The sequence below is a fragment of the Pedobacter sp. KBW06 genome (genome assembly GCF_003852525.1).
Classification (GTDB): Bacteria; Bacteroidota; Bacteroidia; order Sphingobacteriales; family Sphingobacteriaceae; genus Pedobacter.
In genome coordinates, this window is record NZ_QAJL01000006.1 from 59,172 (window position 1) to 116,842 (window position 57,671).

47 protein-coding genes (2 of these 47 cut by a window edge) are annotated in these 57,671 nt (G+C 40.3%); 12 read left to right on the forward strand and 35 right to left on the reverse strand.

What is annotated here, in order from left to right; genetic code table 11:
* From DBR43_RS30225 to DBR43_RS33100, 11 genes are all read right to left on the reverse strand, one after another.
* Nucleotides 1-1,549, reverse strand: the 5' portion of a protein-coding gene (locus tag DBR43_RS30225; protein ID WP_124587082.1) for a hypothetical protein. Its footprint begins 296 nt before the window's first position; 1,549 of the gene's 1,845 nt are visible here — the first part of the coding sequence; its start codon is at nt 1,547-1,549; its stop codon lies off the left edge, out of view.
* Nucleotides 1,550-1,710: 161 nt separating this feature from the next.
* Entirely contained in the window at nt 1,711-1,893 is a 183-nt protein-coding gene (locus tag DBR43_RS30230) for a hypothetical protein (RefSeq protein ID WP_124587083.1), read from the reverse strand.
* A 24-nt stretch (nt 1,894-1,917) separates the two neighbouring features.
* Nucleotides 1,918-3,222, reverse strand: coding sequence for a PIN domain-containing protein (locus tag DBR43_RS30235; protein WP_124587084.1), 1,305 nt, complete (start codon nt 3,220-3,222; stop codon nt 1,918-1,920).
* 247 nt (nt 3,223-3,469) lie between these two features.
* Nucleotides 3,470-4,660: a DGQHR domain-containing protein gene (locus tag DBR43_RS30240; protein ID WP_124587085.1), complete on the reverse strand. Its 1,191-nt coding sequence runs from the start codon at nt 4,658-4,660 to the stop codon at nt 3,470-3,472.
* Nucleotides 4,660-5,211: a hypothetical protein gene (locus DBR43_RS30245; RefSeq protein ID WP_124587086.1), complete on the reverse strand. Its 552-nt coding sequence runs from the start codon at nt 5,209-5,211 to the stop codon at nt 4,660-4,662. Before DBR43_RS30245 ends, DBR43_RS30240 begins: the two co-directional genes overlap by 1 nt.
* 122 nt (nt 5,212-5,333) lie before the next feature.
* Nucleotides 5,334-7,610 carry a DGQHR domain-containing protein gene (locus DBR43_RS30250; RefSeq protein ID WP_124587087.1) on the reverse strand — a complete coding sequence of 759 codons (2,277 nt, stop codon included), beginning with the start codon at nt 7,608-7,610 and terminating at the stop codon, nt 5,334-5,336.
* Nucleotides 7,607-8,437 (reverse strand): DNA adenine methylase, encoded by an 831-nt coding sequence (locus tag DBR43_RS30255; RefSeq protein ID WP_124587088.1) that lies wholly within the window; start codon nt 8,435-8,437, stop codon nt 7,607-7,609. The genes DBR43_RS30250 and DBR43_RS30255 overlap by 4 nt, the downstream gene beginning before the upstream one ends.
* A 619-nt stretch (nt 8,438-9,056) precedes the next feature.
* Nucleotides 9,057-12,119, reverse strand: coding sequence for a helicase-related protein (locus tag DBR43_RS30260; protein ID WP_124587089.1), 3,063 nt, complete (start codon nt 12,117-12,119; stop codon nt 9,057-9,059).
* Nucleotides 12,112-14,094, reverse strand: a complete 1,983-nt coding sequence (locus DBR43_RS30265; protein ID WP_124587090.1) for a phospholipase D-like domain-containing protein — start codon at nt 14,092-14,094, stop codon at nt 12,112-12,114. Before DBR43_RS30265 ends, DBR43_RS30260 begins: the two co-directional genes overlap by 8 nt.
* Nucleotides 14,095-14,097: 3 nt before the next feature.
* Nucleotides 14,098-15,237: a hypothetical protein gene (locus DBR43_RS30270; RefSeq protein ID WP_124587091.1), complete on the reverse strand. Its 1,140-nt coding sequence runs from the start codon at nt 15,235-15,237 to the stop codon at nt 14,098-14,100.
* 203 nt (nt 15,238-15,440) lie between these two features.
* The gene (locus DBR43_RS33100) at nt 15,441-16,547 is read right to left on the reverse strand and encodes a hypothetical protein (protein WP_199757173.1); all 1,107 of its coding nucleotides are present in this window, start codon (nt 16,545-16,547) and stop codon (nt 15,441-15,443) included.
* A 636-nt stretch (nt 16,548-17,183) separates the two neighbouring features.
* On the opposite strand from DBR43_RS33100, the gene DBR43_RS30280 reads away from it, so the two are divergent.
* The 5 genes from DBR43_RS30280 to DBR43_RS30300 all read left to right on the forward strand — a co-directional run bounded on the left by DBR43_RS30280 (nt 17,184) and on the right by DBR43_RS30300 (nt 25,334).
* Nucleotides 17,184-17,726, forward strand: coding sequence for an RNA polymerase sigma-70 factor (locus DBR43_RS30280; RefSeq protein ID WP_124587092.1), 543 nt, complete (start codon nt 17,184-17,186; stop codon nt 17,724-17,726).
* A 108-nt stretch (nt 17,727-17,834) separates the two neighbouring features.
* The gene (locus DBR43_RS30285) at nt 17,835-19,013 is read left to right on the forward strand and encodes a FecR family protein (RefSeq protein ID WP_124587093.1); all 1,179 of its coding nucleotides are present in this window, start codon (nt 17,835-17,837) and stop codon (nt 19,011-19,013) included.
* A 226-nt stretch (nt 19,014-19,239) separates the two neighbouring features.
* Nucleotides 19,240-22,740, forward strand: a complete 3,501-nt coding sequence (locus DBR43_RS30290; RefSeq protein ID WP_124587094.1) for a SusC/RagA family TonB-linked outer membrane protein — start codon at nt 19,240-19,242, stop codon at nt 22,738-22,740.
* Between the two features lie 10 nt (nt 22,741-22,750).
* On the forward strand, nt 22,751-24,163 hold the full coding sequence (locus DBR43_RS30295) for a RagB/SusD family nutrient uptake outer membrane protein (protein WP_124587095.1): 1,413 nt from the start codon (nt 22,751-22,753) through the stop codon (nt 24,161-24,163).
* A gap of 28 nt (nt 24,164-24,191) precedes the next feature.
* On the forward strand, nt 24,192-25,334 hold the full coding sequence (locus DBR43_RS30300; RefSeq protein WP_124587096.1) for a TlpA disulfide reductase family protein: 1,143 nt from the start codon (nt 24,192-24,194) through the stop codon (nt 25,332-25,334).
* A 64-nt stretch (nt 25,335-25,398) separates the two neighbouring features.
* Here DBR43_RS30300 and DBR43_RS30305 read toward each other — a convergent pair whose 3' ends face one another.
* From DBR43_RS30305 to DBR43_RS30360, 13 genes are all read right to left on the reverse strand, one after another.
* The gene (locus tag DBR43_RS30305) at nt 25,399-26,109 is read right to left on the reverse strand and encodes a DUF1266 domain-containing protein (protein ID WP_124587097.1); all 711 of its coding nucleotides are present in this window, start codon (nt 26,107-26,109) and stop codon (nt 25,399-25,401) included.
* Between the two features lie 6 nt (nt 26,110-26,115).
* Entirely contained in the window at nt 26,116-26,814 is a 699-nt protein-coding gene (locus DBR43_RS30310) for a hypothetical protein (protein ID WP_124587098.1), read from the reverse strand.
* A 17-nt stretch (nt 26,815-26,831) separates the two neighbouring features.
* Nucleotides 26,832-27,281 carry a hypothetical protein gene (locus DBR43_RS30315; RefSeq protein WP_124587099.1) on the reverse strand — a complete coding sequence of 150 codons (450 nt, stop codon included), beginning with the start codon at nt 27,279-27,281 and terminating at the stop codon, nt 26,832-26,834.
* Between the two features lie 161 nt (nt 27,282-27,442).
* Nucleotides 27,443-29,353: a sensor histidine kinase gene (locus tag DBR43_RS30320; protein ID WP_124587100.1), complete on the reverse strand. Its 1,911-nt coding sequence runs from the start codon at nt 29,351-29,353 to the stop codon at nt 27,443-27,445.
* Entirely contained in the window at nt 29,346-30,071 is a 726-nt protein-coding gene (locus DBR43_RS30325) for a LytR/AlgR family response regulator transcription factor (protein ID WP_124587101.1), read from the reverse strand. Before DBR43_RS30325 ends, DBR43_RS30320 begins: the two co-directional genes overlap by 8 nt.
* Nucleotides 30,072-30,378: 307 nt before the next feature.
* A complete protein-coding gene (locus DBR43_RS33105; RefSeq protein WP_158622638.1) occupies nt 30,379-30,879 on the reverse strand; it encodes a hypothetical protein in 501 nt (166 codons plus the stop codon).
* A 166-nt stretch (nt 30,880-31,045) separates the two neighbouring features.
* Nucleotides 31,046-31,804 carry a DUF2314 domain-containing protein gene (locus DBR43_RS30330; protein WP_124587102.1) on the reverse strand — a complete coding sequence of 253 codons (759 nt, stop codon included), beginning with the start codon at nt 31,802-31,804 and terminating at the stop codon, nt 31,046-31,048.
* 69 nt (nt 31,805-31,873) lie between these two features.
* On the reverse strand, nt 31,874-32,206 hold the full coding sequence (locus DBR43_RS30335; protein ID WP_124587103.1) for a hypothetical protein: 333 nt from the start codon (nt 32,204-32,206) through the stop codon (nt 31,874-31,876).
* 63 nt (nt 32,207-32,269) lie between these two features.
* A complete protein-coding gene (locus DBR43_RS30340) occupies nt 32,270-32,848 on the reverse strand; it encodes a DUF1062 domain-containing protein (protein ID WP_158622639.1) in 579 nt (192 codons plus the stop codon).
* A gap of 404 nt (nt 32,849-33,252) precedes the next feature.
* Complete coding sequence (locus DBR43_RS30345; RefSeq protein ID WP_124587105.1) at nt 33,253-33,837, reverse strand: DUF4136 domain-containing protein; 585 nt, start codon at nt 33,835-33,837, stop codon at nt 33,253-33,255.
* 184 nt (nt 33,838-34,021) lie between these two features.
* Nucleotides 34,022-34,822 (reverse strand): siderophore-interacting protein, encoded by an 801-nt coding sequence (locus DBR43_RS30350; RefSeq protein ID WP_124587106.1) that lies wholly within the window; start codon nt 34,820-34,822, stop codon nt 34,022-34,024.
* 36 nt (nt 34,823-34,858) lie between these two features.
* Nucleotides 34,859-36,085, reverse strand: a complete 1,227-nt coding sequence (locus tag DBR43_RS30355; RefSeq protein WP_124587107.1) for an MFS transporter — start codon at nt 36,083-36,085, stop codon at nt 34,859-34,861.
* Between the two features lie 94 nt (nt 36,086-36,179).
* On the reverse strand, nt 36,180-37,013 hold the full coding sequence (locus DBR43_RS30360; protein ID WP_124587108.1) for a helix-turn-helix domain-containing protein: 834 nt from the start codon (nt 37,011-37,013) through the stop codon (nt 36,180-36,182).
* A 131-nt stretch (nt 37,014-37,144) separates the two neighbouring features.
* Between DBR43_RS30360 and DBR43_RS30365 the strand changes: the two genes are divergently transcribed.
* Entirely contained in the window at nt 37,145-37,357 is a 213-nt protein-coding gene (locus tag DBR43_RS30365; protein ID WP_124587109.1) for a hypothetical protein, read from the forward strand.
* A gap of 74 nt (nt 37,358-37,431) precedes the next feature.
* On the opposite strand, the gene DBR43_RS30370 is transcribed toward DBR43_RS30365, so the two are convergent.
* Nucleotides 37,432-38,145 (reverse strand): alpha/beta hydrolase, encoded by a 714-nt coding sequence (locus DBR43_RS30370; protein ID WP_124587110.1) that lies wholly within the window; start codon nt 38,143-38,145, stop codon nt 37,432-37,434.
* A 220-nt stretch (nt 38,146-38,365) separates the two neighbouring features.
* Between DBR43_RS30370 and DBR43_RS30375 the strand changes: the two genes are divergently transcribed.
* Nucleotides 38,366-38,950 (forward strand): Crp/Fnr family transcriptional regulator, encoded by a 585-nt coding sequence (locus DBR43_RS30375; RefSeq protein WP_124587111.1) that lies wholly within the window; start codon nt 38,366-38,368, stop codon nt 38,948-38,950.
* Between the two features lie 92 nt (nt 38,951-39,042).
* Here DBR43_RS30375 and DBR43_RS30380 read toward each other — a convergent pair whose 3' ends face one another.
* Entirely contained in the window at nt 39,043-39,648 is a 606-nt protein-coding gene (locus DBR43_RS30380) for an NADPH-dependent F420 reductase (protein WP_124587112.1), read from the reverse strand.
* A gap of 179 nt (nt 39,649-39,827) precedes the next feature.
* Between DBR43_RS30380 and DBR43_RS30385 the strand changes: the two genes are divergently transcribed.
* The 5 genes from DBR43_RS30385 (at nt 39,828) to DBR43_RS30405 (ending at nt 43,798) form a co-directional block, all read left to right on the forward strand.
* Entirely contained in the window at nt 39,828-40,694 is an 867-nt protein-coding gene (locus DBR43_RS30385) for a pirin family protein (RefSeq protein WP_124587113.1), read from the forward strand.
* Between the two features lie 93 nt (nt 40,695-40,787).
* The gene (locus DBR43_RS30390; RefSeq protein ID WP_124587114.1) at nt 40,788-41,243 is read left to right on the forward strand and encodes an ester cyclase; all 456 of its coding nucleotides are present in this window, start codon (nt 40,788-40,790) and stop codon (nt 41,241-41,243) included.
* Between the two features lie 39 nt (nt 41,244-41,282).
* Nucleotides 41,283-41,939: a hydrolase gene (locus DBR43_RS30395; protein ID WP_124587115.1), complete on the forward strand. Its 657-nt coding sequence runs from the start codon at nt 41,283-41,285 to the stop codon at nt 41,937-41,939.
* A gap of 110 nt (nt 41,940-42,049) precedes the next feature.
* Nucleotides 42,050-42,898, forward strand: coding sequence for a helix-turn-helix domain-containing protein (locus tag DBR43_RS30400; protein WP_124587116.1), 849 nt, complete (start codon nt 42,050-42,052; stop codon nt 42,896-42,898).
* Nucleotides 42,899-43,003: 105 nt separating this feature from the next.
* Nucleotides 43,004-43,798, forward strand: coding sequence for an alpha/beta hydrolase (locus DBR43_RS30405; protein WP_124587117.1), 795 nt, complete (start codon nt 43,004-43,006; stop codon nt 43,796-43,798).
* Between the two features lie 74 nt (nt 43,799-43,872).
* Here the strand turns inward: DBR43_RS30405 and DBR43_RS30410 are convergent, their stop codons facing one another.
* The 9 genes from DBR43_RS30410 to DBR43_RS30450 all read right to left on the reverse strand — a co-directional run.
* The gene (locus tag DBR43_RS30410; protein WP_124587118.1) at nt 43,873-45,219 is read right to left on the reverse strand and encodes a Gfo/Idh/MocA family protein; all 1,347 of its coding nucleotides are present in this window, start codon (nt 45,217-45,219) and stop codon (nt 43,873-43,875) included.
* 4 nt (nt 45,220-45,223) lie between these two features.
* Complete coding sequence (locus DBR43_RS30415; protein ID WP_124587119.1) at nt 45,224-46,348, reverse strand: phosphotransferase enzyme family protein; 1,125 nt, start codon at nt 46,346-46,348, stop codon at nt 45,224-45,226.
* 29 nt (nt 46,349-46,377) lie between these two features.
* Entirely contained in the window at nt 46,378-47,937 is a 1,560-nt protein-coding gene (locus tag DBR43_RS30420) for a right-handed parallel beta-helix repeat-containing protein (protein ID WP_124587120.1), read from the reverse strand.
* Between the two features lie 141 nt (nt 47,938-48,078).
* Complete coding sequence (locus tag DBR43_RS30425) at nt 48,079-49,689, reverse strand: glycoside hydrolase family 31 protein (protein ID WP_124587121.1); 1,611 nt, start codon at nt 49,687-49,689, stop codon at nt 48,079-48,081.
* A 37-nt stretch (nt 49,690-49,726) separates the two neighbouring features.
* Nucleotides 49,727-51,277, reverse strand: a complete 1,551-nt coding sequence (locus DBR43_RS30430) for a DUF4832 domain-containing protein (protein ID WP_124587122.1) — start codon at nt 51,275-51,277, stop codon at nt 49,727-49,729.
* A gap of 25 nt (nt 51,278-51,302) precedes the next feature.
* Nucleotides 51,303-52,427, reverse strand: coding sequence for an acyltransferase family protein (locus DBR43_RS30435; protein ID WP_124587123.1), 1,125 nt, complete (start codon nt 52,425-52,427; stop codon nt 51,303-51,305).
* Between the two features lie 15 nt (nt 52,428-52,442).
* On the reverse strand, nt 52,443-53,312 hold the full coding sequence (locus tag DBR43_RS30440) for a PKD domain-containing protein (protein ID WP_124587124.1): 870 nt from the start codon (nt 53,310-53,312) through the stop codon (nt 52,443-52,445).
* 32 nt (nt 53,313-53,344) lie between these two features.
* Nucleotides 53,345-54,862: a RagB/SusD family nutrient uptake outer membrane protein gene (locus DBR43_RS30445; protein ID WP_124587125.1), complete on the reverse strand. Its 1,518-nt coding sequence runs from the start codon at nt 54,860-54,862 to the stop codon at nt 53,345-53,347.
* Between the two features lie 29 nt (nt 54,863-54,891).
* Nucleotides 54,892-57,671: the 3' portion of a SusC/RagA family TonB-linked outer membrane protein gene (locus DBR43_RS30450; protein ID WP_124587126.1), read on the reverse strand. The gene runs 487 nt beyond the window's last position; only the last 2,780 of its 3,267 coding nucleotides appear in the window; its start codon lies beyond the right edge, outside the window — the gene reads right to left on this strand; it ends in the stop codon at nt 54,892-54,894.

Sequence of the window (57,671 nt, forward strand, 5' to 3'; positions counted from 1 at the left end):
CTCGTATCCAGCTTTGACCATGATTCGAAGATATTCGATTTAAAACAAGAGGCAGTTTTTCCCAGAAAAAAAGTCGCCAGCTAAGAGATTCATTATATGCATTCATTTCATTAGCAAAATAATCATTGGCTGCAAGCAGATCTCCTTGTTGCTCATGAAGCTTTTTCAACTGAGAATTTGCGATTCTTTCCTGGTGTTTTAAATCTTTATTAATCGTCCCGGTTTCAATAGCTCTAACAGTTTTAGGCATTTTACTACCAGCCAAAAATATTTCACTGAGCTTTGTACTGTAAAAGGACAATTTAAATTCAGAAAAATCAGTATCCATAAAATTAATTTTCCCGAGATCACTAGATCTTAAATACAGTTCATACCGTCGATACTTATCTTTTTGGAGACAGTGTTCAATAAAAAAGCTAGACTTCAACTCCTCATTCTTATATATTTCTAGGAATTCCTGATAATTCATTGTTGAAGGCAGAAAGCTTCCACTTATCGTATTTGAAATATTCCCTACGCCTGCATTCCTGAAATTTATAAAGGAAATTGATTCCAGATAGATCCCTTGGAGCGACCAATATACATCCTTGTTCAGATGAATATTTGTAAATGAGAGGTGATTAATATGAATAGACTTTTCGCCTATGATGCTTCTTATAGAAACATTAATCAGAGACTTTTTTATTTCAAGTTTATTAATAAATATAAATTTGTTATCATTATCATCTAACAAGGTGGTCAATTCAGGAGCGACATTATTTAGTATGAGTGCACCACCAATGTAAGTATCAATTAGATTGATTTTAATCTGATTGCTTTGTCTCTGCTCGATTGTAAAGTCATTAATGCAAGTAAAAGTTGAAATGTAAATGTTAACATTTACATCAATAAAGTGCACGGATTCAAAGAGTCCCCGAATATGAATCTCACCCTTTTTGACAGAGAAAATCTTCAGTTTCTGTATTGTTACTGGTATTCTTTGAAACGGATAGTCTGAATTTACAATTGAACATTCTTCAATAATTCCTTTAGCTTGAAGACTAACCGAATTACAATCATGTAACTCTAGCTTTTTAATTACTCCATTTAAGTTTCCCTTTGAGATTTTGTTTGGATCATTGCCCTTGTAAAATAAATTATTCACCACACCATCTATATTTAGCTCACTAAGAAGAGATTTATTTATTAGTATTTCTTGAATGGCTTTTTTGGGGGTTTTGACTGTCATTTTATCCACAACCCCGGACGTAAAAATTATCCTATCAATTTCACAATTTTCTAAAATCAATTCATTAATTGTGACACTAATTTCGATTTCTTTTATAATACAATTTAGAAATGTAACGATTAATGGCTTAACTGCACTTTTAATCTCGACTATACCAGATTCATCAGGGGCTATTTCATAATTTTCCAAAACGATGAAGTCACCAATTCTTTCCTCTGCTCGATAAACTGAATTAAAAACCGCGTCGTATCTCAATGCGCCGTTTAAAATATCTGTAAAATCGCGATTGCTTAAGGGTGTATGTTTTCTTGTTCCAGACATACTAAAACCCCATAGTTAAAAACTTCTGCTGGATATCGTAGATTTCTAATAAAGAAAATAAAAAAGGGATTAGCACGGAATTCATATAGTTCAAGTCAATTCAGGAATTTAAAGTAATAAAAATAATTGATTTCAGGTTAGTAATGAATTTTACATCTCTGCTAATGCGTGGTAATCTTGTTTTCCTGAACAACAGCATCCATATATGCTTTTGCCTGTCCGACCAGGAAAGACATACGCGCCATTAGCTGATTCTTCGGATATCCTGCAATAAAATCAATGTAATTTTCTGGAGTATCCTTTCCGAAGGCATCTTTATAGTTTAATGGAACAAGGATATTCATGAAGATAACAAATGCGCTTAATGGTTAGAATAATTTAATTTGCTTCCTTCCGTCTGATATTTCTACGAATGTCCCGTAATCAAGATAACCATACTTAACATTCACTTCAAATGCATTATGATTAAATCTATAAATCATTGACTCCGCACGTTCGACGAGAATTTCAAAGTTATTATCGTGAGATTCGCCGACAATAACAAAATCACATTCATCATAAATACTTGTATCAATATGTGCAAACAAATTTCTTATTGTCTTTTCCAGTCTCCGCATGCTGGTTTCTATATTACTAATTATGACACCAATTTTTCGGTCGCCATCAAGATATTCAAAATCGACCTGGTAACGCATTTCATCGACAAGAACCACATCTCCATATTTATGAAGATAGAAGTTTCGAACCGCTATCTCGGCCGTTGAAGCATAACCAGAGAACCCTGTATGTCGGATGGAAATTTCTTCTTCCTTTACTTGTTCAATAGCTCCTGAGTCTGCTCCCATTATCTTAAGTAGATCAGATAGCCTGATAATTTGAAAATGATGTCCTTCAGATAAATCGTTGAATTCCGTAATCAATTCAAATCTGGGAAATAGAGCAGTCTTATCACTTTTATGATACCAATCAGGCTTTTCTTCACCTGATACAAATACGACGTTTTTCTTGCTGCGACCAACTTGAAGAATTGCAAGCCAAATTAAGTAGTCCCCTATTCCATCATCATCTTTAGAGCTGTCTTTATAACCAGGAGGAATTTTATGCAAATAACGATAAGCAAGATTTTTTTTGATCTGATCCTTATCGAATTCCAATTTTATAACAATTTCAGGCGTAAAGATTTCCCTGTAGATTAAGCTCACTGGATCATCCCATGACCAATTTTTGACTTCATTAACAATTTTACCAATACTGGCATGATATCGCTTTAAGATATCCTTCATCTCCAATTCGATACCAAGTGCTTCCGTATATCCCTCCATACCTTCCATTAGTGGATATTGGCCGATGGAAAGATTCGGAATTCCATTCCTTTTTTTGTTGATAGCATCGAACATCTCCCCTATTTTTTTTGGGCGATTATTCGCAAATTCTCTAGCCACTTGATCGGGGATTAATAATTGATTCTTTGATTTCAAAAGTGCATAAATCTTGCCGATTTCTGTTAGGCTTCCCGCGCCTGTACTGTAGGGAACTAGCAATGCATTTGTATCAAGAATGAAAATACAATTATCTTTAATTTGAGATAAAGATATTTGATGTGTTCCAAATATATGTTCTGGATTGGGATAGATTTTAGATGCATTAAAAATATCGAACGCGTCTGATGCCATGAGATGTTATTTTTACTAACCTAGTTATTTTAGCCGAAACAACCAACAATTCAACTAGACATTAATAAAATAGCCGTTCCGAAATCAAAATAGGATTTATCGAAGACGAATCCGTTCCAAGTGATCCCCAAGTTATTGAGTATCACTTGGAGATATATAAACGGAGACCGAGATGAACGTTTCAACAGTAGCCCCCCCAATCTTCGTCTACTCACAGTATTCAATTAATGATAGACTCTGGCTCAAATCAAGCTTTAAGATCGGCTATTGTCTTTTCCCCTATTAAAAGTTTATAAAATGCCGATTCTCCACCACTGCCTGGCTTAAAATTACCTGAAGTAAAGTCATTATCAGCAACATGTAGATCTGAAAATATATTTTGGAACTCTTCAATTGTCGGTATTCTGCCTATGTCGTCCCCCACCAAGTTTAAATAGGCAATTTTTAAAAATCTCATCAAGGCCTTAAAAGCATTTGACCTTGGCAAAATATTCCCCTCTTGTTCTTTATTATTCCAAGCGATAGGCCATTGTCGCTGAATACTTGTAAAGTAATTAAATATGATAACTGCGATATCATTATCTCTTTCACCAACAAATAAGTTTCTGAATGGGTACTTCCTAAGTTCGGCGAGCTCCATGCGACGAGGAATTTTGCCCTTCATATATAAAGTTCTATCAGCGAAAGGGTCAGGAGAAATCAGTTTTATTAGAGACTCTACAAAACCAGCTTGGGTAAGAGGTTCAGATGTTTCACGTCCTTTAGTTTTCACTCCCAATCTTTTGATTCTTTCATAAAGAGGACTCCTTTCATCGGCACTATCCAATGCAACAGCAATTTGATGGCATGTTCTAAATGGACTTCTTGTCCTGGACAGTCCTTCAAGATCGTAGACTAAACTTTTGTTAACTTTAGTTTGAGCTAAATTTACCGTAGCAAATATGTTAGCTTGTTCATCTATATCTAGTCCGATAAAAACTACTACATTAAATTGAAAACTTTCACCCAAATCATTAAGGCTTGCATCGAATGTATGATTATCATTTAAAAAAGCTCCAATTCTATGTTGTCCATCCAGAACTTTCGCTACTCTATTGATTGGAATTGAATCTTCTTCAAACTCTGCCTTATAACTTTTTAATGTTAGTGTGCCATTTTGATCATATTCTGCGCAGTTCTGATCAATAGCCAACACCACACCAGTAGGAAATGAAGCGTCCGGAGACCTGAGATATTGCTTTATTTTCCTTACTCGATCTTTATCTAAAGGTCGCTGTACTCCTAAATACTTTTCTACGTCCCTTTGTTCGCCTTCAATTCTTCGAACATCTGAATATGATATAGAAACAAGATCCCTAGCCCCAATATTTCCAATAAAAAAATCACCCACTGGTTGCGTTATTCTTATTACAGAAAAACTAATTTGATTCGTCTCCATTATTTACTTTGATTTAAACTGGCAGTGAATTTGTTATTAAATCCAGCTTGTTGATTGTTTCTAGTCGCAGTCCAATTAGAATAACTTCCATGGTAGATTGAATAAATTCTAAAAATAACTGTTAAAGAAAGAAAAATCATGGAAAGTTTAAAGTAGAGGTCAAATTCATGCTTTTCCAAATTTATTTCGGCAACCCATTTATTCTTTGCTATTAAATACAGTGCTATTGTACACGCGTAAATAATAAATGTTGACATAAAAAACAGCTTCACTAATGGCAATTTGTATCCTGTACCATGTGTCTTGACCAGTAAGTAAATTGAAGGCGCGATAAAACTTAGACAGTAGGACAGCATTTCTCCCGGAATTATTTTCTCTTTAAATGCTCCTGGAATATTGTCTAGTTGTATTGATGCTATTATAATATTCAAGATTAGTGGAATAAAAGCAATCACTGTCATCCACAAGACTTCTTGCGTACTTTTACCTAGCGCAGGGTAGTTTATATTACAAAAATACAGCACAATGTTTTTAGCTAAATTTTTCATCATTTCTCATACTTACTTAGTTGAAAGCCATTCTAGATATTTTTTTAATAGACATAAATTACAATGATATTAAGAGATTTACCAAAGCTCTTTTTCATTATTCATAACAATAAAACAATTTCATATTATCCACGTAACCAGTCGTGAATTTCCTCAATAAACGAAAGTTCTTCGCTAGTGACATAATATGTATGATAATTTTCATTACGAATTCGGTTTAACTCAACCATCCATTTTGTTTTGTTTTCCTTACCTCCTGAAATCTTTTCCTCACCAGGCTTTGTAAAGCTATTTTCAAATAGTTTCTGCCAACTTTTGAGAATTATCTCACGATAGTCGATTAAATGAAGTTGATCCCAAGGTTCTTTCTCATCATCTTCATCTTCAATATCTCGGTTTTTCTTTGCTGCAAGTAAAGTAGCTTCAGAATAAATTTTTTCTGGGACTCCCTTTTTAAACCAGTTTTTACCAAATTCCTCTTCAAGCTTTTCTCTCACTCTAATTTTTAGAAATGTATTTTCAATTTCTCTAATAAGCTTAAATGCTTTTTCGTTATTCTCCTTTTCTTCCTTTTTCAAATATTCATCAAGTCCTTCGTAATGTACCTCAGGATGATTTTCACGCATTGCAGCCTGTAAAGTTCTCCAGTACTTGGCATCTCCAGGAGTGCCATAAGCTGTCTTCAATTCGGCTGTCTTAGTGTCGCTAAGATCTTTGTAAAAATGAATTATTGTATCCAAGTAGGTTTTAATCTCTTCAAATACTGTTTTAATATTGGTGGTTGATTTAGCAATTTCTGTTTTAAGCAAATGGTTGATTAAGTCGTTAAGTAACATCGTAATCCCATAAAAACCCTTATTTATTACAATGATATTTCCGTCTTGCTCCCACATTTCCTCTAAGCTTTCTTTTAAATATCCGAATGCCTTAAAAAGAAATTCTGAGATATTATTGTAGGCCTTATCCAAATCTCCGGTATAAAATGTGCCTAGTTTTTCGATTTCGTGTCTCTTTACCTTACCCAAAAAATCGGATCTATTTAGAGCAAGATTTATATGTTCAGTAGTAATAGCTCGTTTATCTTCGCCAATCGAGATTTTACCAAAGAAAGGCGACTTTCTATTTTCACCAAGATTAATGGCAATTTTTGATTTTAGAGCTTTAATCTGATCAACATAACTATCTGAATCCCACAGCAAATCCGCATCAAGAGTATTTCTAAGATCTTTTGGAACGGCTTTCTGGTTTTCATTAATCTGCATGAAAAGTCTCACTTGTTCAGATCTGTCCAAATTTACTAATGCAACGACAGGAATTGTGTTACTTGACTTATATTGTGAATTTGAGTAACCATATAATCTATGTTGTCCATCAATAATATATGCCGACCTATATTTTTTCGGTAAATGAAGAACACCAATCTTAGAAATAGCATCTGAAACTTGATTATTACTTTGATCAAAGACAAGTTTCTTGTTTTTATCAGAAACAATATTTATGATGACCGAATTTGGGAAATAGCCCTTATCTTCATCAATGAAAGTGTGTATTTCCCTTAATCTAGCCTTTTTTATTAATCGTTGATAGGTCGGCATCATATTTTCATTCGCTTTATTCCTATGAAGAACAAAACCGATTTTAAGAAGCTTTTCCGGTTCAATTGAAAATGAGTAGTAAGTGTGGCCCCCCATTTTACCTTCAATCGCAGGTATCCTATTCTCTAAATCAGGGATATCTTGCCCTGCAAACAAACTTCCAAGTAATTGATATCTTGCTGCAACACCAATTTGAGAATGCAGTAAATAGTAGTAATCAATTATTTCCTCTGAAAAATGGATGCCATCAATATTTTCTAATCTAAGTTGATCGTTATCTGATACTCCAAGCTTACTCGTTGCTAGTATGTATTTAAACTTAGGCTTAGTGGTTGGAAATAAAGCTGAAATGGTATTAATTATACCTGATTTCTTACTTTTCATTGCTTCCAATTCTTGTTTAAAATCTCCAATTTTATCTTTTGATGTTGATCTACATTCAATAATTAAGACTGTTTCATCATCTTTAGCAAATACATCTACCTGATGAGTAAGATTACAATCTCTTTTGTCATAGGGTATATGAAAATGACGATCCTTATTTAAAAGTTTGAATCCTAGAAGCGCAAAAAGTGTCCAAACTTTGTCTTCAAAAGCAATATCTGAAGGCTTCTTTTTATATATTCGAGTTTTAGTCTTAAGTTCTGCCTTTAACTCCCAACCTAATGACAGTTTTTCTTTCAAGAGTGCAGAGCTGTTCGACACACTTTCAAAATAAGAATCTGGCTTTTTAATTCTTAGCTCTCTTGTAATATCAGTATCTGTAATCAGTTTACCGATAAGCTTAGTTTTTAATTCTTCGGTCATAAGTCAGCATTGGTAAAAACAAACTCACTGGTCTGACCTCTTTCAGAATTAGTACCTCCTATAAGACTGGCTCTCTTGAATTCAAATTGCCTATCGCCTTTGTCAAAAATTTCTTCAATTGTTTTGTGAGCAGCGTTTGTTAGGATATAATAAGCCCCTATATTTTTCAGTTCGTCAATTAGCTTACTTAACCTAATTTGATCTTCAAGGGAAAAAATCTTCTCGTTATATTTTATAAATCCATTTAGATTATGGGAAACCGTATATGGAGGATCGAGGAATACCAGATCGCCACTTTTAACGTTATTTAATACATCATAAAAATCACAATGCTTAAGAGAGGTATTTCTTAATGCTTTTTGCGCAGAAAGTATATTTTCTTTATCGAGGAAATTCTTAGTTCTAAAACCAAAAGGTACATTATACTTTCCTTTTAAATTTACTCGATAAATTCCATTATAGGATGTTTGATTTAAATATATAAATCTGGCCGCGCGTTCAACAGAATTTTCAAAAATAGTTGATCTTATTTGATAATAATCCTCCTCGGCATTTTTGAATGTTTCCAATTTCTTTATCACATCTTCAGCACTATCTTTTATCGTTTGGTACGTCTCTATCAATTCTCCATTTAGATCAGACAAATAAGCATGCCCATTAGGTTGCAAATAAAAATATGTAGCTGCACCACCAAGAAAAGCCTCATGGTAATTATTAAATTTTGTATTCTTAATATTTTTTAAATATTTAAGAAGCCAAGTTTTTCCACCAGCCCAACGTAAAAAAGGCTTAATATTTTGGTCAATTGCTATATTTGTTAACTCCATGTATGATTGAGAGATTGCAGAGGACAGAGACTTAACTAAAAATTAAAATTAGTAAAATTTCTGAGTTTGTAATAATATGAATAATTTATAGGTTTTCCATGAAATTGCTAAAGATAAACTACATTTCTCACTCATGAAATGTAGTTTATAATATGTGTTGAAAAATAGGCCGGTAAAAGGAGTGCTCTCGACCGAAGAAGGGACACCATTTTGAATGGTCCTATGACACTTACAAAGTGTATAAGCTGCTGCTTCACATTTGCTTTTCACCTCTATCACAACTATATTTTGAGCCTATTATCAAAAGCTGTCACATCATATATGGGCTGAACATTCTGACAAATCAATACCGATATCATTTAATATGAGCACATTTCAAAAGCCCTTTAATACCTATTTTTTGCTGTAGTCGCTAAGTTAAATGAACTCCGCCCAAAACTTTAAAAAGTCCCCTGCTGTCTAATATTTCCATGCTTTTTGGGATAAGTAATAATTAGCGTAGCATTCTATTGATACAGGGCATAAATAAACGGGCTCCTTAATTTCAACGGCCTTCGAGTGTTACTGTTAATCCCTATCTTCACTTAAATTTTTAGAAAAAGTATTAAATATAGTTCCGTTATTCATCATCTAAGCATTCCATTTGCGAGTCAGTACTATCAAAGTTTTGGACATCATACAATGCTTCTATCTTGTGCTTTATTGCTGCTGGTATTTGGTCTTCACTGATCTGTTCCATTGTGCTTGCCGATGTATCATAGTTAGCTTTAAGAGAAATATCATTAAATGTTTCGGTGAATGTATTGATGTTTATTAAGAGCTTTACGACTTGGTTAACCTCTATCGATTGGCTCAAATACGGGTAAAACACGTGAATTTTGTTATCAAAATCGAGGCTTTTCATTTGGTTCAGTTTACGGTTGCTCAGCGAATTGATTCTATCGATCCTGCCGGTTCTTTGTTCCATATCACTAGGATTCCAGGCAATACCATAATGGTAGACATTCTGACAGTAGGTATGTAGATCTTCTCCTTCCCTTAAAATATCCGTAGAAATTAGCACATAGGGATAGCCTGGCATTCTAAATTGTGCAGCGACAATACTGCGATCCCTCTTTACCATTCCACTAATCCCAACGACTGGGCTTAAGGATCTAAGGATTGTTGAGACCTCCTTCACTGTCTTATTCCTAAAGTTCATATTAAGAATTAACTCGTAATCTAATAAGATGGTCTTGACTTCTAATAACAGAAAATAAAATGGAGCATCCGGCTCAATGAGAAGTGTGAGCATTGAGTCAGTGAAGTCCTGATGTTCTACTCCATCTGCTACAAAAGTTGGCAATAAGCCTGTACCATTTCTCATGATACTTTTCAAGATTGCATTCAGAGTAGCAATCTCCTTCAATAATGCCTGTGCACTATTATTATTTTTGATTCGATCCAACAGCCACCTGTCAAACTCCTCTCTGCAGTTTTCAAGCAATAGTCTGGTTATAAATGTATTTTCCACATGTCCCAGGGTTGGAATCCTGGCTGCGGTTAATTGATTACTAGTAACAGAACCGTTCTTTATTAACCAAGTTGCTAATGCAGCTTGACTTTGCTCATATAGCTTATGTTTTTTTGTATAATCCTTAAAACTGATATTTCCAAGATATTCTATAAACTCTGTTTCATTAAAACGGAAGATTTTACAGGTATTGTTAAGATGAGTAAGATCTATATCAAACCAATTTTCACGGTACATTTTAGTACGAAGAAAAAAACCTGGCCTCCCTTTTTTGAAGTAGCTATTAAAATAATAAATATCTTCATTTTCCATAGCGATCTCGGTTTCAACCCCCTCCTCAATATCCTGCTTATTAAAGTCCGCAATGTGGTCAGTAATAGCGTTTAAAGTTGCCTTTTCTAGTGAACTTGGAATAATTTTCAATTCTCGATTAATAACCCGGTCAATCTCCAATTTAAAGTGTTCATCTTTATAGGCAAACATTAAGAGGTCTATAGCAAGCTGACCAATTGGAATCTCTTTACTAGAGAGAAGGGCTTTGATAGATGTTCGACTAATCAATTTATGAAACAGGTCTGGAAGTTTGGCTTGTATATCTTTTTCATGCCATTTTTTAATCATTATAGCAACTCTTGAGGTTGCATAATCCTTGTATTTCCCTTGAAAGTTTAGAAATCTCTCAATAACGATTTCTTTTTCAAAGCGTTGGAGCATTCTACTTTCCAACTCATGAACAGTCATTATCCTTCTGACAAATGTCAGGGACTTTTCTTGACGGGTCAACTGTCGAACTATTTCCGCTTCAAACTTGCTTTGCTTTGGATGCGGTGGTAATTCATCCTTAAATTCCTTCGAATAAGAACTCATTATTTCCTTGATTACATTAACATCCTCACTTTCACGCCTGTTTCTACCAGCAACTAGATCATACTCTTTTGGATCCGAGAGGAACTTTTTCCATCGATTATCTATATCGACCGAATAACTTTCAAATCCGGCCAACATCCCCATTTCAAATTCAACACCGTTCTTTAAGTTCAGGTGTTTTAAAGACTGGTATTGCAGTAATTGCCAAAATACACCTTCGAAATCATCTTTAATCTTCAAAACCTCTGGTTCCAAGGATTTATTGACATTGCCTTTCCTGTGTTCTTCTCTGCTCTGGTTTCTTGATATAGTTACATTACCCAACTCATATTCCATGTTTCCGCGTATAAGAAATGATGATAAAAGCTTCTTTATTTCTTGAGCTGATTTGCAGTCTGTTAGGATATGCTGATGGGTAAAGCAATTTAGCTGATTTTTGATTTCCAGAAGATTGCTGTCTTTCGGGGTTGCCGAAAGACATATGACTTTTCTGGCCAAGGGGAATTTGATCTTACTCTTTAGATCCTTGAAATCCGCAAATATCTCCTCATCTCCTAGCGCTCCAAGAAACCTTGCAGTTACTTCATTTCGGATAGAGGCTGTATAATGTTCGAGATCTGTTCCGTGCTTATAGTTATGAGCTTCATCGATTACCAGACAATCTACTATTGATGAACATACATTCATCAGATAAGCGATCAAACGACGTAGCTTATATAGATTATCGTTTGCGAAATATCCTTTTTCCCAAGCTCGTCTAATACTATCCTGACTATACTTGTTCTCTTTAAAAACTTGATATATCAGCCTATCTCTTAATTCACTTTTCCTCTGTGATCCATCTTCACTATGAATGTGTACTACATTGCTAAAGGAGCTCATACGAAAAATGTTGTACTGTTTGCCTTCGCTAATGATACGTAATCGATCAGAAATATTCTCTCTTACTTCATCATCTTTGTGTATAAGATTACCTTCTTCTCCAAGGTAGTTTTGCTGCATGAAGAGGCTTAATTCCTTCTGCCATTTATCCTGAAGGTTAGCTTTGGGAACGATGATAACGTCCTTATGATTTTGCTTTTGTCCAAAATGCCTAAATAGTGTAATAATTCCCAGTGCAATATAGGTCTTACCAAGCCCAACCTCATCGGCTATATAGATAATGTTATTCCCTTCTGACCTGGAGAGATACTGATAGGCCTTTCTAATCACCTCCAGCTGGCGCTCACTGATCGAGGGAGATATAGATCCATTTGGATTCAAATCGAGGATTTTTCGTATATCTTCACTTGTACTAAACATAACTCTTTTTTAATTCCTTGATGATCCAGTTCTGTTTATCATTCAATCCATCGATAAAGGGAACAAGAGTCTTTGATTTAACCCTTAGATTGTTTAGCTCCTTTTGAATATCCTTTTTAAAGAGTTGTATTTCTTCAGTTGGAAAGAGATCAAAGTGTTTCCACTTTAATGCCCTTTCATAAAAATTCACTGATAGAATCTGCAAGATCATCCAATACAGATTTTTAAGCTTTCCATCATTGATTTGCCCATGAAGCCCTTTTAAACAATATGATACCGTGTCGATATTTTCGCTGAGTAGGTAGTATTTAATATCGCCGAGCTGGGCTGCCTTTTCTGTAACCGTTCTAACCTCTTTAAATAAGTAGTTTTCTAATTTAATCAATGAATTAAAATATGCGGCCATCTCGTTCAATATTGATTTTCTTTCGATCAGTTCTTCACAAACGATTCCTGACTCATCTGTTATTCGCTCTGAGATTGTTTTGCTTAATCGATTGCTCTGGAAATCATCACCAAGAAAATTCCAATAGTCCAAGATATTTAGTACTGATAATTTAAAATCAAGCGGCTTGTTTTCAATATTCAACTGAACGGGGTAATAATTATAAAACTCTCTCACTCCTTTGTTGTCTATACTAAGCTCAATCAATGTATTGCCTGTGAGGATCTTAATATCTTCTTCAGCCAGATTTTTTTTATGATGGCCTTTGCTTAAAGGGCTATCCTTTAAGAGTTTCTCAAACCTAGCAGTCTTTAATGGTGTATTCGATATATATTCTAAGATATTTGTCTTCCAATCAAGTATAAACAGAACATCTGGTGCATTGCGATTAGTGTTCAATTGTTCATTCGCCTCCAGATCTTCTATTTCAACGAATTGTAGTTTATCAAACTCTTCCTCAGGGAGGGGCTGCAGTATAGGTTTCATGTCAACTATTGACTCTATGTAAAGTACAGCAGACTCCATATTGGACTCATTATCTTTAGGCCGGAAATAACTCCAGCCGGGCTGAGTGAAATTCACTGAACCGATAACAGTATACATATTTTTAAGTCCGTAGAAACGGTACATTTTTGCATGAATATTCCTTACCTCAACATTAAGGCTCTTATCACGCCATATGCTCCAGGTCGCGCCAGCTTTTCTTAAATTCTCAAAAACCTCCTTTTTAAGAATCACTTCATTGTTCCTAAGTTTTGGAATTAGGATTTTAACTTTAGAGTTCTCTTTAGAGTGCAGGAAATCGAAAAGTCTACTATCATGGCTAAAATAAGGTGAAATGATTTCTATTTCAGATATCTTATCTATGTCGAATATATTCTTCTTCAGAAAATCATGGAAGTTGCTATATGTACTATGGTGGTATTTAAAGCTTTGATCAAGATCTACATATTTAAGGAAACTATTAATACGCTGTTCAGCTTCAGATGGAAGATTTCCGGATACTTCTGAGGTCTGCCTAAGCATTCTCTGAAGTAGATTTTCGTTGACTGTTTTTGGTCTCGATCTATTGGCTTTAATCTCTCTTACTGAGAAAACTTCAAAATTATCGCACCAACCGCTTGTAGTAAGATTGCCTGATCCTGTGACAAAGAGAAGCTTCTCCGCTCCATAACTATCCTGAACAAGTATAATAATTTGTTTGGAGTGAAAGTTGCAGATTTTGCCATTTCTTCCCGGCATCCTTACGCAGAAGATGTCATAAGCTAGCGCAGGCGCAGTAGAATGATCCTTAGCAAAATAATCGCAGTATATTGAGACTGGCGGAATTTGACCAGCTTTTTGATATTTACGCCAAAGTATCTTATTGTGAATAATCTCCTCACTAAAGTCCCCTCCACTAACCATTAAAGGCATCACATAGTTCTCAAAGAAACGGGGATCAAAGTTAAAGGTATAAAACACAGCTGCCTTGACAATATATCCTTCGAGTAACTCCTTTAGCTTGTCCCTTAATATAAATTTATCCATGTATTAATGAAGTTGCCTATATATATTTAAATAGGATGAGATAAAGTAAGAGTTATCATTATGAATGGTTGGATTGTAATCATACATTGATCTAGCACCCTCAAAATGATTCACCTCTAGCCCATTTTCATTCATCTTCATCCAAGCAACAGACTTCCTACCAGCTGACACCTGCTCATTTCTATTAGCCAATCCTAGGACTAACTCGACATTTGGTAACGTTAAAAATTTGTTGAGTTCTTGAATTGAAATATCTAACCCCTCTGTATCAACGTTTGTCCTGGTTTGTTCAATTGCTGACGATACTGAAATTTCAAATCTAGTCCAATAAGATTTTGTCTGCAGATATCTAAAAATGTGGTTGAGAGGGCTTAAAATGAGTTCTGTTCTTCTAATACTATCCAGTGAATGGTTCAATTCTTCGCTAGCAGAGTTTAGTGATAAATTCTCGATCAGTTCATATAAACTCATCCCAAGCAAGTTCTTATTTTCGCTTATTGCTTTATATAGGCTATTTTCGCAATTATCTTTTAGCAAAGTCTTAATAAAAAGATTCCTTTCATCACCTTCTGGTTTATCTATCAGGGGATAAATAAGCTGTAGTTGGGATTTATTAAATTCCGTATTCTGATCCACTGGTTTTCTAACCAAGCGATCTATCATTTTATCGAAAGCAGGTACCGTTTTAATTTTTTTCTTCATCAACTCATGAAAACCTGAAATTTCGGTGATCCCTGCATCACTGAATGGTCTATTATACTTTCCCCAAACTCCATAGGCCTTCTGATTTGATAGTATCTCCTGCTGATCTGAAATGGTAATGGTCTTATTTGGGGTATTGATTAACTTATTGATCCGGTCAACGCCATTAAAACCTTCTTTAGGATTCTTCTGGAATCTCACAAAGGCCATGAGTTTCTCTAAGCGGTTAAAAAAGCTTTGAAATGCTTTATCCTCTATCCTAAGTTCCTTTTTATAGTAAGAAGCAATACACATAATCTGGAAGTCAATAATACTCGAAGATACCGTTGAAAGATCAGGAATTAGTCTACGACCTGCCGCCTGCCATATTACTTGCATACCTAGTGGGTCTCGAGAACCTTTGACAATATAATTGGGATCTTTTGCAGTTAGAAAATACATTTTGATTGAGAGGTTAAAATTTAATTGGTAATCGATCCTTTATTATCATAATTAAAGCAGGATAGTAGCAAGGCTTAAGCGATTATCCAAGAACTTAAAGTAAGTTAGGTTATTCTTTTAGAGTAAGTTCATTTTACCTACTCTTTTTATAGGGGGGGGGGGCAATTTTTACTATTCTTTTTCATTTCCTGATAACTGTTAAACTATGGTCGAATGAATACCTCAACAATTAACTCCTCGGTACTCATACGGTTTAAGTCATCTTCTAGTCCCCTAGGATTCCCTACTAGGTTCTCGGGATCGTAAACAAAACAAATCAACTTTTTACAATCAGGATGGGAACCATAATGCGCAATATCAAGAATCAACTGATTTCCAATATCCTTATCTTTCATCGATGCCCTAGTTTTCTTCACCTCAATCACAATTTTTTCGCGCTTTAATAAAAAGTCAACCCGGGTAGAACTCCCAGCGTAAGAAGGTGTATACTCTTCTTTTCTCACGTCTTCAAAGTTCATGCGTAACAAAGCGTTCATTAAATCCTGCACGTCATACTCGTCATTAATTACAATGGTTCCTCTTGTGTCATGCCTATTCTTCAATTGAGTTGCTACCACATGAAACTTATCAATCATCGTAGTCAATGCATCGTCTATCCTGTTCGTACCCTCCGCTAATACATCATTATCACTGAATCTGATTTGTAACTGCCTAATCAAGCGTTTAGCTAGCTTTTCAAAATTGTCATAAGCAGCCAAAATACTCATGGTATCCATTACATCAGAGCCTATCAAAATATGAGGAGGCGTCGTTAAACCATTGTTAAGCACAGAAGGATTATCAACTACTGCAAACTTCGGACGTCTCATTCTTATAAAATAACCTGGTTTAGCTCCCCATTCAAAATGGTCAATCTGGGTCAGCAACTCGATTTCGTTGTTCATATTATCCATCGACCGGATTATTGATAGCTCAGACAAAATGAACTCACGCAATCCGAAAAACTGCTTTGAAAGCATCGGAATTTCTTTTCGCCAGGCACTTATGTCAATTCCAGATCTTTTAGTTAAGCGAACTTGAACATCGTTAGACGACAATTGTTCATAACGACTTGATGATGAATCCTGATTTCTATAGTAGAAATCAGGATTCTCAATCCAATTTCCAGCCCACGCTTTATCGAAAGGCTGCAGTTCAGATGAAATTATTCGTACTTCCTCAAACAATCGTTCGCGAATAGTTCTAGTATTGTAGAAAGTTGCTTCACATTTTTGTTCCGTAATCAAAATTTGTTGATTGATATTGCTCATTATTTGTAGGCGTTAAAGTCTCCTATAAATTTAGAAAAAACTATTATAATGGAATATCTAATAATTTATAATTACAATCATACTGCAAATGATTTATAGGCTAATATTTTCAATAGAAAAATCTACGGCATCAGGTAGTTTTAGGCCAGATACCCCCTCGATCAAATTAACATTAACCTGATAAGTGGAGGCGTCACTGAACTCCATAAATAATAAATTTGATCCGTTGAGATTTCGGTTTCAATGACTAAACCATGCTCTATAGTACACAAGGGAACCAGAAGCCAACAGGTCATTTCAGCTAGAACTCCCGAAAAAATAATTGCTGCGATTTAGGAAATACTAAATCTATCGACGTAATAAAGATATGTACAGCTCATAACGAACAGCCCGTTAAGCACTTTTCAACTCGCAGCATTCTAATACAGAAAAACGTAGATTGCCATCGAATTACAAACAATTAATAGGTTAATAGATATAAAGATTACTACCCTTCAAATTAGATTGAAAATTATCGTGCAAGTGTAAGAAGGTAAATTTTATGAAAATTAAAAACCTTCGTAAAATTTATTTAAAATTCTAAAATCTCCAACCCACATCCTTAATTCTCCGTAACTATATTTATATATTTGGCATATGGTGGGGGAAGATCGGGGCGCACTCAACATTGATGATTTTGAAGTACTATTTCGCAAGAATCATAAATTCTTGTGCATGATTGCTATGGACTACGTCCACGATCAATTCATAGCTGAAGATCTCGTACAAGAATTTTTCATCAACTTCTGGCAAAGACGTGACATCATCAACCTCACAACCAGCTTTGAAGCTTACGCCCGCAGAGCGGTAAAATATAAAAGCATTGACCACCTTCGAAAAACTGCCATCGCTGAAAAGCGAAACACCGAACTAACCATACTCGAAGAACAACAAGCAATTTTAGACGAGGAAGAAGACCAAGAGCTCCAACACCAACGCTATGAAAAAATCATCGAGATGATTCAGTCCCTCCCACCGGATCGCAGAAAGATTTTTATGCTTCATGCCATGGACAAACTCAGCTACGCCCAGATCGCAGAGAAACAAAGCATTTCCATCAATACCGTAAAAACCCAACTAAAAAGAGCATATAACGCATTAAGAACCAAAACTCTTGGTTTACTTATGAGTATCCTGTAAATCACAATCGTTTTTACCGACTCATAATCAACAGATTACAACAAAACTACATCTTTTTTAAGATCTGCTGTCACCCATCTCCTACTTTCTTACGACACTGTGTTGATTATGGATAATAAACTCACACCATTTAGTCCGGATTGGGATAAAGTTCTGGAGAAACTGGAGGCAAATAAAGCCGCCGGCTTAGAACTCAATGCTGAAGAAGAAAACCTGCTAAAAGAACTTCAACAAATCAGTACCGATGCTGCGCAAGCTTTCAAAGCCTACAACGCTTTCGATACCGATAAAAAGTGGGCTGAGCTCAAACAACAAATACAACCAGACCAAACCAATAAAAACTCCAACAAGAAAAGGAAACCAATAAAGCTCTGGTTAAGAATTTCAGCAGCTGCAGCTGCAATATTTGTTATTGTTGGCATCGGATTGGTACTTCAAAAAGACAGTCAACAAAACAAAAACGTCTTCCATAACGACATTCCAGCCGGCATAAACTCCGCAACACTAACCCTGGACAATGGCAAAAAAATAATCCTGTCAAACGCCAACAGCGGACAACTCGCGTCAGAAGCAGGCATCCTGATCAGCAAATCAGCCGACGGCGAAATAATCTACAGCATAAAAAATCAAACAGAAAACGCTGCAAATAAAACCCATACCCTATCTACCGTAAACGGACAGACCTACAGACTCCAACTCCCCGATCAAAGTAAAGTATGGTTAAACGCCGCTTCGTCTATAAAATTCCCTGCATCTTTTGCCGGACTAAAAAACCGTAAAGTAGAACTAACCGGAGAAGCGTACTTTGAAATCTCCAAAGACAAAGAACACCCCTTCATCGTAAAAACAGACCAACAGGAAGTACAAGTACTCGGAACTCATTTCAACATCAACAGCTACCCTGATAAACAAAACACCAGCACTACCCTACTCGAAGGAAGCGTAAAAATCACCAATGAACATAAAATACAACAATTACTGAAACCAGGTGAAACGGCCCTCGTAAACAACAACGCGAACATCCTCGTTTCCCCGGCCGACATCAAATCATCCATGGCCTGGAAAAACGGAGACTTCCGTTTCAACGAAGAACGCATCGACGAAATCATGCTAAAAATCAGCCGTTGGTACGACATTGAAGTCACCTACCATGGCCCGATCTCAAAAGAAAAATTCAGCGGAAAAATCTCCCGAAATAAAAACATTAGCGAAGTCTTAAACATGCTCAGCTATTCCAATGCCGTTAAGTTTATAGTCGAAGGAAGGAGGGTAACCGTAATGCAATAAAAACTTACCTAAACTATTAAAGCCAGACCAAGAAATAAACACCAGTCCGACGCCAATCGAACTGGTATAAAATAAGGTCGGCTGTCAACAGAATTGTCAACTAACCGCTAAAGGCCGCGATCTCGAAAATACAAGGCCAATAGCTTCAACCAACCTACAACAAATGTACAAAAATTGCACTCATCTGCGACGTCGTGCGCGCGCGCAGTATAAACTATGGAGAATTATGAAGCTAACCACTTTTCTCTTATTTGCATTGATCATGCAAGTCAGTGCCGGAACCTATGCACAAAAGATCACCCTCTCTGCAAAAAACGCAGAACTGTTCACGATTTTCGATCGGATCAGCGACCAAAGTGGATATGATTTTATTGTCATCTATTCTCTATTGAAAGATGCAAACAAAGTAAATATCAATGTACAAAATGCAGAGTTGAAAGATGTGCTGGAGCAGATCTTCAAAAACCAGCCACTGGAATACAGCATCAGCAACAAAACCGTGCTGATCAGGAAAAAGGAACGCAGTTTCGTGGAGGAACTGATCCACCGATTTCAGGAAATTGATGTAACAGGAAGAATCCTTGATGAGCACAACCTTCCCCTTCCCGGAGCATCGGTAAAGGTTAAAGGGACAAAAAAACAAACCCTGACCAATCAGAACGGCGAATTTAGCCTCGAGAACGTAGACGATAAGGCCGTACTTGTCATTTCCTTCCTTGGTTATCAGCCCAAAGAAGTTACCGTTCAGAAGAACCTGGGCGCCATTAACCTGACAGAACAAACCGGACAACTCGAAGAAGTAACCGTATCCACCGGATACCAGACCCTTCCAAAAGAACGCGTTACAGGTGCCTTCTCCAGTATCCCTGCAAAGAAACTCGAACAACAACGCCTAAGCAGTATCGGCTCTTTACTGGAAGGCAGGATTGCAGGATACAACAACGGCCTGATCAGGGGAACCACTTCGATGAAAGGCGTAACCAATCCTTTATACGTGGTTGACGGCTTCCCGGTAGAGAATACCAAATACAACACCAATGGCTCTATTACCGAAAATGTACCGGGACTAAACCTGGAAGACATCGAAAGCATCACCGTATTAAAAGACGCGGCAGCGGCCTCGATCTATGGTGCAAGAGCAGCAAACGGAGTAGTGGTCATCGTCACCAAAAAACCTAAAAAAGGCAAAACTCAAATCTCTGCGTCGAGTACAATTACACTTTCTTCCAACGCGGTATATACCGATAACCTGACCAATTCGGCAGATATTGTGAGCCTCGAAAAAGAATGGGAAACCAATAATCCAAAGCTAAAAGCGGCAAATTCAGCCACCTATGCGGCGAACGTATTGACCAATGCAGGTTACCAGAGCCAGGGCATCAAGGCCATCCTTGCAAAATATGCAGGAACATTAACTCAGGCCCAACTGGATGCCAAGTTAAACCAGCTGGCTTCATCTGGCTATCAATACTATGACGACATGGTAAAATACAGCAAGCGCAATCCATTCTATCAGCAATACAATGTGAGCGTGGGCAGCGCTTCCGAAACCAACTCGTTTTATTCTTCACTGACCTACCGCAACAACAAGTCCGAAGACAAATACACCAAAGACGAAAGCCTGGGTTTAAACATCAACAACACCACTAAAATCAACAAATGGCTGACACTGGAGCTGAGTAATTATTTGTCCTATAACGATGCTACACAGCAAAATTATACAACTCAATCTCCGCAGTATGCTTACCTGCCTTACGATCGTTTAAAGAACGAAGATGGCTCTAATTTCACTTCTACCGGTGCCTCCCGCCTTAGCGCAAACACCATGTCACTGATCAATTCAAACGGTCTTTACAACATGGACATTACCGCATTGGACGAGCAAAGCCGTAACCTGGGTAGGTTGAAAAGTTTCAGCAACAGGTCCTTCATTAAATTAAATGCAGACATCACCAAATGGTTAACTTACCGTTCTACTTTCCAATACGAGTTTGGTTCAGACCGTTTCAACAGGATGTACGATAAAAACTCTTTCTATGTGAGAGATCAGGTAAACGGCTATGCCGGAAAAGTTGCCGGAGGACCGGTTACCTTTAGCCTGCCTTATGGAAACATCAATTACGATCAGGACAGCTTTAGTTCTGCCTATAATTTCCGTCAGCAATTAAATGTCGACAAAACATTTGGCGACAAACACAACCTGACGGCCATCGTAGGTACGGAGATCAGAGATACCAAACTGGAATTCGAAGATCAGTACCTGTACAACTACGATCCGAAAGTATTGACCTTCGACCTGATCAATGCCAAAGCTTTAGCTGCCGTACCAGGTGCCATCATTGGCGGTAAATATTTCTCCAACAGCAACATCGCCAGTCAGCGCGAAAACGTAAACAGATTCGTGTCGGTTTATGCGAACGCAGGTTACGCCTACGACAGCAAATACCTGGTGACGGGAAGTTTACGTTGGGACCGTTCCAACCTATGGGGCACCAATTCCAAATACCAGAATAAACCACTTTGGTCTGTAGGTGCAGGATGGAACATTTACAAAGAATCCTTCTTTAATGCCGACTGGGTAGACCTTTTGAAAGTAAGGTTCTCTCATGGTATCGGCGGAAACATTGCTAAAGATGCAGCGCCTTACATGACGGCCTTTTACAGCAGCAATAATAATGTAGGTGGCTTACAGGGAACCGTAGGTAACCGTCCAAATCCCCTCCTATCCTGGGAAAAAACAACGACCAACAACGTCGGTGCAGATTTTGCCTTTTTCAAAAACCGCATCAGCGGATCCCTGGATTACTACAACAAACAAGGTAAAGACCTCCTGGCAAGCACCATGGGTGTGCCGACAGAAGGATTTGGCTTTAGTACTTATGCGATCAACAACGGCGAAATGACCAATAAGGGAATCGAGCTGTCCATCTCTGCCGATGTGATCCGAAGCAAAGATTTTACCTGGAATACGAGCATTTTGTACGCCCGCAACAAAAACAAAGTGACCTATGTCAATGTGGAAGCACCGGTATATTACTTACAGTTGGATTACCCGCAAGCCTATCCACGAATCGGAAACCCTTACAATGCCATTTACAGCTACCGTTGGGCAGGATTAAGTGCTGACGGTTTGCCACAGGTGTACAATGAAAAAGGCGAAAAAGTATTGAATTCTCCAGCCACCCTGGGCTCTATTGTGTACAGTGGCTCGACAGTTCCTACGTATAGCGGTTCCTTTAATAACCTGCTGGAATATAAAAACTTCTCTTTCTCCTTTTTGCTGACCTTTGAAGGTGGACATAAAATGAGAAACACCTTCCTTCCGGTATTGGGAAGTGCCTATAATGGCGCCCTTGGAGGTTATGTGACGCAAATCACTGCGGTAAATAAAGAGATCAACGACAGGTGGAAAACTCCGGGTGATGAGAACAGAACCAACATTCCAAGATTGGTGTTTGCAGAAGATCCTGCCTATAACAGTCAGAGTGCAGAGATCTACCAAAAATCAGACATCAATGTGATCGATGCTTCAAACATCCGCCTTAGAAACGTCTCCCTCGCCTATCGCTTGCCGAAAAACCTCCTCAAAAAAGCGAACCGGGAAAATTTAAGGTTCCAGTTCAATGTGGAGAACGCATTCACGATAGCAAAAAGCAAAGAAGCCAAGTATTTATTGAGTGGATATCGCCCGGCAAATTATGTATGGGGTGTTTATCTTAATTTTTAAAGCAAGAGAAATGAAAACGATATTATCAAATACGCTAAAAATCTCAGCCCTGATGCTATTGATTAGTTTTAGCAGCTGCAAAAAATTCCTGGACATTGTTCCGAAAGGACAAAAAACGCCAACTACATTGGCCGATTATGAAGCCATGATTCGTGATGAATATGGAAACCAACGGATGACCATTACACAGGCCATCCTGTTGATGAACGACAAGTTTGAAACCACGGCAAACCTGAATTATTACCCTTTGTATTCGGTCAATTATTTCTGGAATGAGAATGTAGACCGGATCCCGATCAGTGGTAGTGACGAAACGCCCTATTACAATGCCTATACGGCAATATCAACGAGTAACCTGCTAATTGAGCACGTTCCAGCTTCGACAGAAGGTTCAGATGCAGATAAAGCCCAGCTGGTAGCCCAGGCAAAGGTTTTAAGGGCATTAAACTACTACATGCTGGCCAACTATTACGCAGACCCTTACGAAGCAGCTAACGCAGGGAACAAGCTGTCTGTGCCGCTGATCCAAAGTGCAGACATCAATGCGCCACATACTCAGGTGAGCATCAAAGATTTGTATGCCTTTGTCCTGAAAGACATAGATGAAGCCATTCCAAACCTTCGCGTCACCAGTGCAACGGCCTTACATCCGAATTTAGGTGCAGCTTATGCACTTAGAGCAAGGGTATACCTGACCATGGGTCAGTATACAGAAGCACTCAGCGCGGCAAACGAAGCATTGAAGTACAACGACAAACTGTACGACTGGCCTCAGTTCTATGCCACTTACAAAACCCAGATCGAACAACCAAACGTGTACACCAATGCACCTTCACCAATGGGTTTTGATTTCGTAGAGAACTATTACTACCGTCATGGAAGCAGCTATTCTTCAGGCCGTGAATCTGCGTTGAGAACTGATCGCGCACCTAAATTTGAAACGGGCGACGCCAGATTTGCTTCCCGCTGGAAACTGAGAACAGTGGCCGCAGATACCTATTACACAAGCATCACCATCGGCTTTTATAACTATGGAGGCCTGACCACCACTGAGGTTTACCTGATCAAAGCAGAATGCCAGGCCCGTTTGAACGATGTTCCGGGAGCAATGACCACCTTAAATGCGGTGCGTGTGAAAAGGATCTTCCCTGAAAACTACAGCCCATTATCAGCACCAAACACAGTTGAAGCAGTAAAGCTGATCCAACGTACCAAAGCAAATGAGCTGATCAACAGCATTGCAACCTTCGCAGACAGACGTCGTCTGAATAAAGATCCGAACTACGCGACCACCTTAACGAAAACAGAAAACGGTCAGAACTACACACTCTCTCCTACTTCTCATTTATGGACCATGCCGATCCCATTGGGAGCCATTAAAAACCCGGGCAACGGAACCATTGTACAAAATGTAAGCAAATAATCATCCTCTTAAATAAAAGATAATCAACATGAATAACAACATAAAAAAAGCATTAACGATACTACCTCTTGCAGCAATAATCACTTGTTCAGGTATACAAAGTTTTGCCCAGAACGGCAAATACCTTTTGAAAGGAAATATTGCCAAAGCAACAGGAAAGATCTACCTGGAACATGAATTAAATGGCAGTCCGGTAAAGGTAGATTCCACTAAGCTGAACAATGGCGAATTTGTATTCAAAGGAACCGTTAAATCCCCTGGTTTTTACAGTCTGAATGCCAAAGGCCTGAAATACCCGATTCAGTTTATCCTGGAAAATTCTGCCATTACCGTTACAAAAACGGCAGATAGCATGGCTATGGCAGAGATCAAAGGCTCTGCAGCGCAAGATGTTTATATGGGTTTTTACAGCGGCCCATGGAAGGAAATTACCGCAACAGCAGGTGGTATCTATGGCAAACTGGATAAGGCGGAAAAAGCAGCGAAAGCTGCCGGAACTAAAGTGGATTCCCTAACACGTGCCGGAATTGATAAAGAATTTGCAGACCTGGATACAAAAAATCAGCAGGCAGTGAAAACTTACATCAGCAAACATCCTTCCTCCGCTGGTTCTGCAGCAGTAATTTACGACCGCTTTATCGGTTATCCGAATTTTCCTGTTGCCAGGGAGTTATTCGCTGGTTTAACCAAAGAAGCGCAACTCTCTACGGTTGGTGCCATGATCACGAAATCATTGGCTATCGATGCAAAAACGGGTAAAGGTAAAGTTGCTCCTGCGATCAGCATGACAGATAAAGATGGCAAAATCGTTAAGCTTTCTGATTTCAAAGGCAAATATGTCCTGATTGATTTCTGGGCAAGCTGGTGCGGTCCCTGCAGAAAAGAGAATCCTAACGTAGTGGCTGCTTACAAAAAATATCATGACAAAGGATTTGAAGTTTTGGGCATCTCTCTGGATTCGAAAAAAGACGCATGGCTGAAAGCCATTGAAGCAGACGGATTATCCTGGACACATGTTTCTGAATTGAAAGGATGGCAAAATACAGCAGCTACAGAGTATGGTGTAAAAGCAGTACCTGCCAGCTTCCTGATTGATCCGAATGGTAAAGTAGTAGGAAAAGATTTAAGAGGAGAAGAGCTGAATAAAACTTTAGCCCAGTTGTTTAAATAAAAAAACTACATAAAACAAAAAACCGCCTCTTCAATAAAATGATGAGGCGGTTTTTTACGGTTTATCACAATGCTTTATTTTTCAAAGGGCTTTTATCATCGTTCAACAAAGTATCAGCGATGGATATCATGCCAGCATTATTGGCTCCGCCCCAAAGGGCTCTGCCAAAAATATAACTTATGGTATATTCTTTCCAGGTGCCGCAGTACTTCTTTAAAGCGGTATGCGTTTTACCTAAATAATCTTTAAGTTCTTCTTCTGAAAGATGGCCTAGTTCAAAACAGCAACGGGCTAAAAATGCGCCTCTGCCAAGATTCCAACCGCTGTCTTTTATCTTTTTAAGTTCAGAAAAATGGCTGATTACATTTTCTTCTATCAGCTCCGGGATGGTGTTGCCTAAGCTTCTATAAATATTTAAATAATATTCAAAAGCACCTTCATCATTTGGCAGATTTGCTTTTAAAAGCGCTTCATAATTGCTTTCATCTTCTAAAGCTTTGTACACAAAATCTACGTATTCGTCTTCGTTTCTGTGGAGCAGGTCTATCAATATTTTCAGGGCATCATCTCTATCATAAACGTCCCAATATTCTTCTACCAATTTTTTGATAGTAGATAGACTAAGTCCTGTTTCGTAAGAGTTTAAGTATGCCGATTGTTGTTCGGCATACATGGAACTTACGAGTACACAATCTAAATCATAGCCGTTCAATCCATTTTTGTTCATGCTCAATTCTTTGAATAGGGCATTGAAAACTTTAAAAAAGCTGCTCATAATTGTTTAGGTTGTTTTTAAATTGCTAAACCTACTTTGCAAAATGTCCACAAGTTTCTCGCCTACTACCTGGTATTTGGCTCGGGTAGCCAGTTGTTTTTTCATATTTAACATATCGGCCGGACCAGGTGTGTAATTTACCCTGTCGTGAATTTCGAGGGATAAAGAACTGTCATCCATGTTAAATGTAATGAGATGCACTTTAGGTAGATATTCTTCGGCAGCTTGTGAATATACCCCCAATTGCGATTTTAATACACCTGAGTATTTCAAGCTGGCAGCCGCTATTCTAAAGGTGTCAAAAATAATATGTTCGTCTAAATCGCCTTCTGTATTGGTGCTTAAAAAATGTAAATCTTTACCGCTTAATACCCAAAAACAATCCGTTTCTATCCTGCGTAGTTTTAGCCCAATGGCAGATAACGCGATGTTTTTCACGCCATCACTCAGCATTTCCTGTAATTTATTACTGGTAGATTGCGGTACGGATGCCCCTGTAAAAGCATCAATAGGCTTGTCTTTCATCCATTGCTTTAGCTTCGCAAAATCCTGAGTTAATAGCTCTTGTTTGTAAATATCATATCTGCTGCGTTCCTGATCTAAATTGATTTCAGATTTTGCTTTACTGTGCTGAGCATTCATATACACCATGTAGCACACGCCAGCAATTATTACAATTGCGGGGATTAAATATAGAGGATTCATAATAAGGATTAGGTATGTTAAATTTTGACAGGTTTTACCTCTTTATCTTTTGAAGGGATCACTCCATAAACAATTATACCTGCAATGATTAAGAACACCAGTTTTCCGCCTATTTTTTTCCAAAAAGACAAGGGGCTTCCTGCAGTTTCTATATCAATATTATGTTTTTCCTTTAATATTTTGGCCATTTGTGCATCAACTTCTAAATAGCTGGTGTTGCGCTCATCGCTCAACACATATTTTCCATCACTATTCCAAAGAGACATCCAAATCGCTCCGTATTCTTTGTACATATAGGCTACGTTTACATTTTTACCCATCAGTTTTGCAATCTCAGAATCTTTGGGTAATTCCTGCACAGTTTCGATGGATTCGCAGGGAATACAAATAGGGATTTTTGCTTTTGCAGATACTAAACTTAGGCTTGCAAACGCAATACATGCAGTTAAAATAATTGTTTTCATCATATCTATTTTTTGTTTCAAATGACATCGGGATTGCTGTAAATCTATAAGCGCAGCAGATCATTTTAAGTCAATTAATGACTTAAAAAACAAATAAAAGAAATAAAATCTAAGCTGGACAATGCGATAAAGAAGTGCCAGCTTTCAGTTAACGAGCGCTACACTTAAACCGGAATCTGTAAAGTGACAATGGTACCAGGAGCATCCATCTGAGAATTCATCGACAGGCTGGCCTCTCCTACACCTTCAGTTTGTAAATACTGAATTCGTTCTGTTACAATTTGGGTGGCACGCGAAGTATGGGTCGGCTGATCAGTGGTATCCAAACCAACGCCATTGTCCTTAATGATGACCTTTAAAACCTCATCTTTAATGGCCATTGATACGTGTATCTGACCTTTATAACTGATGTTTTTAAATCCATGCAAAATAGAATTCTCTATAAATGGCTGAAGCAACATTGCCGGAATCTCTATTTCATCAAACATATCGGCAACCTCATTGTCCAATTCAAATACATAGTCGAATTTGCCTGGCATCCTAATTTGCTGCAGCTTTAAATAGTTTTCCAGAAAGTCCAGTTCAGATTTCAGGTCAATATTTCGCTGGTTACCTGCCGTTAGTTTCTCCCGCATCAAAACGGAAAAATGATCCAGGTAAGTGAGGGTCTCCTGAGTTTTCTCTTGCCGGACCAAAGCACGAATCCCCGCTAAGCAATTGAAAATAAAATGAGGGTCCATTTGGCTCCGCAACAACCTTTGTTCCAATTCAAGTTTGATATTAAGATCTGAAACCCGCTTATTTTCGGTAATGAGTTGTTTTCTCCTTCGGTCTAAAAACAGTAATAATATCATCGCAACCAGCAATCCTGAAAAAAGGATAATCACCACCAACCAGAGCCTGTTCAACTCCAATTGTCCCTTTATCTTACCTATCTTTTTGTTTAATGCACCAATTTGCTGGTCTTTTTGCACCGTTTTATAGAGCGAAGATATTTCGTTTGCTGCTTTTCGGTTTTCATTTTTTTCTCTTTCATTCTTTTTTTGAACATACGCTTCGAATGACGACTGTGCCATCTTATTATCGCCACGAGCGATAGCAAACGCGATCTTATTTTCCAGATACATCAGGTAATTATCTGCATCAGATTGGCTTAACCGCTTGGTAACTTCACGCTCTGCCACACGTGCTTTTGACAATTGATGCTTGTTTACATAAATGCCCAATAGATTGTTGTAGGCCATAAAAGCATTGGAGGTATCTGCCTTATAGGCTTTTAATTGATAGTAAAGGGCAGAATCTAATTCTTTACCCTCGTAAAATATTTTTGCTTTTGATATGTAATAATTGTAATCTATACGGGCAAGTTTGGTTTTCTTTTTTATTGCTGTGGCCCGATTTAAATAGAATCGAACGGAGTCATTAGCCATTCCTTTTTGATCTAAATACCCTAGTGAAAGCAATAAATTCGCGGATATAGACAAGTCTTTTGCCAACATACTGGTATCTTTTTTCAAAAGAAAGAGCATTTTCCTGGCAAATCTATTAGATAAATCCAGTCTGTTATTGAAATTGTTTAGTTGTGATGCCCATAATAAAATAATACCGGAAGATTTTGGAAAACTGAGTTTCAAATTGCCTGCATCAATAAGATATGCAGCTTGTGTGTAGTAATAAGTTGCCGCATAATATTGCTGTTTTTTTTGCTCAAGATAACCCATCCAATAGAAATTGGTAGCTGCCTGGGCTCCATTTTTTTCCGACAAAGGCAATATAGTTAAAGCTTTTTGGGCCACTTCAAACGAAGCAGAGTCTTGTTTATTTTTAAGTAAGCAATAGCTGAGGTAAAAATAAGCCCGGCTAAGTATGACGCTATCCGTTTGATTTTCTTTTATTAATTGTTGTAGTTGTGGGATTGCTTTTTTAGGCTGTTTACTCAGTTTTATCTGCTCAGATAAGCTATCCAGTAACTGGCCTTGATTTATTCGCGGAGAGGAAGGCCTGCAGCTGATAAATAGGGTAATAATTAGCCAGATAGAGATTAGGCAGGAGATCTTCAAGGGTTTATTAGGCATTATTAACTGTCATTTTTTGCATCAATAAATCTTTCTTACGGGTAGATACAGGCACTTGTATCCCACCTTGTAAAAAAACAAAGCCATCATGATGGTACGAAATAATAAAGTTTAGACAAATCAGAAAAGATTTATGAATTCTCAGAAACAGGCCTTCCGGCAGCAAGGTTTCATATTCTTTGAGTGTTGTACTTGTTGTAATTTCTCTGCCATCAAGTAAAAAGAAGGTAGTATATCCACCATCTCCCTTACAATATAGAATATCGGAATGGCGCACAAAATACGTTTCATTAAGGGTTTTCAGCACCAACATTGTCGATTGCTTATCGAAGAGGATTTCCTTTTGTACCGCATGCAAGACATTAGGTCGCAAGCTGGCTTTATCGAGGGCATCATACAATTCCTTTTCCTTTACGGGCTTCAATAGGTAATCCAATGCCCCCGCCTTGATGGCACGTAGTGCATAATGCTCATAGGCAGTTATAAAAATCACCGAAAAAGGTGTTGAAGGAAGGCGCTCCAATATCTCAAAACTCTGGCCATCAGAAAGTTCTATATCCATCAATATCATATCCGGAGCGGCAGATGGGAGGAGTAGTAATGCTTCCTTTACCGAGCCGCAGGCTCCTACGATACCATCATGAGTCCGCGCACTAACTAATTGTATCAGTTCTTCCCGTATTTCCGCTTCGTCTTCGACGATAAAAATTTTAGCCATTTGGTGCAAAAAAAATAAAAATAGGCATTTATATACAAAGCTAACCTGCTTTGTTGTTAATTACTTTAGTAACAGAGAAATGTGTTTTAGCTGAGCCATCAGATACTGCAAAAAGCCATTGTCTGTGTAGAAACTGCTGATCCGGATTTCTTCGATAAATTAAGAATAGCTATCACGTCCTTTAATTCAAAGATGGCAGCACTGATCGAAGAGAACAGTAAAGAAATATAAAAAATCATTCCTTGATTTGCTTACAAGCTTCAGGGGTTTGCATACGTGCCCGCGATTTGGCTTGCCGATCTTTGAACTATGAAAATAAAGCAAATAGCATTGGGTAGCCAGGGTTTGGTTGTCCCTGTGATCGGCCTGGGCTGTATGGGCATGACAGGTTTTGAAAAAGCAGATATTTAAATGCCCATTTCACAAATTCTTTATTTTCCGGACTGCATCCATTTTCGTCCAGATATTTTTTGATATCCATAACCACGATTGCATGCTCTTTTTTTCTGATATTTCTTCTTTCTTCAGGAGTTAGCAATAAGTTTTTCAAAAGAAACTTTACGGCAAGCTTAAGTTCTTGAGGTTTAAAATCATTAGATGAAGCAGCATCTTTATTCTTGTAGTTTTTTTCATCAACTACTGGTAACCCATGGAAATTTTCGGGCAGCAGGTCATCGTTTCTTCTGAACAAGCTGTATTCAATTACCCGATAAAAATCTATCTTTTTGATGAAATAACTATCTAAATTTTTATACATCAAAAGAAGAGAATCCGCTCTTTTAGTATTAATTAAAATAGGCTTTTTCATTTGCATAGATCTATTTCTTTCTCCAGTAGACTCTGAAAGTATATAAAAAACTGCCATGGATTGATAACAAAAAAACACTGGTGACTAGCCAGTGTTTCTATTTCCATCCCCGTCGTTCCTCAAATCTGTTTCCAGTAAACGCGCCGGTGTTGTTTGGAAAGAGTTGCTAATTTTCAAGCAATGGAATAATTTGCTCCCATCCCACTTGTTTGGCCAAATCCAATGCGGTATTTCCTTTACCGGTCTTTATATTTTTATCTGCACCTAATTGCAGCAGCACTTCTACAGAACTCCTGTTCCCTGCTACTGTTTCTCTGTGCAAAATGGTATACCCTACTTCATCGGGATTGGTCAGTTGATCCGGGTGTTCGCCAATAAACGCAGCCAGCTTATCTTTCATATTGATACTCATAGGATGCTCCACGAGGTTTTCAGGATGCTCTTTTTGCTCAAAAACAACGGAAACATCGTTATAATCACCAAAGTCTAATCCCCATGCCTGATCGTGTCCTATCCGCTCCTGTTCGTCCATATCAGCTCTTATAACCTGTATCGTAAATCCTCCATAAGTTTTTCCACCACTGGTAAACAACCAGTCGCTGATCTGATTTAAGGGCACTTCAACAAAATCTCCATTTTTAACATTCGAGAGTTCGTTCGGGTCATTTGCGAGTGTACCACTAATCACATATCCATCAAACTGCACGTCGTTGATCCACATGTGTTCCACGATAGGTGCACTTTGATCAGATACATGCTCCAGAAAAGCGACTTTTACACAAGCGAGATCTAATGCAGGAACGATTCTGCGAAACTCCCAGGAGAGCTCTCTCCAAAAATATTTAAATGTTTCCTGTGCTTTTTGAAAAGCTTTAACCATTTCAGGATGATCTGCTTCGGAAAAAAAAGTTAGTTTATCGGCCATAATTAATCTGTTCTTAGTACGCTTTTATTTATTCTATTGTTAACTGTTAACGAGCAATTTCTTTATTTCTTATGTATTGAATCCTGGAATAGAACTCAGAAAAATACAAAGGATTTTAACTGTTCCTGGATTTCCTTCTTGATTTATATACAATCTTTTCAGGTTCAATTCCTTTTTGATATGCCTTTTAAATTCCGTCATAAACGAAATAAAGACCTCAGATTTGGTGTTACGGTCCAACCATTTGTTCTTACCTATCGGCTTGATGAAATAATAATTATTAAAATCCTGAAGCTGACTGAAATTGGATTTTGCTTTTTCAAAACCTCCACCAATCATAGACGCATCTGTTGAATAGCCGATTTCAATATCATGATATAAATTAGCTATTATTTTTTTCAATATTTCCAGTTCGGAACTTAGTAGCTCAATCTTTGTACTAAAGGTCCCAAAGAGAAGGTAAAATTATAAATATACCTTCAGCTTTTCGATATTCACAATAACCGTAATTCCATTTTTTACTTTACATTTTCTCACCGCACATTCAGGTAAAACAACAATTACACCTGCACTTAACATTTCCTCCAATCGGCTTAGCGAAATATCGAAGCATTTTCTAATGACATGAGTCAATTTTAAATCAAGATTGAATCTGGACTTTATTTCAAATTCAACCACATCCGCTTCCATATTCCTGAGCCCCTGGAGATTAATAGGATCATGTACAATGTCGTATTCCACATTACTGTAATCGAACTCCATCCTGTTTCTTCGGATCGTATCTGCATCAAATACGTATTTCCATGCCGTTTCTTCATCATTATCATTGAATTTCTGGAATAGCGTTTTATCTATTAATCCGGGTTTGGTACGGGACAAGATGGTGATATTAGTACTGGTATCACAGTTCAGGCATCTATAAATCAACCACACATCAATGTTCTTTTTTTGTGCGTTTAATCTGAACTTATTGCTGCTGTAATAGAGGTTACTATTTCTGCATTTAGGGCATTTTTTCTTATATAGGGGGGTATCGACAGGCATAACCTGCCAGGTTAATTTCTTAACAACTTGCATGTTTCTAATCAAAAAATGATTTGACGATAAGCTGTGGAACACCATGCAAACAGGGCATCACGAGCTGACCATAAATAAATTAAGGGTATAAAAAACCGATTCAGGCAGGAAGCCTGAATGAATAGAAATAATAACCTGCGGTTATAACGGTTATTATTAAGCTGCTAAGTTAAAAGGGCGGTTTCTCAAAACACAGTTATTAGTAAGTAATGAAATAAATGTATTACATTTTTTGGAATCAAACCAAATTATTTAGAAATCCCTTCCAGGAAATACAGGCCCAGATGATCCATTGTAAAAAAAATCCAGTGCTCTAATGGTCTTGACCAATAAAGCACTGGATGTAAATATCCCAAGGCGTCAACCCCTTTTTAAGCTGGAAACTTCTTGAAAATGTTCGCAATCACATCCGGTAATTGATTAATTGCTTTCTCCGGATTATTTAATTCTCCTTCGGCCCAACCCCTCCAGATCACCTTTTTACTCCTGCGGTCAATTAAATCGATCATGATACTGCCCTGCTTTACATTTACAGTACGCTGTTCATTACCTACATAAACAGGAAAGGGATTACGGTAAGCATAATAATAGAAAGCACGGCCACGATGAACACCTACACGCGGAACATATCTTCCCGGAGGATCATAATACACCGGCTCATTATAAGACTTGGTTTCACTGTTGACTACTGCAGTATACCTGACCAGCAGATCCGGCTTCCGGTTATCGAGTTTAAAACCTCTGTTGTTTAACTCCGTACTCGCAGCTTCCACAATCTTATCCGCCGCGACATCATTGTCATACACACTCGAGGCTTTAGACTTGCCATCTGGCAACCAGGCATAGGTACTGTATTCGGAATTTAGCTTTTTATTGCTGACTGAATAATAGTTGTAACTGGAACAGGACGACAATACAGCCACCAGCCCCAATAAGATTAAAATTTGCTTTTTCATTGTTTTTTCTATTTGTGTGAAGTAGAAAAATTCCCATGCTAATTTCTGACCGAATGTTTAGCGGTCGCTCCTACGTATTGGACTATAATGGTTTGAAAAAGATTAATCAGCATTGAAATTACCATCAAATAACAAACCCGCCTGAGCGGGTTTAGAAGATCAACAGGGATAAAGACGCAACAAGTTAGGAACGTCTGTCTTCGGAACGTTCTAAAGAAGATTCATCTTCTGATGCGCCCTTTTTCCAGTAGGAAACCACCGAATAATTGGCAGGTATCCAACCTGGTGTTTCCTTAAAGTGTTGTCGGACCTTTTTTGCAGTCTCAAATTCACCTGCGAAAAAGAAGAAGCTTTGGTGATTTGCTAAGCTTAAATTCCGAACCAGTTCAAAAAGCTGACTGCCCATATCAGGTTGCGGATTATAAACCCAGTTAACGCTGGCATTGGCTCTGGAAGACAGCTTTAACTCATCTTCTGGTCCATATACCTCAAGAATCGCTTTAACCTGTACATGAGTCGGCAATTGCTCCATCATTGTCGCGATGACCGGAATTGCAGTACTGTCTCCTACAAAGAAATACGCTGCTTTCTCTGGAAAAAGCGGCCTGCCACCGGCTTTCATGGCGATTCCCAGTTTGCTTCCGGCAACCGCCCGGCTTGCCCAGTAAGAGGCCGGACCATGGTCCGCATGATCGATGAAATCTATCCATAATTCCTTTTTCGAAAGATCTATACGTCTGGTGGTATACGTTCTTTTTACCGAAGCCGGCTTCCCGCTTACTTCCGCATCATCCGGAAACAGAACCTCCTCTGAACCGGCTGCAGGGATAAATATTTTATTATGTGCACCAATCTGTGCCTGAGCAAACTTTTTAACTTGCTGTTCCGTCATATCAAAGATAATGCGGATATAATGTGGGCTGAGGAAGATTTTTTCCTTTACGCTGAACACGGAGCGTATTCCCTTTTTCTTTACTATTTCCATAATGAATTTTTACAGGTTTCTTAGACAAACCAGGGTTTACTTATTTTTATTTGAAAACACGATGTATAACGCAAGCAGGCAGCTAATGGCGCCAAATAAATAAATCGCCTGATAACTGAACCAACCTGCGATGAGTCCTGCAATCGGCCCTGCAAGTGCCAAAGAGAGGTCAAAAAACGCGGCATAACCTGCTAAGGCTGTTCCTCTCATCTGCGGTGCTACCTTTTTAATCGCCAGTACGCCGAGTGCAGGAAAGATGAGTGAGAACCCAACACCGGTAAGTGCACATCCCACAAGTGCCATTGTTTCTGTTAATGATAAACAGATCAGAAGCTGGCCTGCAGCCTCGATGAGCAGGGATACGAGGGCAACCTTATATCCGCCAAACTTGTCAGGGTAAGAAGAGAAAAAGACCCTGGTCAAAATGTAAGACATCCCGAATATTACAAAAGCCATGGATGGATTACCCCAGTTTTTTGCAGCAAATAACAAGGAGATGAAGGAAGAGATACAGGCAAATCCAATAGAGGAAAAAGCCAGCCCGAGCCCTTGTCCGGCGATGAGACCAATCACTTTGTAAAATGGAGTCCTGACATGCGAGGCATCCACCGGCAAAGTTGGAAGCTGAATGGTAGAAAGCCAGCTGATTACAGAGAGTACAATTAGCGTAAAAAACACCGAAGAAATGCCAAAAGAGCTCTTCATCCAGATGGCCATGGGCGCACCTATTGCTATTCCGGCATACATGGCAATCCCGTTCCAGGTCATCACCTTGCCCGATTTCTGGGTGCCAACCAATCCGATTCCCCATGTTAGTGCACTCGTAATGGATAAACTTTCTGCGATCCCATGAACAACCCTCGCGAGTATAATCAATCCTAAAGCGACCAAAGCCAGCTGACTAAAAAATCCCGAGATCAGATAGATGACACCGGATAAGATGATCAGCAGTATACCAATTTTGCTGCTCAGCTTTGGACCTTTAGTGTCGGTAAGTTTGCCTGCATATGCCCTCGTTAATAAAGTAGATAAAAATTGTATCCCAATCACTACCCCTACCAGGAGACTGCTAAATTTCAATTCGTTTTTCACTAAGCCGGGAAGTATCCCCAAGGTCATACCTATAGTAAGATATATCGCAAAAACCGAAAAGATAATTGGTATGATTATTTTTTGAAAGCTTTTTTCGGCCTCAATAGTGATGTGGTTGTTCTGGGTTGGAGTGCCCTCGATAACCAAAGTAATGTTATTTGTTTCTTTCATTTTGTAACGTATGTTATGAATTATTATACGGCTACAAAATTAAGGGGCCGGCCATCCTCAAAAGATAGTCAGACAAGGGTTATGATTGGACAAATCACGGTTTTATACTCCGAAAGGTCAGCGCAGTCATCCCTACGTGTTTCTTAAAAAAGCGGGAAAAATAGGCATGATCCTCGTATCCCAGCGCATAAGCGATCTGTTTTACATCAATCGTTGTATAATACAACATGCGTTTGGCTTCCAGAATAATCTCCTGGCTGATCCAGTAACTTGCAGGGAACCCGGTAATTTCCTTCGTGATTTCATTCAGGTAAAGCGGACTAAGATGGAGCAATTCCGCATACTCTTTGACCTGTTTCAATTCGCTATACTTTTCCGCTACCAGTTTTTTAAACCGGATCACCGTATTATATTTTTGTCCTCCGATCACATGGCTAACCTGTTGGGACTTGAGGATGCTGGAGGCGATCAATGAGGTCAGGCTGTCTGTAAGCGAACTGATCAATTTTTCCCGCAGTGGCATTAAAGCATTACCGACTACCTCCTCCAGTAAAGGCACAAGTTTAAATACCGCATCGTCTTCCTGAACTGTAGCGATTTGGCCGGCATTAAAATAGGCACTGAAGATGTCCCTGCTCTGAACAGAAAGCAAACTCGTGTCTGCAAACATCAACCAGCCCTGAGCATCTTCATAACTCAGGTAACGATGCACCTGACCGGGAGCAACGAAACATAGCGAAGCGCCGGATATGGCCACTTCCTTAAAATCCACTTCCAGCAACATAAAACCGGTTTGCTGAATGATGAACATGTAATGGTCGTCCCTATGTGGCATTTGGTAAGGTTCGATATTATTGCTGATCGGATGGATTTCTATACCATTCTCTTCCAGTTCGGCTACATGTATGGGGATGGCTTGTTTTTTCATATTTAATCCCTCTAAAGTAGAAAAATCTTTAATTATCGCCTTTAGGCTGATGTTAATTTTTCATCACTCATTAAGTTTTCATTAACACAATGATAATTTATCGTTAAATTAACATTTCCTAATTTCGAAACATGCAAATAGCAACGTATGTAATCTATGAACTATTGATCAGAATGCAGGAATTAAACCCCGAGATTGGCGACTTTGTCTCCTGTAAAAGAACAGAAAACGGGATTCTTGTACAGACAACCTCAACACCAATTGTTATACCCGAAATCATCTACCAACAACAGTTTGAAGACCCTGCCAGCATTTCTACCATCGAACTGTTATCGCTCATTTAACTGCCCTGAAACGCAAAAGCCCCACTTACCTGACGCCTGGCAAATGAGACTTCTGATCAGATAAAAGACAGCCATTAGCTGGCAGATAATGCTGCTGCCGCTTCTGCAATTACCGCAGTTACCTGTTCTGGTTGCGACATAAAGATCACGTGGCTGCCTTTTACTTCGGTAACCTTTGTATTGGAGCGTTTGTACATCTCATGTTGAATCTCCGGAGCAATACTTTTGTCTTCTGTGGCGATCAGGCCGTAAGCAGGTTTATCTCTCCAGGCTGCATGGGTAATCGGTGTGACAAATCCTTTGGCATAAAAGGCACCTTGTGAAGCGTACATGAAATCGGCTTCTTCTTTGCTGATGTCACCGCAAAAGCCTTGGTGGTATTTTTCCTGATCATAATAAACGATCCCTTTGTCGTCCGGAGGCAATACTCCGTTTTCCGGCGCAGGAGGAGCAGTCTGAAGCCACTGCAAGGCCGATTCTCCATTATCCGGCTGAAAAGCCGCAATGTACACCAGGGCTGCTACTTTAGGGTGATTTCCTGCCTCTGTAATCACAGCTCCACCCCAGGAGTGTCCTGCCAGAATTACCGGGCCATCTTGTTTATCTAAAACAACCTGTGTTGCTTTTACATCATCCTCCAATGAGGTCAAAGGGTTTTGTACAACGGTTACCTGATATCCCTTTTTTGTGAGCTCGGTATACAATGCTTTATATCCTGAACCGTCCGCAAAGGCTCCATGTACCAATACCACATTTTTTACTGCTTGTTTTGTTGCTTGATTTTCCATTTTGTTGGTTGTTTAAGTTTCCAATCTAATTGATTGAAACAAAGATACATGGACTATACAAGCCGGCAATTATAGGGATTTCCCTTCTGCTTGTAATTATTTCCCCCTTGATCAGGAACCTTCTGTTTTGCCGTTTTTTACAACCACAAAACTGGAAAATAGCCGGGCGTTTTAAGTTGTGATAATCTTAAATTTCTAATATATTTATATACCGAATCCTATGTACAACGCTTTAAGAAATTTTATAAACAGTAAGACTGGTTCTGAAATCGATGATTCAGAATTCCAATTTGTCGAGGCTGCCTTTACTCCAAGAGTGATCAAAAAGAAACAGTTTCTTTCTCATGAAGGCAGTATTTGCCAATACATGGCATTTATAGTCAAAGGAGCTATGCGGCAATATGTCATTGATGATCGTGGTGTGGAGCATATCGTTCGGTTCGGAATCGAAAACTGGTGGATAAGCGACCGGGAAAGTTTCAGTATGCTGACCCCTTCAAAATATAATATCGATGCTTTTGAAGACACGGAGCTCCTGGTGACGACTAAGGAAAAGATCACCCTCTTGAAAGACCAGTCGCCACTTTTTTTTAAAATGGCGCATGTGCTGGATGAAAACAATTTTATAGCCGCTCAAAACAGAATTGAAGCAAATATCAGTTTTACTGCAGAAGAAAAGTTCCAGCAACTGATGAAGTTGTACCCTGAGTTTGTACGCCGTTTTCCGCAAAACATGCTGGCTTCTTACCTCGGACTCACACCGGAAACACTCAGCCGGATCAGAAAGCAAATGCTGTTTCGATAAGATCACAGGATACAATTGATGCCCAAAGGCGCTCCAGCGGGCAACATTGGGCCGCCGGTGATGATGGCTACCTTGTTTTTCAACCTTTTCATTTATCCGATTTTTACGAGATTCAGCGTAGCCAGTGCGCCTTTAGCTTGCTGAAATTTGCTGCCAACGGCTAAAGAACCCAGGTCAACAGGCGCAAAACCGATTGCGCTGATCGCTTGTGAAACAACGGCTTTAGCTTCGGAATCATCACCTGAGACAAACAATACCCGGTTGCCATTTCCTACCTGCGGATCCTGTTCAAGTATTTTAAAGAAAATGGTATTAAAGGCTTTTACCAGACGTGCGCCAGACAAGTGTTGCTGAACAACTTCAGTTGAGGCAAGACCATCCAGATCAGCGACCTGAAAGTCCGGCGCGTAAGTGATAAAATGATTGGTCGCATCAATAACGATACGTCCATTCCAGTCGGTAAGGTCAGAAAGACCGGGTACCTCCGACCATGGTAGGGCCAGAATTACAATGTCCGCCTCTGCAGCTTCTACAGGTCTTACCGCTCTTGCCCCCTGACCTAAAAAAGCAATGGTTTCAGCCAATGATTCCGGATCCTGGCTATTGCTGATCAATACCGGAAAACCTGCTTTGACAAAATGCCCGGCAACTGTTTTTCCTATGTTACCTGCTCCTATTATTCCAATTGAATTTTTCATAATGTTATCTTTTTAATGGTTTTGAATAAGTCAAAGTTAGGGCGAGGCGGGGCTTTTCTACTTGATACAAATCACCAAAGAAGCTTGATTTAAATCAAGCCGTTTTGATGATCTGCATTATTCAGGATGCTCAGTTAACCCGAGAAATTTGGGTGTGTAAATTAGGAACACATCTGATCATGAAAAGCTATACAACCAGGCTCCACAGAGGGCTCAATTCCAGGGTCGATGATTTTCTGGTCAACCGCCTGCTGCCATCCGGTGCGATCCGCTCAGTAGGTGCCATCGTCTTGCTTGACCACACCTATCCGGTAAACCTTCAGCAGGAAAACTTCACGCGGCCTTACGGACAACATGCCCATCCTCATCGGGGCATTGCGACCCTTAGTTATGTACTGAGTGGCAGCCTTTCCCATTACGACAGCATGGGGAACCATGGCTTCGTAAACAAGGGAGGTATCCAATGGATGAAGGCCGGCAATGGAATTATTCATGAAGAGAAACCTTTCCTTGCGGAAAGAGACGGACCGACCTTCCATTCGCTGCAATTCTGGATCAACCTGCCCGGCGACAGAAAGAAAGACGACCCTGAATACATCTCCCTGCAGACAAGGGATATCCCTGAAGCAGCATTGCCGAAACATAGCGGAACAATCAGAATCTTAGTCGGGAAATTCGGAATATGGGCATCGGCCATACCAACCTTCAATGATGAATTCATTTATCATATCCGTTTGAATCCAAATTCGACCTTCCCATTTTCCCCACCAAATGGTCATGAAGTCGCGGCATTTGTCCCGGTTACAGAAATCGCCATCAACAGCAGAGTTATAGGAAATAGTAAGCTATTACTCATAGGAGAAGATATCGGGGAAATTGTTTTTTATAATGATCAGATCAAAGTAGCAGATGTGCTGGTTTTCGGTGGCAGTCCTTATACCGAACCCATCTTTGCGGAAGGCCCTTTTGTGATGAACAGTGCCTTAGAAATTGCATCCGCTTATAAAGATTTCTTCGAAGGATTATACGGGACGATTCCTTACTAAACTACTTGATCCAGATCAAGTAGTTTTCTTGTTTTAGATCATTCCTGCCTTCTTCCAATTGCCGCAATTTTGTATAGTAATCTTATAAACAAAATGAAAAAGCTCCTCTTATTATTTACCTTATTAAGCAGCACGCTAGCCGTCGTTGCTCAAACAAAAAGAAACCTTGGGCAGGAAGAAAGGAATAAAAAACTGGCTTCCGAATTCTTCCTTACATTTTACAATGACAAGGACATGGTAAAGGCCAGAACCCTGATGCACCCGGATTTTTTCAATCACCACCCCCACTCCGGTAAAGGCGTAGAAGAAACGATTGAAGCCGTCAACAAACATCTGTTTGGAAAATTCCCTCAGTTCAAAGTAAGTATAAAACGTATTGCTGCCGAGGGAGACCTGGTATGGATCCAGTGCTATACTCAGGACTTTCCAGGCGATCATGGAAAGATGTCTATGGACATCTGGAGAATCAAGGACGGGAAAATTGCGGAACACTGGGACATCATCCAGGACATACCTAAAGATATCGACCCCGCATTAATGTATAATTAAGACTAATCAATCAACATTCATAACCAAAATCAAATTAAGATGTCAACAGAAAAAAACACCAAAGCCGGCCTTGGAGCCCTTCTTGCCCCTGATAACTGCGTACTGTTATTAATCGACCATCAGCCATTCCAGTTCGCAGGCCTGCGTAGTCATGATTCACAAACCATTATTAACAACGTGGTTGGATTAACAAAATGTGCGAAGTTATTTGGCGTCCCCACACTCTTCACAACAGTTCTGGAACAGCGCGGTGGCCTGCTGATTAAACAGCTGCAAGCGGTATTTCCTGACCAAAAACCAATCGACAGAACCTTTATCAATACCTGGGAAGATACCCGCGTTGTGGATTGGGTAAAAGCGACAGGTAAAAAGAAAATTGTAATGGCCGCTTTGTGGACAGAAATATGTCTGGCTATGCCGGCAATCCAGGCTCTGGGCGAAGGTTATGAAGTTTATATCGTAACCGACGCTTCGGGCGGAGTGAGTCTGGAAGCACATGAAATGGCAGTAATGCGCATGGTTCAGGCAGGTGCGGTTCCGATCACCTGGACTGTCTTCGGTTCCGAAATGCAACGCGATTGGGCACGCACAGAAACGGTTCCTGCCCTGGGCGAAATGCTGGTAGAACATATGGGAAATGTAGGGACAAGCCTGACATGGGAACTGCAACTACTCGCCACTCCTGTAGCGGAATAAAATCAGAACTATAAAAATAAAGCTACCTTTCACAGCCTATGTTGTGAAAGGTAGAAAAATTAAGAGATGGTGATTATGATATTTGTCTGAGATCATTTACTTTTATGTAAATGAAATTGCACCTCTCTGACTCAAATTCCGGTGGCCACCTGTTGCTCCTAAACGCGGAGCAATATTTTGAACGTCTTTTTTATAGCAAAGACCGCGACAATAAATATTTTACCATCGTCTGGAACCGTGCTGAGCAGCAAACAGTGACGATCGATGGAGAAGAGATTGTATTTCCGGCACAGTCCATTTTACCGCTGATGTTCAACCAATCCTTCTTTTTTGATAGAAGTTCTGATGTGGTGGCCTGGCAATTCAACAGGGAATTTTACTGTATGGTGGACCATGATGCAGAAGTCAGCTGTGTCGGTTTTCTGTTTGCCATAGGTCAAAATCTGTTCATTAATCTGAATGAAGCTTCGCAGGAAAAAATGTTGTTATTGCTCAATATGTTTATTTCCGAAATGAAAACCTCAGATAATGTGCAGAACGATATGCTCATCATGTTATTGAAGAGACTGATCATTACGGTGACCCAGCTGGCCAAATCAGAATACCTCCCGGATCCCAAAATGCAGAACGACAGGTTCAATATCATCCGTAAATTCAATTTACTAGTGGAAGGCAATTTTCACAATGAGCATTCTGTAAACTTCTACGCGCAACAACTCAACAGATCGCCCAAAACACTTTCCAATCTCTTTGCCTTATTCCAACAAAAGACCCCAATTCAAATCATTCAGGAACGCATCATCATCGAAGCTAAAAGGCTCCTTTACTACACAGACAAGTCTTCCAAAGAAATCACCTATGAACTCGGGTTTGAAGACCCTGCTTATTTCAGCAATTTCTTCAAAAAACACACTTCCTACTCTCCCATTGGCTACCGTAATAAGAAACAAATCATCTAAGGGAAAAAATTACAATCTAATAGGAAGTATGTCTATTACCTGAGGCCTCCTTTCAGCCCATCTTTGTATTGTTGATACGAACCAAAAAACTCAACAACAAAAAAGATGAAAACTCAAAATCTAAAAAACAAAATCAAAACTGGCCTATTGGCCGCAACAGTAGCCATCGCATCAGTAGCAGGCACAGTGACTGAAGTAAATGCTCAGGAAGTAAAAAATGTAGTATTGGTACATGGAGCCTTCGCAGATGGCTCAGGATATAAAGCATTGTATACGGTGCTTACAAAAAAAGGATACCATGTAACGGTAGTACAAAACCCTTTGTCTTCGTTGGAGGATGATGTAAAAGCAACACAGGTAGCTTTAGATAAACAGGATGGCCCGGCAATTCTTGTAGGACATTCCTGGGGTGGAACAGTGATTACAGAAGCAGGAAATCATCCAAAAGTAGCGGCCCTGGTTTACATCGCAGCATTCCAGCCGGACAATGGAGAGTCGACCGTACAATGGCTTCAAACCGCTCCTCCAGCACCGGAAAACGGTGTATTGGCCCCGGACGATAAAGGAATCGTTTATTATGACAAAGCGAAATTCCATAAAGGTTTCTGTGCAGACATCAGCAAGGAAGAAGCAGATTTCATGTACGCTTCACAAGGGGCCTTTTATGCAAAAGGATTCATCACACCGGTTACCCACGCCGCATGGAGAGATAAACCTGCCTATGGCCTGATCGCTACTGAAGACAAAAGCATTGCCCCTGAGATTCAACATGCGATGTATAAACGCTCTAATACAAAAGTAACAGAAGTAAAAGGAAGCCATGTGATCTTCATGTCGCAACCTGAAAAAGTAGCCAGCGTGATCATTGAAGCTGCAAAAAAAGGCGTACAGAAAAAATAATAAACACCAATTGAGAGAATCGCATTAACCTAAGCAGAGATTTAGGTTAATGCGATTTTTCTCTATAAGCCTTTTTAAAAACCACTGTTATCCAGTGCAAATTTACTTTTGGCATCCTTCCACTTTCCTTTGGTAAAATCAGGAAACTTTTGCGGCATATTGCCCTCTTTTAATGATTGCTCAGAAAGCGGCGTAATGACACTCATGGTGAGGGAGTCATAGATATCGATCGGCGTTTGTTTTTTCTGTTTCACCGACTCCACAAAGGCATTAAACACAAACCAGTCCATTCCGCCATGACCGGCTCCTTCGGCCAGATGTTCGTACTTTTTCCAGAGCGGATGGTCATATTTATCCAGCCATGTTTTGGCTTTATCCCATTCATCATAAGTTCCGGATTTTCCTTCTACATAGATGGAATCGGCAACATCCATCCATAAACCTTCCGTACCTTGCACCCTGAATCCCAGAGAATAAGGTCTTGGCAAATGCGTATCATGGGTTAAGGTGACCGTTTCTCCATTTGCACAGTTCAGCATGGTGGTAATCAGGTCTCCATTTCTGAAATCTACAGCGAGGTTCTTATTTCCGGGAGATACTTTTTCAATATACTTATGCAAACCCCTGGATTTTGAAGCAAAGGAAACGAGGTTCGTAAACTGGTTCCCACAATTGATGTTGATGTAATTCATAATCGGACCGGCGCCATGGGTCGGATAAATGTCTCCATTCCGATCGGCATTCCATTGTGTCCGCCATTGTGCTTCACCAACGGTATTGGGGCCAAACTCTCCACCCTTGCCATTAAAATTTAGGCCATCGTTAAACAACACAGGCCTCAGATCATGCTGATACCCACCTTCCAGATGAACCAGTTCTCCGAATACATTGTTCCGGACCATATTCAATACTGCGAGTACATCCCTGCGATAGGAAACATTTTCCAGGGTCATGTAAGGAATATTTGTTTCTTCATATACCTTTAGAATCTCCCAGTGATCTTCAACGCTGATCCCGGCAATCACTTCACAACCTACGTATTTCCCGGCCCTCATGGCATCAATAGCCTGGTCCTTATGGAACTCCCATGGCGTTGCAATGATCACCGCGTCAAGGTCTTTGCGTTCGAGTAACTTTTTATAGGCATCAAGCCCGCCGGTATATTCAGCCGGAAGCTTCTTCCCCGCTTTCACAAACTGTGCGCGACAATATTTTAAGGAACTCTCCTGAATGTCGCAAATCGCTGTGATTTCCACATCATTACGAAGAAGCCCTTCACTGATGTGGTTCCTTCCCCTTAAGCCTACGCCGATATAACCCAATCGAACCTTGTCTTTAGCACGGGCGAATAATGCCTCAGGCATTAAGGTCAATCCCGCCAATCCTACAAATCCATTGGCGCAAAAATGTCTTCTGTTCATCTCTTTAACTGTTAATTAACTGGTGTTTTCTGGCCTCTTTAAAGATCCGGTCTTCCATGGATTCCGAATGGGATAACAGCTCCTTAAACAATTTAAGCTGCGCTCTTGTCCGCTGAAGATTATGGTGTTCGGATTCTATTTTATAATAACGGTCTCCGTTGATATAATCCGTCAGAAACCTGACCGCCTGCATGTAAGGGAGTAAAAGCACGCCTTTGATCAAAGACCTCAACTCCCATTCATTGATAAATTGTCTGGCCTCTTCCATGTATCCTCTGGTATAAGCATTAAACAAGGGAATGTTCAATTTGATGTTCGACAAATCCTTGTCGTCCTCTGTGCTTTTATTGATGATCGTACGAATCGCATCGCCAAAATCATAGGCCACATAACCGGCCATTACCGTATCCAGATCGATGACACATTGGGCCTTATCTTCTAAATTTAACAACACATTATTGAATTTGGTATCGTAATGGATCACGCGTCTGGGCAAAGTCAACAGCTGTTCATCTTGCTGAAAAAACGACATCGACCCGGAACTTGCATCTACGGTTTCCAACTCCTCCAATACAAGCGCAACCCGACCCAGAGGATCTTCAGCCTTTGCTTGTTCCAGCTGTTCCAGTCTTTTCCCCATATGATGAAAATCAGGAATCACATCGTACATCAGCTCCGGGGAAAGGTCACAAAGCATGGCCTGAAATTTCCCGAAGGCCTTTCCGCCTTCATAAGCCTGCTGCTCGGTTTCTACCACATCATAAGTTTTCGTATCCTTTAGAAAATGGCACATCCGCCAATAGTCCCCATAACTGTCCTGATAAAAATAAGGCCCTTCTTTGGTGGCAACCAGCGTCATCACTTCCTTGTCGGGATTGCCTTCTCCGGAGATCAACAGTTGTTTTTTAAGATGCGCAATGACCCTGCACATGTTTTCAATCAGTTGGGGCACATTTTTAAATACCTGATGGTTGATCTTCTGGAGCAGGTAATCATACTCCTCGCTCACCAGGTTCTTGAGGCGATAGGTATCATTAATATGTCCTGTGCCATAAGATTTCAGCGTAGAGATGTCCACATGACACCTGAACTTGGAAGTAATTTCAAATAAGTTTTCTATTGTTTTCAAAATGAAACGGTTAAGGTTCTTGAATAATTTTAATAGGCGGATTCATCTGCTCCGATGTCTAAACGGCCATTTCGAACCCTTGCCTCTTTGTCAATATCCAGTTCTCCGGGTTGAGCCACAAAAGAAGGTAATCCGGTGTTCACACATAAAGACGCACTGGTTAAATGGAGATTCGGATTGGGTAAGCTGGCAGAAACAAAGGAAGGATTGCCATAGGTAGAATTGGCATCTAAACCGGTTGCAGTCTTAAATGCGGCCAGAGAGCCATAGGTAGTCTGATTGATGCTGCCCCAATCGAAGGTGATGTTAGCAGATGAACCGGAAGCAGAAAAATACTTGTTGTAATCAAAGGACAGATTTGTAGCAGTATAACCGGCAGAAGCCACGATCACAATATTGCTGGCCGACTGGATAATGTTGTTCTTTATCGAAAGCTGATCTGTGTTTTGAAGGTGAATCTCTCCGCCCCATCCCGTTTTAGAGTAATTTTTGAACAGGGTATTATTGCTGATGCTCGAATTAATCACCTTACTGTTGGGGGCATTGGCGCCCATAATAATACCCGCTTCCACATTATTATAGATAAAATTGCTTCGGATATTGATGCCTTCTGTATTGTTGTTATTGTTTTCACAGCCAGCACTGATGCCTGTAGAGTTCTCATAAGAAACATTTCCCTCAATGTTAATCCATTTCCCGCCATCCACATAAATACCTGCAGAAGTGGCTACCGGCGACACACAGCGGTACACGGTATTGTTTTTCACATTGCCGTTACGCGCAAAATTAACATTGGCAGGTGCGTTGGTCCAGGAGTAATTACCGGACAAATCGATACCGATATTTTTAATATCGTGAACTACATTACTTTCTACCAGAAAATTCTCCACATTGCCCGTTAAGGTCAGGCCTTCGCTATAGCCGGTATTACAGTTATAGATTTCATTACTACCCACATAGATCTCGTTATAAGACACGCCTGTAGAGCCAACTACGATCAGCGGACTGGCATTGTCGTTACTTGTCGGTACGGCACTGGAATTGGTAGTCCAGCCAATGTTGTAAATTTTGCAAAAAGTGAAATGAACATCGGTACCGGAACCTACCATATAAATCCCTTTGGCATTGCTTCGGTAATTGTTCGCAATGTTGATGTGTTCAATCCTGAGGTGGCTTTTACTGGCTATCGCGATCATCTCATTCTGAGCTGAATTGGTCGCATTCACTCCGTCCAGGATCACCACTCCATTGTTATAATTGGTTAAAGTGAACGGTTCAGCGCTTGAAGCACCTGAATTTGACCAATACAGTCTTTCTTTATAGGTACCTCCTGCCACGTATATGGTAGCACCGACACCATCAGTAGTTTTCCATAATGCGGCCTGAATGGTTTTAAGTGCCAAAGCTGGAGAAGTTCCGGCATTCGCATCGTTTCCGGAGGTCCCGTTTACATAAAAACTGGTAATAGCCAATACATTTTGAGTAGCACTTTCTTTTGTGTTTTTAGCAGAAAGACCATCGATTTGATTTTGTTTGGAACAAGCAGTCAGGATGAACGCTAAGATTCCCAATAGGAAGAGATTTTTCATAGTGTTATAGTTTAGTTTTTAGGGGTTAGTTATTGAATTGGTTCTTTATTTAGGGGTTCTTTATTTAGTGATTGATGATTTGCCTGGTAGTTGGTGATTTGCTGGGCAGTTACTTAGTTGTTTGGCTGCTCAGCTAATGAACTAGGGACTATTACGTTCAAACACGGGCAGCCGATCCGGGGCTACCTCTATACTGAGGCTTACCGGCCCCTTTATCTTTTTGCCCAGGTCATCGGTCCAACTGCCTTTTGGCAGGTATACAGTCTTTGTACCGCCACTGGTCAGCATCGGGGCAACCAGATACTTACTGCCCAGCATAAATTGTCCTTTTACCTCAGCAAAACCCTGATCAGGGAATTCATATTCCATACTGCGGACAATGGGTGCTCCGGTTGCAGTTGCATTTTTTACCTGTTCCATTAGGTATGGTGTATACTTAGCCCGCAGCTCCACTGCTTTTTTTACTGCAGCCAGGTTTTGTTTAGAAAGCACACGCCAGGGTGCTGCAGAAAACTGCATCATAGGCATCAGTGCGGAGCATTGTGCAGATCGGACCACCAGCTGTTCGTCGAGTTTATCTTTACCTATAAATGAGCCATACTCTCCCCCGCCGATCATATCCGGACAGGTGAACTGATAGCCCAATAAACCGGCAGTAGTCAGGTGTGGTATAAGTTTTTGCAGGTCTTCCCAGTTGTGTTTTTTATCGCGCAGGCGTTGTACCAATGCTGCTCCGCCCATCTTCCACATGGCACGGTACTCATTAAGCGGATAGGACAAGCCAATTTCCCCCCAAAGTCTGCTGTGTTCATTTGGACTTACCTTTTTAAATGCCAAACCATTTGACGGATAAAATTCCGCATCACCGGCATCAAACTTAAAACCATCCAGATGATAGGTATTGACCATATGATCCAGCCTGCCGAGGAACCATGCTTTAGCTTCTGGATTGGTAAAATCAATGACCGAGCTGTAACCATTCCACCAGGGAATGATGGCTGGTTTTTCCGCTTTTTCCCAGGACATATTGGCGTTTCCTCCATTGTCAAAAAGCAAAAGCTTTTTGGCCAGCAACTCCCTGAAAACCTCCGTATCCGGCGATACAAAAGGGCTCACCCAGAGCATCACTTTGAAACCCAAATGGTGCAGGGTATCTACCATCGCCGCGGCATTTGTAAACCGGTCTGCCCTGAAATCGAAGCGCCCGTAATAATCGGCCCAGTTGTCATCGATCATCAATACTCCCGGCGGAAAACCATTGTCAATGATCGCCCTGGCATAGTTTAAAATATCCTGTTGATTTTGATTATACACCAGCTCTATCCAGGTATTGTATTGAGGTTTGCTAAACAACAAGGTATCGGGAAGTTTATTTTTTGAAGGAAAGAAACGTTTTGAAGCATTGCCAAATGCTTCTTTTAAGTTTTTACCTGCAGAATCGATGATTAAAGTACTGCTCGCATGACTGATCAGCAACCTGTTTTTTTCGAAACTAAACTTAAAGGGTTCTTCGCTCCAGATGAACCTTCCCTTGGTAGATACCAGTAGTGGCACCGCCTGGTTTCCGCGGGTATCGCCATGCATGTCCAGACTGTAGCTATCTTTAAAGGGCATCAGATGGGCTTCATTTACAGCGCCGCCAAACCATTGCTCTCCGGTTTTAATGTTCAGACTGGTTTGCGCATAAAGCGGCAAAGCCGAAACGCAAAACAGGAAGCTGAACAACAAATATCTTTTAAAGAATGTGATCATTTACATCGTATTAATAAATTGATAATCATCATATTGTCTAGTTTATTTTCACCGTATGGTTGAGTTTATTGTATCCCGTAGCGGCCTCCCAGACATTGGCATTTGCCAAACGAATGCTGAACTCCGGTCTTTTCCCGATGCTTGCATAAGCATCCGGCAGGTTGAGCAGCAGTTCATAGTCACCAGCCGGGAAACCAGCAGGGATCTGAATGCCTTCCGTAACGGTGATCTCTCCCGAATACCATTTCCTCACATCTGTAGCCAGGTCAAAGGACTTAACTTCGCCGCTTTGCGTATTGCGCAGGATCAGTTTTGCAGAACGTTTATTATATGGAGACGCATAACCCACATTTTTAAGGTTCAGGCTAATGTTCATCGTCGTTCCTTTAACCGCATTGTCAGGCAGAGAGGCGCTTTTCAGTACAAAGCGATAACCCAGATTACGCTTAATGTTATCCATACAGCCACCATCCTGCCAATCGTTATTGACGGCATTGTTGTAATGGGCATTGATAAAACTGTAATGTAATGCGGCAAGTTCTGCCTGAACTTTACCGGCAGGCTCGCAATTGTTGGCAGGGCTATAATCGTCGGAACAGGTTTCTCCACCCACCACAACAAATTTGCTGTCGGCCTTAGAATAGTCCTTCAGGGTGTTCAATACTACCCCATCAGAATTGCTTGGTGTCGAACTGTTTCCATAATCTATGTAGGTACCCAAATCATTAACACTTGCCATAAAGCAATCGTTATGGTAGCCTAACCGTGCGATGTCGGAGTTATTAAACGCATTACTCTCGGTTAAAGCTGGCGATGTGATCGGGGCGTTAACGCCATAAAGATAACGCTGCTTGATCTGCGGGTAACGCAGCTGGATCATCCTGTCTGAGGGTACTGCATCAAGAAAGGCTTTGATCACTTCTGTACGGTCTCTCCAGTTGTTGTCCAGCAATTTACCGCCCTGGTTCCCATTGTTGGAGGCATCGCCAAAGAAGTCGCTATAGTATTGCTCGCCCCAGGTTCCGATAAAACCCAGCTGCACGCAGGCAATCACATCCGCATTTTCCTGCAGAACGGGTTTCAACTGCCCAATATGACTAAGAATAGTCGCTTTATTGGCGTCACCATAAGGCGGACAAATAAAACCCTCAGGACAGTTCCCTGCTTTCGACGTAACCGTGTATACAAAACGGGGGATCAGCTTAACGCCCGCTGTGCGTGCCGCTTCAAAATCCTTTTTAATATTACTGAGGAAGGAGGCCGACATCGCGCTGTTCACCAGATTATCCAAAACATAATACCTGAAAACCAGGGTACTGGATACTTTGTAATTTGCACTTTCAACGGAAGATGGGGAACGATAACCTTTAAGCTCTTCTGCCAACAATACCTCGTAGTTACTGGAATGCGTTTCAGAATAGCGGTAAAAGCCGCGCTCAGGGTTAGGAAAATCTTCAGAACTTTCTGTATAAATGACGTTGACACTGTCGATTTTAACCAGGTTATCTTCCTGGCTTTTACAGGAAACAAATAGTAGCAGCGCAGCAAAGCAAGTGCTTATTGCGTAGCAGGTGTGTTTTTTAATCATGATCATATGTTTTAATAGGGTGAGATTATAGTTTAAAAAAGATATTTCGCTGATACAGCCAGTAACACAGGAACCATTCGGCAACCAGTACAGTTAAGGCCGACACAACTGCGGCTACATTTACCGGCAGGTTGAAGAACAGCTGCAACAGATCACCTGAGAAAATCGCAACCTTGCCGTTTAGCCATTGGACCCCTACTGTCTCAAAAAACAGGTAGATAAATATGGCATTCATGCCGACTACCGTAAAAATCCAGGCGTATTTGACATTGCCTTTTACATCTATCAGCCAGTACACCGCAGCCAAAATCAGCAAGACCCATCCTCCCGAAACCATTACGAACGAACTGGTACTGATGCGTTTGATGATGGGTGTAATCCCCGACAGGTCCAGACCGAAACCAAGGACCAGAGCAACAACACCCGCAATGATCAGCGCCTTTATTTTGTAACCGGTACTTTGCCCGGAGATGAGCAGTTTACCTGCCAGCACGCCCCAAATGGTATGCGTCGCGGTAGGAATACAATTGATCGTGACCCAGCCATCGCTGTTAATTTTACCCATCAGCAAGGTATCTGCATAAGCGCCAAAGTTCTTCCCTTCCACAAAAGGCTGGTCAAATCCCGGCATCAGTAAACCACGGAACAACACTTCGGTAAGCACGAGCAAGCCAATGGAAAACAGGAGCTGCCAGGTATAAGACCTGTTGATGATCAGGTAGGCAACGATCATGGTGAACGACAACTGCGTCAGCACATTCCAAAGCTCCCAGACGGGTTTATCTGCGTAAACACAATGTAACGCGACCCCGCAGATAAAAAGCTTTAAACTGCGCATCAGGATATGCCCTAAGTTATCCCTCCAGCTTTGTCCTTTTTCCAGCTTACGACTGTAAGAAATATACATCGCGGCCCCTGCCATAAACATAAAGGCAGGTTGAACGAGATCCCAGAAGCGCAGTCCATGCCAGGGGTGATGAAAAAACTGGGTAATCAAACCACCCATAGGTTGTGCCGGATCAATGTGCAGCATCGCTTCATAAACCCTGCAGCTCTCTGCGCAAAGCAGGACCATAATCATCCCTCTCATCACATCTAAAGACACTAAACGTCCCTTAGCCAGGTGATCAGCAGTTAAAATCTTTTCCATAAGTTTGAGATAAAATTATTCGTTCATATCCAGGAAGAAACTTGAGGTTCCTTCGTCCGGTGCATTGCCCAGGTTTACTGACCAGTCGTTTTTAATGACCTGAATCCCGATCCGCATCCCTGTACCTGTTAACCCTTTCAGCTTACCACGTGAAATCCGCACTTCAAATTTAACCAGTCCGCCCTCCTCTTTTACGGTACCTACGGTATAAGCCTCAGCGATCGATTGGAGTTTATATCCGCCGAAGTCACTCTGGTTGGCACCGGTATGGTAAAGAATATCTACACCGGCAGTGAGCAGCTGACCTTCCATTAACACATCATAACCGCCATCGGTAAAAGAACCGGTAAGCCAGCCCGTAGCCGAATTGTTGTCCGCATCAATGAAGAAATCGAAAATAACTGCATCTGCTTTTTTACCGCTCATCTCACCATACAGGTACACATAGTTGCCATCGTAATCCAGTTTTACAAGGTTAAAAATTCCCTTTTTCGAACCTAAAGGGATCACATTTTTAGTCACCGCAGACCAGTCGTCCAGGGAATTGTCGTTAATTTTTACCGGGGAGACTTTAGCAATCTGCAACACGGTTGATGCCTCTACAGATTTTCCTTTTACCAGCGCCACCAGTGTCGGAACATATTTGCCCTTACCTGGATACGTATGGCTTGGGCTGGCTTCGGTTGAAGTTTTGCCATCCCCAAAATCCCATTGGTAGTTGCTCACACCGTCGGTTTTTACACTGAAAGTTGCTGTCGCCCCATCCACAGTTACTTCATATAACAGATCAGTTTTGATCTCGGTTTTATCCTTTTTACAGGAGCTGAATAATGCCCCTGCCAGCAGCACTGACAGCAGGAACACGAAAGCTTTTAAAGTTTTCATATCAATTTGTATATTACAAGGTGATCGTTAGATTATTGATTTTGTGTAGCCAGTGGATTACTCAATGTCTCGTCTACCGGCAAATAGTAAATGATCCGCGGACTGGTATAAGGAACAGTCAGGTTGGGGTAACCAGCCGGTGTTTTCGAAAGGTCCACATCGGTCTCTTTTAAACCTGTCAGGTGATACCCCCAATACGCCTTATTCAGGCTTCTTTTATTGCGGAACACATCATAAGTCCGATGCCCTTCAAATGCCATCTCTATCCGTTTCTCTGCTAAAACTACATCTAAAGCTGTTGAACCTGCAGGAACCACTTTATTGTAAAGCGAAGCTTCCAGACCACGGTTCTTGCGGATCAGATCCACATCATCCAGTGCCGCTGCATCAGCTCCTGTTTTGGCCTTTGCTTCGGCACGGATCAGGTACATTTCTGCAATCCGGAACATGATGGGTGAGCTTAAATTTGGCAGGTTATCCTGGAAAGAGAACTTACTGATGTAATACACTTCAATCCCGTTTTTCTTCTGCACCACGCCTGCTCCGTCTTTTAAGGGAACAATATACGACCAGCGAACATCCTCAGGATGTGCAGACATGGCCGCACGTATAGAAGAAGAGGCATATTCCTCGCCCCAGCCGGAGTTACCATCCGAGTAAATCATGGAGGCGATGGAACCGAATTTCCCATAGTCATCTACAACGGTAAAAGCAATGCAAAAAATGGTTTCCGTACTCGTGGTGGCATTGGCAAATAACTTTGGATAAGCCGCTTTAGTGGCCAATGAAAACTTACCGGAGTTGATCACCTTGTCTGCATATTCGATTGCTTTTGCATTGTCCTCTTTGTAAAGGTTAACCCTGGCCAGTAAAGACCAGGCGGCTTCCTGTGAGGCATATTGCACACCACGCGAACGGGTCATTAAACCTGCTGCTTTTTCCGCATCGGCAAGTACAGAATCGTACACTTCTTTAACGGTCGACCTTGCCTTTTTTGATGGATCGCTAAGGTTGGTACGCAGGATGATCCCCGGGGAATTCGGATCTACGCTATAAGGTTTACCAAATAACCGGACCAGGTTAAAATGACAGAATGCACGTAAAAAATAGCACTCGCCCAGTAACTGATTGGTGGCTGCATCATTTTTACCGGATTTCTCCACGGCATCAATAACGGTATTTACGCCGGTAATGATTTTGTAGGATAAGTACCAGTAATAACGGCTGTTGGCCTGGGCAGGTGAATGGTCCAGGCTAAAGCTATAATATAAGGGATCTGTGGTTACCTGTCCGCAAACAATATCATCGCTGGCAAAGTCGGTCAGGTGATAAAACTGGCGCAGGTACATATTGTTATTATCGACCTTACCGTTAAATTCAATATGGTCCTTGAACAAAGCATAAGCTCCGTTCAATGCATTGGTAAGCCCTTCGCTGGTGTTCACCAATGTTTCCGTACTGATGGCGTCACTTGGCAGAGAACTCAACTTTTTACAGCTGCTGGCTGCAACCATAAAAAAGACGATCAGTGTAAGTATTATATTTTTCATATACTTTAATTTAATAGGTAAAAACCTGCTTAAAAGCTGAAATTGATATTTAACAAATATTGGCGGTTGTTGGGATACTTAAAGTCCGACACGCCAGGTGTTGCATAACGGGTTGGAGTGATCGTCGTTTGAGGATCCTGGCCCAGGAAGTTAGAGAAGGTGGCCACATTATCCGCCGTGATCCCTACCGTTACATCACTCATGCTGATCTTCTTCGCCCATGCCGATGGCAAGGTATAGGATAAAGCAATGTTCCTGATCGTAAAGTAACTTCCATCTTTCAAATAACGGGTGGAGGTTTCAGTAGAATTGGCCGAGTTCTGCGGACTTGGCTCTGTAGCCTGGGTATCACCGGGTTGAGTCCAGATTTTAGCACCTTTCGGTAATTTGATCTGGTTGTAATAAGGCTCATGACCATCATTCATCATAAACCTCAGGTTATTACTAAAGACCTTATTGCCGTAATTGAAATAGGTGCTCACTCTCAGATTAAAGTTTTTATAACGGAAACTGTTGTTAAAACCACCCTGATATTTAGGCAATGCCGAACCGACTTCCTGATTGGTGGCCTGGGAATAATCTGATGTTCTTTCGCTGGCCACAGCTTTTCCTTCTGTGTTATAAATAAGTTTCTCCCAAACCGGTGCACCGGTCTGTGCATCTACCCCTAACCATTTCGGCATGTAAAATTCAAACAGGTTTCCGCCGTTGCGGTAAATCTGCGAGATGCTCCATGAACCTGTTTTCACGATGTCAGATGGGAAACCTGATAATTTGTTGTTGTTAAAGTTGAGGGTAAAATCAGTAACCCATTCAAAATCCTGGGTCCTGATATTGGTTGAATTGATACCCAGCTCAATCCCTTTGTTAATGACCGTACCTGCATTCTCCCATTTGGTTTCAAAACCAACGGACAGCGGTTGCGATACCTGCAGCAATAAATCTTTGGTATCATTCCGGTAAACATCCAGGGTTAAATTTACCCTTTTAAACAAACCAATGTCCATACCGGCATTGATCTGGCGTTTGCTCTCCCAGGTTAAATTAGGGCTTGGCAATTGATAAGGCACTGCCGCCACTAAGGAATTGTATTTAGTGGTAAGGGAAAACAGGCCCAGAAAACGCGAAGCGCCAATGTCCTGAGTTCCGGTAATACCATAACTGGCACGTACTTTCAGGTTGCTTATAATCTGGTTATCGGCCAGAAAATCTTCATTATTTACCGCCCATGCTGCAGATACAGAGGGGAAACCACCGTATTGTTTACTTGGGGCAAAGTTAGAAGAACCATCATAACGGAATGAGCCCGACAAAAAATACCTGTTTTTGTAGTTATAATTTACCTGCGACAATAAAGATTGTAAGATGTACTTATTGTGTGCACCAACGATCACCTGATTGCTGGAAATCACACCCGGTACTTTCAATCCTTCCGGCAAACCTTTCCCCGAAGCACCGGAAGTTTCGTTTTTACTGATCTCAAACGCTCCACCGGCAAAACCGCTCAAACTGTGCTCCCCAAATTTGAAATTGAACTTAAACAACTGGTTGCTGATGAGGCCATAGTTCAGGGTATTCAACTCATCCAGATAGCCCATCCCATGGTAGGTACCTGCGGCAACAGGAGATACATAATTGCTGCCTTTGTCGAAGGAAGCCGCCAACCGGTTGGAACTGGCAAAAGTAAGCCAGTCAGTAATCCGGTAATTGATTCCCAAATCGTAATTTACATTGAAACCTTTATAGGGATGCTCTGAATTCTGTACGGTATGAATCGGGTTGATTTTATCCCTGGACCACCATTTGAAGGTAGAATTTCCATCTACATAAACCGGGTTTCCGCTCGCATCATAGGGATTGTCCCAGGGCATATTCAGGAAAGAATAATAGGCATCCATATAATCGTAACTCTTGCCCTGTGAGGCACTGAGGTTAATATTATTGGTTAAATCTAGTTTTTTGGAGAAGTGATAAGTAGAATTTCCACGTAAGTTAATACGCTCAAAATCGGTATTGATAAAAGTACCTTTTTCTTTATAATAGGATGCACCTACATAATAATCGTTCTTCTCAGTTTTACCACTTGCGGAAAGGTAGAAGTTATAGATCGGGGCCTTTTTAAAGGATTCTTTAGACCAGTCGTAATCCTGGTCGCGCAGCGATAAAGGACGTTCCGAATAGAATTTAATCAGGTCAATCTTATAAGAGTTATTGGCAGCACCCACTACATAGTCGCGGTAAAATTCTTTCTGGTAATCGTAAAGTTCATTGCTGTTCATCAGCTTCATTTTACCAAAGTCGGCAGTTCTGAAACCGGTGGAGACTTTGGCTTCGAACCTGGTTTCGGCCTGTTTGGCCCTTTTGGTGGTGATGATGATCACTCCTGCATTTGCCTGTGAACCATATAAGGCGGTAGCCCCTGCATCTTTTAATATCGCGACACTTTCCACATCGTTAGGATCGTAATTGCCTCCGATAATCCCATCAACTACAAACAACGGACTCTGATTCGCATTCACTGAGGATACGCCACGCAACCTGATCTCCGCATTGGAACCCGGCGCTCCGGAGCTGTTCACGACCTGCAAACCGGCTACCTTTCCCTGCAGCATGGCGCCGATGGAATTGGAAGTGACATCTTTTAATTTTGCGGAAGAAACCACGGAAACAGCACTGGTCAGCTCGCTTTGTTTCTTGGTGTCGTAACCGACCACCACGACATCGCCGAGCAAGCCCACATCTTCAGCAAGCACAATCGTTAAGGCTCCCCTGCTCACCGGTACTTCTTTTCGCAAATAGCCGACAAAAG

Bases quoted from the DNA above. Each gene is read 5' to 3' on its own strand.
- DBR43_RS30235 (WP_124587084.1), bottom strand. From the start codon at position 3,222: ATGGCATCAGACGCGTTCGATATTTTTAATGCATCTAAAATCTATCCC.
- DBR43_RS30420 (WP_124587120.1), bottom strand. From the start codon at position 47,937: ATGAAAAATCTCTTCCTATTGGGAATCTTAGCGTTCATCCTGACTGCT.
- DBR43_RS30320 (WP_124587100.1), bottom strand. From the start codon at position 29,353: ATGCCTAATAAACCCTTGAAGATCTCCTGCCTAATCTCTATCTGGCTA.
- DBR43_RS30440 (WP_124587124.1), bottom strand. From the start codon at position 53,312: ATGAAAACTTTAAAAGCTTTCGTGTTCCTGCTGTCAGTGCTGCTGGCA.
- DBR43_RS30285 (WP_124587093.1), top strand. From the start codon at position 17,835: ATGGATAATAAACTCACACCATTTAGTCCGGATTGGGATAAAGTTCTG.
- DBR43_RS30230 (WP_124587083.1), bottom strand. From the start codon at position 1,893: ATGAATATCCTTGTTCCATTAAACTATAAAGATGCCTTCGGAAAGGAT.
- DBR43_RS30400 (WP_124587116.1), top strand. From the start codon at position 42,050: ATGAAATTGCACCTCTCTGACTCAAATTCCGGTGGCCACCTGTTGCTC.
- DBR43_RS30355 (WP_124587107.1), bottom strand. From the start codon at position 36,085: ATGAAAGAAACAAATAACATTACTTTGGTTATCGAGGGCACTCCAACC.
- DBR43_RS30350 (WP_124587106.1), bottom strand. From the start codon at position 34,822: ATGGAAATAGTAAAGAAAAAGGGAATACGCTCCGTGTTCAGCGTAAAG.
- DBR43_RS30435 (WP_124587123.1), bottom strand. From the start codon at position 52,427: ATGGAAAAGATTTTAACTGCTGATCACCTGGCTAAGGGACGTTTAGTG.
- DBR43_RS30240 (WP_124587085.1), bottom strand. From the start codon at position 4,660: ATGGAGACGAATCAAATTAGTTTTTCTGTAATAAGAATAACGCAACCA.
- DBR43_RS30260 (WP_124587089.1), bottom strand. From the start codon at position 12,119: ATGTTTAGTACAAGTGAAGATATACGAAAAATCCTCGATTTGAATCCA.
- DBR43_RS30245 (WP_124587086.1), bottom strand. From the start codon at position 5,211: ATGATGAAAAATTTAGCTAAAAACATTGTGCTGTATTTTTGTAATATA.
- DBR43_RS30390 (WP_124587114.1), top strand. From the start codon at position 40,788: ATGAAAAAGCTCCTCTTATTATTTACCTTATTAAGCAGCACGCTAGCC.
- DBR43_RS30315 (WP_124587099.1), bottom strand. From the start codon at position 27,281: ATGATGAAAACAATTATTTTAACTGCATGTATTGCGTTTGCAAGCCTA.
- DBR43_RS30425 (WP_124587121.1), bottom strand. From the start codon at position 49,689: ATGATCACATTCTTTAAAAGATATTTGTTGTTCAGCTTCCTGTTTTGC.
- DBR43_RS30360 (WP_124587108.1), bottom strand. From the start codon at position 37,013: ATGAAAAAACAAGCCATCCCCATACATGTAGCCGAACTGGAAGAGAAT.
- DBR43_RS30310 (WP_124587098.1), bottom strand. From the start codon at position 26,814: ATGAATCCTCTATATTTAATCCCCGCAATTGTAATAATTGCTGGCGTG.
- DBR43_RS30385 (WP_124587113.1), top strand. From the start codon at position 39,828: ATGAAAAGCTATACAACCAGGCTCCACAGAGGGCTCAATTCCAGGGTC.
- DBR43_RS33105 (WP_158622638.1), bottom strand. From the start codon at position 30,879: ATGAAAAAGCCTATTTTAATTAATACTAAAAGAGCGGATTCTCTTCTT.
- DBR43_RS30290 (WP_124587094.1), top strand. From the start codon at position 19,240: ATGAAGCTAACCACTTTTCTCTTATTTGCATTGATCATGCAAGTCAGT.
- DBR43_RS30380 (WP_124587112.1), bottom strand. From the start codon at position 39,648: ATGAAAAATTCAATTGGAATAATAGGAGCAGGTAACATAGGAAAAACA.
- DBR43_RS30340 (WP_158622639.1), bottom strand. From the start codon at position 32,848: ATGCCTGTCGATACCCCCCTATATAAGAAAAAATGCCCTAAATGCAGA.
- DBR43_RS30305 (WP_124587097.1), bottom strand. From the start codon at position 26,109: ATGAGCAGCTTTTTTAAAGTTTTCAATGCCCTATTCAAAGAATTGAGC.
- DBR43_RS30280 (WP_124587092.1), top strand. From the start codon at position 17,184: ATGGTGGGGGAAGATCGGGGCGCACTCAACATTGATGATTTTGAAGTA.
- DBR43_RS30345 (WP_124587105.1), bottom strand. From the start codon at position 33,837: ATGAAAAAGCAAATTTTAATCTTATTGGGGCTGGTGGCTGTATTGTCG.
- DBR43_RS30430 (WP_124587122.1), bottom strand. From the start codon at position 51,277: ATGATTAAAAAACACACCTGCTACGCAATAAGCACTTGCTTTGCTGCG.
- DBR43_RS30295 (WP_124587095.1), top strand. From the start codon at position 22,751: ATGAAAACGATATTATCAAATACGCTAAAAATCTCAGCCCTGATGCTA.
- DBR43_RS30405 (WP_124587117.1), top strand. From the start codon at position 43,004: ATGAAAACTCAAAATCTAAAAAACAAAATCAAAACTGGCCTATTGGCC.
- DBR43_RS30395 (WP_124587115.1), top strand. From the start codon at position 41,283: ATGTCAACAGAAAAAAACACCAAAGCCGGCCTTGGAGCCCTTCTTGCC.
- DBR43_RS30250 (WP_124587087.1), bottom strand. From the start codon at position 7,610: ATGACCGAAGAATTAAAAACTAAGCTTATCGGTAAACTGATTACAGAT.
- DBR43_RS30370 (WP_124587110.1), bottom strand. From the start codon at position 38,145: ATGGAAAATCAAGCAACAAAACAAGCAGTAAAAAATGTGGTATTGGTA.
- DBR43_RS30325 (WP_124587101.1), bottom strand. From the start codon at position 30,071: ATGGCTAAAATTTTTATCGTCGAAGACGAAGCGGAAATACGGGAAGAA.
- DBR43_RS30445 (WP_124587125.1), bottom strand. From the start codon at position 54,862: ATGAAAAATATAATACTTACACTGATCGTCTTTTTTATGGTTGCAGCC.
- DBR43_RS30300 (WP_124587096.1), top strand. From the start codon at position 24,192: ATGAATAACAACATAAAAAAAGCATTAACGATACTACCTCTTGCAGCA.
- DBR43_RS30265 (WP_124587090.1), bottom strand. From the start codon at position 14,094: ATGGATAAATTTATATTAAGGGACAAGCTAAAGGAGTTACTCGAAGGA.
- DBR43_RS30270 (WP_124587091.1), bottom strand. From the start codon at position 15,237: ATGTATTTTCTAACTGCAAAAGATCCCAATTATATTGTCAAAGGTTCT.
- DBR43_RS30410 (WP_124587118.1), bottom strand. From the start codon at position 45,219: ATGAACAGAAGACATTTTTGCGCCAATGGATTTGTAGGATTGGCGGGA.
- DBR43_RS30330 (WP_124587102.1), bottom strand. From the start codon at position 31,804: ATGGCCGATAAACTAACTTTTTTTTCCGAAGCAGATCATCCTGAAATG.
- DBR43_RS30255 (WP_124587088.1), bottom strand. From the start codon at position 8,437: ATGGAGTTAACAAATATAGCAATTGACCAAAATATTAAGCCTTTTTTA.
- DBR43_RS30365 (WP_124587109.1), top strand. From the start codon at position 37,145: ATGCAAATAGCAACGTATGTAATCTATGAACTATTGATCAGAATGCAG.
- DBR43_RS30375 (WP_124587111.1), top strand. From the start codon at position 38,366: ATGTACAACGCTTTAAGAAATTTTATAAACAGTAAGACTGGTTCTGAA.
- DBR43_RS33100 (WP_199757173.1), bottom strand. From the start codon at position 16,547: ATGAGCAATATCAATCAACAAATTTTGATTACGGAACAAAAATGTGAA.